General features: G+C 60.7%; 63 protein-coding genes, 2 tRNA genes and 3 pseudogenes. 35 read left to right on the forward strand and 33 right to left on the reverse strand.

Features of this window, described 5'->3' with window-relative positions; all coding sequences use genetic code 11:
- Positions 1 to 573 precede the first annotated feature (573 nt).
- The 18 genes and pseudogenes from Q363_RS36190 to Q363_RS16600 form a co-directional block, all read left to right on the forward strand.
- Positions 574 to 1,119, forward strand: a pseudogene (locus Q363_RS36190) (IS110 family transposase); the annotation flags it as partial.
- Between the two features lie 27 nt (positions 1,120 to 1,146).
- Entirely contained in the window at positions 1,147 to 1,503 is a 357-nt protein-coding gene (locus tag Q363_RS46320) for a transposase (RefSeq protein ID WP_425387694.1), read from the forward strand.
- 462 nt (positions 1,504 to 1,965) lie between these two features.
- On the forward strand, positions 1,966 to 3,129 hold the full coding sequence (locus tag Q363_RS36195) for a glycosyltransferase family 4 protein (protein ID WP_051978879.1): 1,164 nt from the start codon (positions 1,966 to 1,968) through the stop codon (positions 3,127 to 3,129).
- Between the two features lie 70 nt (positions 3,130 to 3,199).
- Positions 3,200 to 4,810: a hypothetical protein gene (locus tag Q363_RS16530; RefSeq protein ID WP_035352245.1), complete on the forward strand. Its 1,611-nt coding sequence runs from the start codon at positions 3,200 to 3,202 to the stop codon at positions 4,808 to 4,810.
- A gap of 668 nt (positions 4,811 to 5,478) precedes the next feature.
- Positions 5,479 to 5,721, forward strand: a complete 243-nt coding sequence (locus tag Q363_RS46325; RefSeq protein ID WP_425387691.1) for a helix-turn-helix domain-containing protein — start codon at positions 5,479 to 5,481, stop codon at positions 5,719 to 5,721.
- A 222-nt stretch (positions 5,722 to 5,943) separates the two neighbouring features.
- On the forward strand, positions 5,944 to 6,957 hold the full coding sequence (locus Q363_RS36200) for a tyrosine-type recombinase/integrase (protein ID WP_051978880.1): 1,014 nt from the start codon (positions 5,944 to 5,946) through the stop codon (positions 6,955 to 6,957).
- Between the two features lie 99 nt (positions 6,958 to 7,056).
- A tRNA-Leu gene (locus tag Q363_RS16545) sits at positions 7,057 to 7,140 on the forward strand.
- A 213-nt stretch (positions 7,141 to 7,353) separates the two neighbouring features.
- Positions 7,354 to 7,433, forward strand: a tRNA-Leu gene (locus Q363_RS16550).
- Between the two features lie 21 nt (positions 7,434 to 7,454).
- Positions 7,455 to 7,763, forward strand: coding sequence for a DUF3467 domain-containing protein (locus Q363_RS16555; RefSeq protein WP_035352247.1), 309 nt, complete (start codon positions 7,455 to 7,457; stop codon positions 7,761 to 7,763).
- A gap of 10 nt (positions 7,764 to 7,773) precedes the next feature.
- Positions 7,774 to 9,363: an ArnT family glycosyltransferase gene (locus tag Q363_RS16560; protein WP_035352249.1), complete on the forward strand. Its 1,590-nt coding sequence runs from the start codon at positions 7,774 to 7,776 to the stop codon at positions 9,361 to 9,363.
- A 39-nt stretch (positions 9,364 to 9,402) separates the two neighbouring features.
- On the forward strand, positions 9,403 to 11,067 hold the full coding sequence (locus tag Q363_RS16565) for a tetratricopeptide repeat protein (protein ID WP_035352251.1): 1,665 nt from the start codon (positions 9,403 to 9,405) through the stop codon (positions 11,065 to 11,067).
- A 152-nt stretch (positions 11,068 to 11,219) separates the two neighbouring features.
- On the forward strand, positions 11,220 to 12,488 hold the full coding sequence (locus tag Q363_RS16570; RefSeq protein WP_035352253.1) for an NfeD family protein: 1,269 nt from the start codon (positions 11,220 to 11,222) through the stop codon (positions 12,486 to 12,488).
- A 131-nt stretch (positions 12,489 to 12,619) separates the two neighbouring features.
- Entirely contained in the window at positions 12,620 to 13,282 is a 663-nt protein-coding gene (locus tag Q363_RS16575) for an outer membrane beta-barrel protein (RefSeq protein WP_035352255.1), read from the forward strand.
- A 74-nt stretch (positions 13,283 to 13,356) separates the two neighbouring features.
- Positions 13,357 to 13,659 carry a DUF503 domain-containing protein gene (locus Q363_RS16580; protein WP_035352256.1) on the forward strand — a complete coding sequence of 101 codons (303 nt, stop codon included), beginning with the start codon at positions 13,357 to 13,359 and terminating at the stop codon, positions 13,657 to 13,659.
- 91 nt (positions 13,660 to 13,750) lie between these two features.
- The gene (rbfA, locus tag Q363_RS16585) at positions 13,751 to 14,164 is read left to right on the forward strand and encodes a 30S ribosome-binding factor RbfA (protein ID WP_035352257.1); all 414 of its coding nucleotides are present in this window, start codon (positions 13,751 to 13,753) and stop codon (positions 14,162 to 14,164) included.
- Positions 14,161 to 15,126, forward strand: a complete 966-nt coding sequence (locus tag Q363_RS16590) for a DHH family phosphoesterase (protein ID WP_035352259.1) — start codon at positions 14,161 to 14,163, stop codon at positions 15,124 to 15,126. The genes rbfA and Q363_RS16590 overlap by 4 nt, the downstream gene beginning before the upstream one ends.
- A 23-nt stretch (positions 15,127 to 15,149) precedes the next feature.
- On the forward strand, positions 15,150 to 16,964 hold the full coding sequence (locus tag Q363_RS16595) for an ArnT family glycosyltransferase (RefSeq protein WP_035352332.1): 1,815 nt from the start codon (positions 15,150 to 15,152) through the stop codon (positions 16,962 to 16,964).
- 99 nt (positions 16,965 to 17,063) lie between these two features.
- Positions 17,064 to 18,047 carry a GNAT family N-acetyltransferase gene (locus Q363_RS16600; RefSeq protein WP_035352261.1) on the forward strand — a complete coding sequence of 328 codons (984 nt, stop codon included), beginning with the start codon at positions 17,064 to 17,066 and terminating at the stop codon, positions 18,045 to 18,047.
- Between the two features lie 85 nt (positions 18,048 to 18,132).
- Here the strand turns inward: Q363_RS16600 and Q363_RS16605 are convergent, their stop codons facing one another.
- Together Q363_RS16605 and Q363_RS16610 are read right to left on the reverse strand one after the other, a co-directional pair.
- Positions 18,133 to 18,522: a cupredoxin domain-containing protein gene (locus Q363_RS16605; protein WP_051978882.1), complete on the reverse strand. Its 390-nt coding sequence runs from the start codon at positions 18,520 to 18,522 to the stop codon at positions 18,133 to 18,135.
- 131 nt (positions 18,523 to 18,653) lie between these two features.
- Positions 18,654 to 19,145 (reverse strand): DUF4142 domain-containing protein, encoded by a 492-nt coding sequence (locus Q363_RS16610; protein WP_211256212.1) that lies wholly within the window; start codon positions 19,143 to 19,145, stop codon positions 18,654 to 18,656.
- Positions 19,146 to 19,432: 287 nt separating this feature from the next.
- Here Q363_RS16610 and Q363_RS44165 point away from each other — a divergent pair.
- Positions 19,433 to 19,621 (forward strand): annotated as a pseudogene (locus Q363_RS44165) (transposase domain-containing protein); the annotation flags it as partial.
- 247 nt (positions 19,622 to 19,868) lie between these two features.
- On the opposite strand, the gene Q363_RS16620 reads toward Q363_RS44165, so the two are convergent.
- Positions 19,869 to 20,060, reverse strand: coding sequence for a hypothetical protein (locus tag Q363_RS16620; protein WP_051978883.1), 192 nt, complete (start codon positions 20,058 to 20,060; stop codon positions 19,869 to 19,871).
- Positions 20,061 to 20,239: 179 nt separating this feature from the next.
- Here Q363_RS16620 and Q363_RS16625 point away from each other — a divergent pair, with 179 nt between their 5' ends.
- From Q363_RS16625 to Q363_RS16635, 3 genes and pseudogenes are all read left to right on the forward strand, one after another.
- Entirely contained in the window at positions 20,240 to 20,821 is a 582-nt protein-coding gene (locus Q363_RS16625; RefSeq protein WP_211256213.1) for a DUF302 domain-containing protein, read from the forward strand.
- Between the two features lie 220 nt (positions 20,822 to 21,041).
- Positions 21,042 to 22,062, forward strand: a pseudogene (locus tag Q363_RS16630) (IS110 family RNA-guided transposase).
- 560 nt (positions 22,063 to 22,622) lie between these two features.
- Positions 22,623 to 23,855 (forward strand): IS110 family RNA-guided transposase, encoded by a 1,233-nt coding sequence (locus tag Q363_RS16635; protein ID WP_035352266.1) that lies wholly within the window; start codon positions 22,623 to 22,625, stop codon positions 23,853 to 23,855.
- A 400-nt stretch (positions 23,856 to 24,255) separates the two neighbouring features.
- Here the strand turns inward: Q363_RS16635 and guaB are convergent, their stop codons facing one another.
- Together guaB and Q363_RS46330 are read right to left on the reverse strand one after the other, a co-directional pair.
- Positions 24,256 to 25,779, reverse strand: a complete 1,524-nt coding sequence (gene guaB, locus Q363_RS16640) for an IMP dehydrogenase (RefSeq protein WP_035352268.1) — start codon at positions 25,777 to 25,779, stop codon at positions 24,256 to 24,258.
- Positions 25,780 to 25,940: 161 nt separating this feature from the next.
- A complete protein-coding gene (locus Q363_RS46330) occupies positions 25,941 to 26,090 on the reverse strand; it encodes a hypothetical protein (protein WP_425387692.1) in 150 nt (49 codons plus the stop codon).
- Positions 26,091 to 26,132: 42 nt separating this feature from the next.
- On the opposite strand from Q363_RS46330, the gene Q363_RS16645 reads away from it, so the two are divergent.
- The 7 genes from Q363_RS16645 (at position 26,133) to Q363_RS16675 (ending at position 33,550) form a co-directional block, all read left to right on the forward strand.
- Positions 26,133 to 26,393: a hypothetical protein gene (locus Q363_RS16645; RefSeq protein ID WP_035352269.1), complete on the forward strand. Its 261-nt coding sequence runs from the start codon at positions 26,133 to 26,135 to the stop codon at positions 26,391 to 26,393.
- Positions 26,394 to 26,641: 248 nt separating this feature from the next.
- Positions 26,642 to 27,232: a ribosome maturation factor RimP gene (locus tag Q363_RS16650; RefSeq protein WP_035352271.1), complete on the forward strand. Its 591-nt coding sequence runs from the start codon at positions 26,642 to 26,644 to the stop codon at positions 27,230 to 27,232.
- 89 nt (positions 27,233 to 27,321) lie between these two features.
- The gene (gene nusA, locus Q363_RS16655; protein WP_035352338.1) at positions 27,322 to 28,908 is read left to right on the forward strand and encodes a transcription termination factor NusA; all 1,587 of its coding nucleotides are present in this window, start codon (positions 27,322 to 27,324) and stop codon (positions 28,906 to 28,908) included.
- A gap of 127 nt (positions 28,909 to 29,035) precedes the next feature.
- Positions 29,036 to 32,206 carry a translation initiation factor IF-2 gene (gene infB / locus Q363_RS16660; RefSeq protein ID WP_035352273.1) on the forward strand — a complete coding sequence of 1,057 codons (3,171 nt, stop codon included), beginning with the start codon at positions 29,036 to 29,038 and terminating at the stop codon, positions 32,204 to 32,206.
- A gap of 104 nt (positions 32,207 to 32,310) precedes the next feature.
- Positions 32,311 to 32,649, forward strand: a complete 339-nt coding sequence (locus tag Q363_RS16665) for an ArsR/SmtB family transcription factor (protein ID WP_035352275.1) — start codon at positions 32,311 to 32,313, stop codon at positions 32,647 to 32,649.
- Complete coding sequence (locus Q363_RS16670; RefSeq protein WP_051978884.1) at positions 32,646 to 33,092, forward strand: SRPBCC family protein; 447 nt, start codon at positions 32,646 to 32,648, stop codon at positions 33,090 to 33,092. The genes Q363_RS16665 and Q363_RS16670 overlap by 4 nt, the downstream gene beginning before the upstream one ends.
- Positions 33,089 to 33,550, forward strand: coding sequence for a DoxX family protein (locus Q363_RS16675; protein WP_245632271.1), 462 nt, complete (start codon positions 33,089 to 33,091; stop codon positions 33,548 to 33,550). Before Q363_RS16670 ends, Q363_RS16675 begins: the two co-directional genes overlap by 4 nt.
- A gap of 917 nt (positions 33,551 to 34,467) precedes the next feature.
- On the opposite strand, the gene Q363_RS42830 is transcribed toward Q363_RS16675, so the two are convergent.
- Together Q363_RS42830 and Q363_RS42835 are read right to left on the reverse strand one after the other, a co-directional pair.
- Positions 34,468 to 35,127: an IS110 family transposase gene (locus Q363_RS42830; RefSeq protein ID WP_051978885.1), complete on the reverse strand. Its 660-nt coding sequence runs from the start codon at positions 35,125 to 35,127 to the stop codon at positions 34,468 to 34,470.
- A gap of 15 nt (positions 35,128 to 35,142) precedes the next feature.
- Complete coding sequence (locus Q363_RS42835; protein ID WP_211256214.1) at positions 35,143 to 35,553, reverse strand: IS110 family transposase; 411 nt, start codon at positions 35,551 to 35,553, stop codon at positions 35,143 to 35,145.
- A 152-nt stretch (positions 35,554 to 35,705) separates the two neighbouring features.
- Here Q363_RS42835 and Q363_RS44170 point away from each other — a divergent pair, with 152 nt between their 5' ends.
- The 6 genes from Q363_RS44170 to Q363_RS16700 all read left to right on the forward strand — a co-directional run bounded on the left by Q363_RS44170 (position 35,706) and on the right by Q363_RS16700 (position 39,856).
- Positions 35,706 to 35,864 (forward strand): hypothetical protein, encoded by a 159-nt coding sequence (locus tag Q363_RS44170; protein ID WP_245632272.1) that lies wholly within the window; start codon positions 35,706 to 35,708, stop codon positions 35,862 to 35,864.
- A gap of 20 nt (positions 35,865 to 35,884) precedes the next feature.
- Positions 35,885 to 36,073 (forward strand): hypothetical protein, encoded by a 189-nt coding sequence (locus Q363_RS44175; RefSeq protein WP_245632273.1) that lies wholly within the window; start codon positions 35,885 to 35,887, stop codon positions 36,071 to 36,073.
- A gap of 206 nt (positions 36,074 to 36,279) precedes the next feature.
- On the forward strand, positions 36,280 to 37,482 hold the full coding sequence (locus tag Q363_RS16690; RefSeq protein ID WP_245632274.1) for a M24 family metallopeptidase: 1,203 nt from the start codon (positions 36,280 to 36,282) through the stop codon (positions 37,480 to 37,482).
- 43 nt (positions 37,483 to 37,525) lie between these two features.
- Entirely contained in the window at positions 37,526 to 37,942 is a 417-nt protein-coding gene (locus tag Q363_RS16695; protein WP_035352277.1) for a DUF6677 family protein, read from the forward strand.
- Positions 37,939 to 38,115 (forward strand): hypothetical protein, encoded by a 177-nt coding sequence (locus Q363_RS42065; protein ID WP_169747017.1) that lies wholly within the window; start codon positions 37,939 to 37,941, stop codon positions 38,113 to 38,115. Before Q363_RS16695 ends, Q363_RS42065 begins: the two co-directional genes overlap by 4 nt.
- Before the next feature lie 292 nt (positions 38,116 to 38,407).
- Positions 38,408 to 39,856 (forward strand): sensor domain-containing diguanylate cyclase, encoded by a 1,449-nt coding sequence (locus Q363_RS16700; protein WP_084080441.1) that lies wholly within the window; start codon positions 38,408 to 38,410, stop codon positions 39,854 to 39,856.
- 18 nt (positions 39,857 to 39,874) lie between these two features.
- Here Q363_RS16700 and Q363_RS16705 read toward each other — a convergent pair whose 3' ends face one another.
- From Q363_RS16705 to rplV, 26 genes are all read right to left on the reverse strand, one after another.
- Complete coding sequence (locus Q363_RS16705; RefSeq protein ID WP_035352281.1) at positions 39,875 to 40,168, reverse strand: ArsR/SmtB family transcription factor; 294 nt, start codon at positions 40,166 to 40,168, stop codon at positions 39,875 to 39,877.
- A gap of 117 nt (positions 40,169 to 40,285) precedes the next feature.
- A complete protein-coding gene (gene rplQ, locus Q363_RS16710) occupies positions 40,286 to 40,762 on the reverse strand; it encodes a 50S ribosomal protein L17 (RefSeq protein ID WP_035352283.1) in 477 nt (158 codons plus the stop codon).
- Between the two features lie 107 nt (positions 40,763 to 40,869).
- Positions 40,870 to 41,964, reverse strand: a complete 1,095-nt coding sequence (locus Q363_RS16715; RefSeq protein WP_035352284.1) for a DNA-directed RNA polymerase subunit alpha — start codon at positions 41,962 to 41,964, stop codon at positions 40,870 to 40,872.
- 147 nt (positions 41,965 to 42,111) lie between these two features.
- A complete protein-coding gene (gene rpsD, locus Q363_RS16720; protein ID WP_035352286.1) occupies positions 42,112 to 42,744 on the reverse strand; it encodes a 30S ribosomal protein S4 in 633 nt (210 codons plus the stop codon).
- 146 nt (positions 42,745 to 42,890) lie between these two features.
- Entirely contained in the window at positions 42,891 to 43,313 is a 423-nt protein-coding gene (gene rpsK / locus Q363_RS16725) for a 30S ribosomal protein S11 (protein WP_035352288.1), read from the reverse strand.
- Between the two features lie 3 nt (positions 43,314 to 43,316).
- Entirely contained in the window at positions 43,317 to 43,697 is a 381-nt protein-coding gene (gene rpsM, locus Q363_RS16730; RefSeq protein ID WP_026387042.1) for a 30S ribosomal protein S13, read from the reverse strand.
- A 150-nt stretch (positions 43,698 to 43,847) separates the two neighbouring features.
- Complete coding sequence (rpmJ, locus tag Q363_RS16735) at positions 43,848 to 43,961, reverse strand: 50S ribosomal protein L36 (protein WP_013581269.1); 114 nt, start codon at positions 43,959 to 43,961, stop codon at positions 43,848 to 43,850.
- Positions 43,962 to 44,073: 112 nt separating this feature from the next.
- Positions 44,074 to 44,292 carry a translation initiation factor IF-1 gene (infA, locus tag Q363_RS16740; protein WP_035352293.1) on the reverse strand — a complete coding sequence of 73 codons (219 nt, stop codon included), beginning with the start codon at positions 44,290 to 44,292 and terminating at the stop codon, positions 44,074 to 44,076.
- A gap of 205 nt (positions 44,293 to 44,497) precedes the next feature.
- Complete coding sequence (gene map / locus Q363_RS16745; protein ID WP_035352295.1) at positions 44,498 to 45,247, reverse strand: type I methionyl aminopeptidase; 750 nt, start codon at positions 45,245 to 45,247, stop codon at positions 44,498 to 44,500.
- Positions 45,248 to 45,252: 5 nt separating this feature from the next.
- A complete protein-coding gene (locus Q363_RS16750; protein WP_051978887.1) occupies positions 45,253 to 45,990 on the reverse strand; it encodes an adenylate kinase in 738 nt (245 codons plus the stop codon).
- Positions 45,991 to 46,003: 13 nt separating this feature from the next.
- The gene (gene secY / locus Q363_RS16755) at positions 46,004 to 47,416 is read right to left on the reverse strand and encodes a preprotein translocase subunit SecY (protein ID WP_035352299.1); all 1,413 of its coding nucleotides are present in this window, start codon (positions 47,414 to 47,416) and stop codon (positions 46,004 to 46,006) included.
- A 100-nt stretch (positions 47,417 to 47,516) separates the two neighbouring features.
- Positions 47,517 to 47,978, reverse strand: a complete 462-nt coding sequence (gene rplO, locus Q363_RS16760) for a 50S ribosomal protein L15 (protein ID WP_035352301.1) — start codon at positions 47,976 to 47,978, stop codon at positions 47,517 to 47,519.
- A gap of 96 nt (positions 47,979 to 48,074) precedes the next feature.
- Positions 48,075 to 48,263, reverse strand: a complete 189-nt coding sequence (gene rpmD, locus Q363_RS16765; protein WP_035352303.1) for a 50S ribosomal protein L30 — start codon at positions 48,261 to 48,263, stop codon at positions 48,075 to 48,077.
- Between the two features lie 15 nt (positions 48,264 to 48,278).
- Positions 48,279 to 48,785 carry a 30S ribosomal protein S5 gene (gene rpsE, locus Q363_RS16770; protein ID WP_035352305.1) on the reverse strand — a complete coding sequence of 169 codons (507 nt, stop codon included), beginning with the start codon at positions 48,783 to 48,785 and terminating at the stop codon, positions 48,279 to 48,281.
- A 58-nt stretch (positions 48,786 to 48,843) separates the two neighbouring features.
- Entirely contained in the window at positions 48,844 to 49,209 is a 366-nt protein-coding gene (gene rplR, locus Q363_RS16775) for a 50S ribosomal protein L18 (RefSeq protein WP_084080442.1), read from the reverse strand.
- 161 nt (positions 49,210 to 49,370) lie between these two features.
- The gene (rplF, locus tag Q363_RS16780) at positions 49,371 to 49,910 is read right to left on the reverse strand and encodes a 50S ribosomal protein L6 (RefSeq protein WP_035352309.1); all 540 of its coding nucleotides are present in this window, start codon (positions 49,908 to 49,910) and stop codon (positions 49,371 to 49,373) included.
- 131 nt (positions 49,911 to 50,041) lie between these two features.
- Positions 50,042 to 50,440: a 30S ribosomal protein S8 gene (rpsH, locus tag Q363_RS16785; RefSeq protein ID WP_035352310.1), complete on the reverse strand. Its 399-nt coding sequence runs from the start codon at positions 50,438 to 50,440 to the stop codon at positions 50,042 to 50,044.
- Positions 50,441 to 50,626: 186 nt separating this feature from the next.
- Positions 50,627 to 50,812, reverse strand: a complete 186-nt coding sequence (locus Q363_RS16790) for a type Z 30S ribosomal protein S14 (protein WP_035352312.1) — start codon at positions 50,810 to 50,812, stop codon at positions 50,627 to 50,629.
- 52 nt (positions 50,813 to 50,864) lie between these two features.
- Positions 50,865 to 51,413 (reverse strand): 50S ribosomal protein L5, encoded by a 549-nt coding sequence (gene rplE, locus Q363_RS16795; RefSeq protein ID WP_035352346.1) that lies wholly within the window; start codon positions 51,411 to 51,413, stop codon positions 50,865 to 50,867.
- An 88-nt stretch (positions 51,414 to 51,501) separates the two neighbouring features.
- A complete protein-coding gene (gene rplX / locus Q363_RS16800; protein WP_035352313.1) occupies positions 51,502 to 51,837 on the reverse strand; it encodes a 50S ribosomal protein L24 in 336 nt (111 codons plus the stop codon).
- A 78-nt stretch (positions 51,838 to 51,915) separates the two neighbouring features.
- Entirely contained in the window at positions 51,916 to 52,287 is a 372-nt protein-coding gene (gene rplN, locus Q363_RS16805; RefSeq protein WP_035352314.1) for a 50S ribosomal protein L14, read from the reverse strand.
- A gap of 84 nt (positions 52,288 to 52,371) precedes the next feature.
- Positions 52,372 to 52,704, reverse strand: coding sequence for a 30S ribosomal protein S17 (rpsQ, locus tag Q363_RS16810; protein ID WP_051978888.1), 333 nt, complete (start codon positions 52,702 to 52,704; stop codon positions 52,372 to 52,374).
- A gap of 3 nt (positions 52,705 to 52,707) precedes the next feature.
- Positions 52,708 to 52,965: a 50S ribosomal protein L29 gene (gene rpmC, locus Q363_RS16815; protein ID WP_035352315.1), complete on the reverse strand. Its 258-nt coding sequence runs from the start codon at positions 52,963 to 52,965 to the stop codon at positions 52,708 to 52,710.
- A 24-nt stretch (positions 52,966 to 52,989) separates the two neighbouring features.
- Positions 52,990 to 53,424: a 50S ribosomal protein L16 gene (rplP, locus tag Q363_RS16820; protein WP_035352316.1), complete on the reverse strand. Its 435-nt coding sequence runs from the start codon at positions 53,422 to 53,424 to the stop codon at positions 52,990 to 52,992.
- A gap of 71 nt (positions 53,425 to 53,495) precedes the next feature.
- Positions 53,496 to 54,170, reverse strand: coding sequence for a 30S ribosomal protein S3 (gene rpsC / locus Q363_RS16825; RefSeq protein ID WP_035352317.1), 675 nt, complete (start codon positions 54,168 to 54,170; stop codon positions 53,496 to 53,498).
- Between the two features lie 91 nt (positions 54,171 to 54,261).
- Complete coding sequence (gene rplV, locus Q363_RS16830) at positions 54,262 to 54,774, reverse strand: 50S ribosomal protein L22 (protein ID WP_035352318.1); 513 nt, start codon at positions 54,772 to 54,774, stop codon at positions 54,262 to 54,264.
- Between the last annotated feature and the right edge of the window lie 7 nt (positions 54,775 to 54,781).

Consider the following 54,781-nt stretch of genomic DNA (forward strand, 5'->3'; position numbering starts at 1 on the left):
GAGCGTAGGGCCAGGATCAGAGCGACAGCATCGTCGGACGCGGTATCCGTATCGACTAACAACTTACGCAAGAACGCTCCCCCAACTCAGGTCCAACATAGTGCAAACCCTCAGCAAGTTACAAACTTTGGAAATTCATTAGTCTCAGTTGGCGCTAAATCTCTAGTGCCGTATCGACAGCGCTCCGCGTGAAGGGATTCGCGTTTGCCTGGGCACTTGGGCGGAGCGGTGTGGATACGGCGATTTGCGCTAAGCCGCTAGCGCGGTGGATGTATGGGGATTGAATGGACTTTGCGGGAAGCTTCGTACAAGCTAAACACTTCCGCATTTGCTCCCGAATCTCGGGCAAATCCGGAAGTGAACCTCCGTAGTGCCTGAAAGTCCGGATTTCGGCAAGTTCAGCTTTGAACTTACAGTTAAGTGAGATGAGAAGGTCCTTCGGATACGCGAGAGACTATGCGCATGAAAACTCATCCGCAGTATTTCATCTCAAAATCACGCAGAAGTTCCAAGGCCGGGATGACGATCGGGATCGACCTTGGGGACATCTGGAGCCATTAATGCACGCTCAACGAAGACGGCGAGGTGGTCGACCGAGGCCGGTTCCAAACCAACCCGTCTGGAGTGGACAAGCGCTTCCGGGAACTCGAACGCGTCCGAGTTGCCATGGAGACCGGAACCCACTCGATCTGGGTCAGTGAGCAGATCCAGGAGCTAGGCCACGAGGTGATCGTAGCCAACGTGCGCGAGCTGCGGTCCATCTCGCACAGCGACCGCAAGAGCGACCAGGTGGACCCCGAGAAGATCGCCCGCTATGCACGGCTTGATCCGCAGATTCTGCGGCCGATCGCGCATCGCTCGGTGGCGCAGCAGGAGACGCTGACTCTGATCCGCGCTCGCGACGTCCTGGTGCGTCTCCGAACCGGTGCGGTGAACTCGATACGCGGACTGGTCAAGCCCTGCGGGTATCGGCTGCCTGCGTCCTCCACACTGACCTTCGCGAAGCGTTGTCTGGCCGTGTTGCCGCCGGGTCTGGCTCAGGCGCTTGGCCCTCTACTCCATCAGATCGCCGATATGACGGTGAGATCAAGCAGTACGACCGCGAAATCCAAAAGCTGACGGAGATATCCGGAGACGCAGGCGCTGATCAAGGTCTACGGTGTAGGCCATCTGACGGCGTTGACCTTCGTGCTGACACTGGGCAACAAGCAGCGCTTCCAGCGAAGTCGTGATGTCGGATGTTATCTCGGCCTGCGTCCGAGGCGCAGTCAGTCCGGCGACAGTGACCCACAGCTTGGAATTACCAAAGCCGGTAACGGATACTTGCGACAGTTGCTGGTCGAGTGCGCCAACCATGTCATCGGGCCACACGGCAAAGACTCAACCTTGCGAAGATGGGGTCTCAGCCTGGGTGCCCGTGGCGGAAGCCATGCGCGAAGACGAGCCGTGGTGGCCGTCGCCCGCGGGAAAGCAGCCTTCCCCGTAAGGTCGCCCAGCAGGTAACCGGGCTGAAGTATGTAGACCTTCGTACTCTTGTACAAGCTGGCCGAGCCCCCGTACCTTTGACGTGCTTGTTCTAAACCTGAATCACCGGGTATTTAGTTTCAGTCATTTGCCTTGGAGTCGCGACCTCGTTTGAACCATGCTCTAATCGTGTCCTCCTGCAATGCTATTTGATAGCGAGATTTATTGAGTGGATGAGGTGTAGACGACCACGGACATCCGCACGCTCCTACGATTTCGCTGAAGGGTGACATACCATTACGACACAGCCCAGCTTCATTTCCGACTGCACTCCACGCTATTCATGCGTTTTACGGGCGTCACGTTCTAAAGGCAAAGAACGGGATACAGAATCAGGACTCGACTATTTCGGCACGTCATTATAGCTTCGCAAGAGTCACGCTATGCCTAGGCTCCCAGTCTTTCCAACAGAAGCTCGCCGTGACATTGGCGACCCGTGGAATGTTGCGCCGGGTCCTGTCCTTCGGTCTCGAGCTCGAAGTCCTCGACCCCGACGGCGCCAGCGACCTCAAGCAGGTTCGCAAATATCCACACTATCGAATTGCAAACCGTGTCCTGTGGGCAGCATGGCGGCGTCTACCAGCAACCAGTTATTCGGCTACACTTCCAGTTGTTTTCTCCTCCACCTATGCCGACTGGCTCATATCCCGATGGATCCCAACGAGCGATATATTTCACGGCTGGGCCGGCCTCAGTCTCACCAGTCTGCGAGTTGCGAAACAGCACGGCGCTGTCACCATGCTGGAAAATCCAACCATGCATCCCTGCGACTGGCAGAAAGCTGTGCTCGAAGAGTGTGACACCTTCGGCGTCCGGCCCCGCGACTGCCGCGCCGTTCTGCCATCTCTCCTTATCGAGCGCATGGATCGGGAATACACCGTCTGCGACTTCATCATCGTGCCTTCTTCGCTAGCCCGCCAGAGCTTCGAGCAGTCGGGACATCCAGGCAAGGCCATCGTCGTCCACGCTGGCGTCGATCATCATTTCTTCACCCCATCCGCCACGCCGCCATCCCAGGAGATCTTCCGCGTCTGTTACACCGGGCGCGTGGAGCTGGCCAAGGGAATCCCTTACCTGCTCCAGGCCTGGAAGCAGCTAGCCCTCCCTAACGCAGAGCTTGTCCTCATCGGTCAGGTAGCGCCGGAGCTCCGCTCCCTCGTGGCGAAGTATGCTCTTCCAAACGTCCGTTTCGTCGGTTTTCTTCCCGCCAGCCAGGTAGCGGACTGGTATCGAGCCTCAAATCTTTTTGCCTTCCCATCCGTAAATGAAGGCCTGGCCCGCGTCCTCCTCGAGGCCATGTCTTCGGGCCTTCCCATCGTCGCCACCAGCCGGTCAGGCGGAGAAGACTGCATCACACCCGGCTACGACGGCATCATCGTCCCACCCCGAGACGCGACAGCCCTGGCAGATGCCATCCTTTGGCACTTCCGCAACCGCGAGCAATCGGCAATCATGGGCAAGGCAGCCAGGGTTACCATCGAGCAGCGATTCACCGTGTCGCACTACGAAGAGCGAATGATCAGCGTCTACTCCTCCTGCAAGACTGAGGTCTCTCGCCAACCATCCAGCCACCGCGCTAGCGTCACCAACGCTCCGAAGGCTTAGCCGTTTAGGCAGTTTAGCTTCGTTTACTGCTGCGGTTACTGTTTGGTCGTTCAGGGAGCGTCGTCTGAATTTGTTTCCCGATGTCGATCATGGCATCATTCCGATGATGGTCTCTCCTATCATAGAATCCAAGCCGCCGCATACCGCAAAGCGCTCCCCTCGCTCTATTTTCGTCCTCTCATTCGCCGGCGCCCTGGTATTCCTCTACTTGCGAACCTTTCTGCTTCCCGCTATTCCCTTTGTAGGTACAGGTGACCAGATTCTGTTTTTCTCCCGGGCTGCGCGTGTCGTTCACGGCCAAGTTCCGTACCGCGACTTTTTCGAGCTTGTTCCTCCTGGCACTGACCTTCTCTATGCTGCAGCATTCCGCCTCTTCGGTATCCACGCTTGGGTCATGCAGGCTTGGGGCATCGCTATCGGGCTCGCTCTCTGCTGTGTCGTTACACGAATCGCCAGCAGGATACTCCGCGGACCGCTTATCCTGCTTCCGGCCCTGTTGTTTCTTGTTTTTGACTTCAATAGCGCCCTCGACCTGACCCACCACTGGTACAGCACACTCGCCGCACTGGCTGCGGTCAGCATACTTATGGGTGGCGCAAGCTGGCAGCGAATCTTCGCTGCCAGCTCACTCTGCGGATTAGCCACCCTCTTTACTCAGACTCAGGGCGCACTCATGTTTCTCTCTCTGGTCGTCTACCTGTTATGGCTCAAGCGGTCGGATGTCCAGGATTCCAGCACCCTAACGCAGTTCGCAGCTCTGCTTTTCCCATACGCCCTGATACTCTCCTGGGTCCTCGGATATTACATCCACAAAGCGGGTTTCCGTACCATCTTCTTCGACCTCGTCTTATTTCCGCTGAGATTTCTGTCTTCCGGTGAAGTCAACTCGCCCCTAACCTATCTCCATCAGATCCCATCGGTACATGTACCGGCCGACATCATTCGTCTGATCCCTTTCGTCTTCGTCTATGCTCTTGTTCCCTATATCTATCTCGTCGGATTTCACCAACTGTGGCGTAGGCGCAAAGTGCTGCCTGTTAGCCTTCGGCAGCACCTCGTTCTTCTTCATCTGGTCGGTCTCGGCCTCTTCCTGGCTGTCGCCAGCGGTCCCAGATTCTTTCGTCTCAGCACGGTCGCTCCGCCTGCCATCCTTATCTGCACCTGGCTCATTAGCCAGCAGAGTCCCGCATGTCGGTTCGTCCGCAATCTATTATGCGTTTTGGCGGCTGTCTTTGCTCTGTTACTGCCGTTGCGCCGCCAGACTCAGTGGCACGCCACTCTGAATTTGCCTATTGGCCAGACGGCCTTCAGCGACAGCTTCACCTTCCACGAATTTCAATGGCTCGCCCAACAAACCCATCCATCCGAGCTCTTCTTCAACAACTCCACCCTCTGCCTCTATCTCTCGTTGGACAATCCCACCGCCTCCGAGTTCGTTAACTACGATGACTTCACCCGGCCCGAGCAGGTAGCTGCGGTCATCCAGTCGCTCCAACGCCACCCGCCACACTTCATCGCATTGCTTCCGGAAAGCGCGACCTTCTCAGATGTTCACGACCATGCCGTACCTTTCCGTCAGTACATTTATGACAATTACCACTTGACCCAAATCTTCTACTTGAACGGCAGCTCGCGATACGAAGAACAACTCTGGGAACTCGGACCAAAACCATTTGAGTGAGTCTGTATTGGTAAATTCGTGGCTACGAACAAGCCCGGACGTCAGTTCCCCTCACTTCAATTTTGGATAGGAACTCTTCACGCCGCCTGCGGTTCTCTACCGTGTCTGCTTCCATTGCGTCACGCAGCCCAGATTCTGACATTGACTACAGCGCTTGCCGATATACAACCAGCGAATCTCGCCATCCTCGTACAGCGAAAAGCCAACCCCTACGTTGGCGATCTTCGAAGAACATTCGATACAGGTCCACTCAACTGGACGGGCTTCCTGCCAGTACTCCTCGCTATCACATAGAAGGTGTTCGACACCGCAGGATGCACAAACCCGCTTAGCGCATCCCTCGTCGTCGTCCGTTAGCAGGTAGAATCCGTCTCCACCACAATTACAAATTGAGGATCGAAACTCATGATCAGATAGGCATCGGATGCAAACGCCTCTAACTTTTGCCTCAGCATTGAGCGTATCTCCCGCCCCCAAACTTGTGTCATTTGACCGAGTTTCGAACCTGTTTTACACATAGCTCTCGCGATTCCCACGAGCGGGCGCACCACTCACGCGGACATGTCAGCGCAGACTTACAGTCCGCCGGTAGTTTGGGATGCTGCCAGGGGAATTGTGGATCGGCAAATAGCACGTCTGATCGACCCTATGTAAGAAAGAGAGGACCGATGGATCCCAATATTGAGAAGCTCCTGTATTCGCGTCAGGATGCCGCGGTGGCGCTCAGCGTCAGTCTCCGATCAATCGACTACCTGATTTCCGATGGTAAGCTGACCACTCGAAGGATCGGAAGGAAAACCCTGATACCAGTAACCGAGATTCGACGGTTTGCACGCGGAGACCATCCCGAAGGAATAAGAATGGACGCCCGGCGTACTTCACAATCCCAACTCACAGGAAGTGGCAGTTGACCCTCCCGGTATCTACCACAGTGCAAACGATTTCTGCAGGAGAGTGCCCCAAACATTACTGGAATGAGCAACCTTCCTGTTGCGGGGCACTATTGAAATACTCGCCCACTACCTTCGACGAGAGCCGCTCTGATAGACACTATCCAGTCCGAACCGGCATCACAAGTCTAAGCAGTTTTCAGGTGATCTTTTTCAGGTGATATGACGAGGCAGCATCGAGGCATGTCGCGATCGCATAAAAAGCTACGGGGGATCTACGAAAATCCGCCGGGATCGGGGATCTTCTTCATCCAGTACTTCGACGTGGCCGGGAAACGCAGGCGCGAAAAGGCGGGCCGCAAGTCAGACGCTATTAACCTACTTGCTAAACGACGAACCGAGAAATTGCAACAGAGGAAACTCCCTGAGACTCTGCGCCGTGGATTAGTCACCTTCGATGAACTCGCCGAGGATGCGCTGGAACACAGCAGAGCCGAGAACGGCGAAGCAACGTCGTATAACCTTGCGCTGAAGATCTCCGTTTTTCGTCATGAGTTCGGGAAACGTGCGGTGGAAGAAATCACAAAACAGGAGATCGTGCGTTTCTTGCAGGAGCAAGCGGAGGAACGCAATTGGTCCCCGGGAAGCGTAAACCGTTGGCAAGCAGCTCTATCGCTCATTTTCCGCGTTGGTATGGACAACGGGAAAATCTCACTGAACCCCGCGGCCAAGATCAAGCGAAAGACAGAGAACAGAGGCCGCGTCCGCTTTCTATCCGCAAAGGAAGAGCAAGTACTGCGTAACGAAATTGCGAAGAGCTACCCCCAACATCTTTCCGCTTTTGAAGTCAGCATTCACACCGGAATACGTGCAGGAGAGCAATTTCGGATTCGGTGGTCCGATATCGATTTTGACCGGCGCATCCTAACCATCCCAAAGACGAAAAACGGGGACACTCGTCATATTCCTCTGAATCAGAAAGCGCTCTCGGCGTTCCGACAGCTCCACAAGGATGGACCAGGTGCGGAGTGGGTTTTCGTGAACTCGGAGGGCAATCAGTTGCGCAATCAAAGAGACTGGTTCGATCGGGTTCTCGAGAATACCAAGCTCCCTAACTACACTTGGCATTGCAATCGTCACACCTTTGCCAGTAGGCTGGTCATGGCAGGCGTGGATCTTCGCACCGTCGGTGAGCTGTTGGGTCACCGAAGCTTTCAAAATGACGCTGCGCTATGCCCATCTGGCTGCGGATCATAAACAGAGTGCAGTGGACCGGCTCTGCGATTCCGCACCTATAAGACAACGTAGAACGGCCGGGAAGCACCTTCAGTAGAATTACCTGCTGAGGTAGGGGATGCGGGAGTGGCGAAATGGCAGACGCACTTGGTTTAGGTCCAAGCGGAGCAATCCGTGGGGGTTCGAGTCCCTTCTCCCGCACCAAATAAACACGATTGCCTTCGGCGGTCGGCAACATGCTTCACGTTTTCGTTTTACGCCCGACCAACAGTTCAGCAATTCAGTTGGTCTGCAGATGTATGATCGATCGAGAGCGCTTTGAAAGCTCTCCCTAACGGATGGAACCGCGCAATTGAAAAATCGAAGTGCCACCGCTTGTGCCACCAGTTGGAAATTATTTCTGTAACTGTTGATTTTGCAGTAGATAGCCGCTAGACGCACCAGACTTAGGATCTGGCGGGGCAACCCGTGGGGGTTCAAGTCCCCCTTTCGCACCAATCTCTTTTGAAAGCGACACCATGAGTCAGTCCAAGCCGCCCGCCGAGCCCAAGCTCAACCTCTCCACCACACCGGACTACCGCGACGGCTACGCCAACAGCGTCCAGGTCCGCATGTCCGTCTGGGACTTCCTGCTCGTCTTCGGAACTATGACACAAGACTCCCCCGACGAGCTCAGCGTCAAAAACTTCCAGGGCATTTACCTCAGCCCCCAGCAGGCTAAAGCCCTCGTCAACGTCCTGGCCCACAACCTCGCCCAGTACGAGCAGGCGTTCGGCCCCATCGCGCTCGATCAGCAAGTCCCTCAGCCCGGCGGTCCCGTCCACTAAAGCCAAGCGCGTGCGACCCTCAGCCCTCCGCAACCGCCGCGCCCCCGCCGACATCCCGCTCGGGATGCTCTATCCGCTGTTCTTCGCGGCCGTCTATCTCTCCCACATCACCCTCCTCCGCTTGCCCTACTTCTGGGACGAGGCCGGCTACTACATCCCCGCCGCCTGGGACTTCCTCCGCACCGGCTCGCTCATCCCCCAGACCACACTCACCAACGCCCATCCGCCGCTGCCCTCAATCCTGCTCGCCTCCTGGTGGCAACTCTCCGGCTACGTCATCAGCGGAACCCGCACCCTCATCGTCATGGTCACTGCAGCTGCGCTCCTCGCCGTCTTCCGCATGACGCGTTCGCTGCTCGACACGCCCGCCGCCATCGCCACCGTCGTGCTCACCGCTACCTACCCCATCTGGTTCGCGCAAAGCACGCTTGCCCACGCCGACATCTTCGCTGCTGCATTCACACTCTGGGGCCTCGCCCTCTACTTCGACCCCCAAGGCGAAAACCAGATCCTCGCCTCCGGCCTCTTCTCCTTCGCCGCCCTCTCCAAAGAGACGGCCATCGTCACCCCGCTTGCGCTCGCCTGCTTCGAAGCGTTCCTCCTCTTCCGCACGCGCACCAACTCCACCCAGCGCCGCGCGCACGCTCTCTGGGTCGTCTCGCTTCTCTCGCCCCTCATTCCGCTCGTTGCCTGGTACGCCTACCACCGCCACATGACCGGCTTCATCTTCGGCAACCCGGAGTACCTCCGCTACAACGCCACCGCCAACCTCGACCCCCACCGCATCGCGCTCTCGCTCTGGCACCGCATCCTGCACCTGTTCACCCACATGAACATGTACGTCCCGGTCGCCTGCGCCGTCTCCGCGCTCTTCATCCCCGTCCTCAGCGAACCCACGCCACGCCTGCTTCGGCGCACCCTCGCGGCCATCGCCGTCGTTCTCACTGCCAACTGGATCGCCTTCTCTGTCCTCGGCGGAGCACTCCTCACCCGTTACCTATTGCCCATGTACCCCCTCGTCCTTCTGCTCTGCGTCGCCGCATGGCAGAGGCATCTCAGGCGATGGTGGCTTCTCGCCGCGCTCAGCACCGCGGCGTTCCTCGCCGGCATCTGGATCAACCCACCCTACGCCTTCGCTCCAGAAGACAACCTCACCTATCGCGACATGGTCGTCCTCCACCAACAGGCCATCTCCGTCATCGAGCATCGCTTCCCCCACGCCACCGTCCTCACCGCGTGGCCCGCCTCAGCCGAGCTCACTCGCCCGGAACTCGGCTACACCCGTCATCCCGTCAAGGTCGCCCCCATCCAGAACTTCTCCCTCGACCAAATCCAGCAGGCCGCCCAGGACCCCGGAGCCTACGACGCCGCGCTCCTCTTCTCCACCAAGTGGGAGCCCCTCGCCGGCCGGCTCAACTTAGGCCGCGCCAACCAGCAGTCCGACACAAAGTACTTCGACTTCCACCACGACCTCTCCCCCACCGAGGCCGCCGCGCTCCTCCACGGTGAGATCGTCTGGCAGGCGCGCCGCAAGGGCGAGTGGGCCGCTGTCCTGCACTTCCCCCGCGCCGTCAGCGCCTCCCTCTCTCGCACTCGTTGATCGCGGCGGCCCGCCCGGGCCAAGCTCTATACTCAACCTGTGCAACGGCTCCTTCCACTCCGCTCCATTCTCCTTCGCTGCTCTCTCCTCGCCCTCCTTCTCACTGCCGCGCTCTCCGTCTCTGCCGCTCCATCGCAAAACCCAGACCCCGCCGCACCCGCCGGCCGAGTCGTTCTCGTCCTCCCCTTCGACAACCGCTCCGGCCAGCCCGACCTAGCCTGGATCGGCGAATCCTTCCCCGACACCCTCAACCAGCGGCTCACCTCCGCCGGATTCCTCACCATCTCCCGCGACGACCGCCAGTATGCGCTCGACCATCTCGGCTTCCCCACCGACTTCCGCCCCACCCGCGCCACCACCATCCGCATCGCCCAGACCCTCGACGCCAACTACGTCGTCATCGGCAGCTACAACATCGCCAATGGACGCATCTCCGTCCAGGCGCAGGTCCTCGAGATCAACAACCTCCGCAAGTCCTCACCCATCGAGGACTCCACCGAGCTCGCCCGCCTCTTCGACGTTCAGAACTCCCTCGCCTGGATGATCGCCCGTCACATCGACCCCCACTTCAACGTCGCCCAGCAGACCTTCCTCGCCGCCCCCGGACAGGTCAAGCTCAGCGCCTTTGAAAACTACATCCGCGGCATCTCGTCTACCACTCCGCAGGAGCGCCTCAAGCGCCTCCAGCTCGCCGTCCAGGAGGCCCCCACCTACACCGCCGCTCTGCTCGCGCTCGGAAAGACCCAGTATGCCCAGCGCGACTACGACCACGCCGCCAACACACTCTCCCGAATTCCCCCAAGCGACCGCCGCGCCCTCGAGGCCAGCTTCTACACCGGGCTCGCGCACTTCAACTCCGGCCACTACGCCGAAGCCGAAAAAGCCTTCGCCTTCGTCGCCACCCGGCTTCCCCTTCCCGAGGTCGTCAACAACCAGGCCGTCGCCTCCAGCCGCCAGGGCCACAACGCCACCGCTCTCTTCCAGCGCGCCGTCGCCGCCGACCCCAACGACCCCGACTATCACTACAACCTCGCCGTCTCCCTCTTCCGTCACGGTGACTTTGCCGGAGCCCAGCGCGAGGTCGACCAAACCCTCGAGCTCCGTCCCAAGGACACTGAAGCCCCTGAGCTCAAGGCGCTCATCGCCTACGGCCGTCCCGCCCCCATCGCGCCCACCGCTACCTCGACAACCACCCAGCCCACCGCAAAGCCTACTTCCACATCCTCCTTCGAGCCGCTTGAGCGCATCCGCCGCACCTACTCCGAGGCCACCTTCCGTCAGGCCGCCTTCCAGCTCGACCAGATGCGCGCCGCCCGTATGGCCACGCTTCCGCCCGCCGAGCAGTCCACCCAGTACGTCCAGCTTGGCCGCGACTACCTCGCCCAGGGCCTCATCCCCGAGGCCGAGCAGGAGTTCCAGTCCGCGCTCACCGTCAACCCCGACTCCGCCGAGGCCCGCGCCGGACTCGCCCAGGTCCGCGAGCAGAGTGGTGACCACGCCGCCGCCCGCACCGAAGCCCAAGCCTCCATCAAAATCAGCCCCAACGCACAGGCCTACCTCGTCCTCGCCCGCCTCGAGCTCAACGAGAACGAGACCAGCGCCTCCGCCGCCGACGTCGGCCGAGCCCTCAAGCTCGAGCCCACCAACACCGCCGCCCTCGGCATGAAACAAGCCCTCGCCGCCCGCGGCCAATCGCTCCCATGATTCGCCCATCACATCTCGGCACGATCACCCCGCATATAAAGTTCGCGCGAGGTCAAAAATCAAAACGTCATTCTGAGCGCAGCGAAGAACCCCCGCATTTTTTCCAGCGAGCCGCTGCTCTTTCTGAAAGGCAACTCGATAATTTCGCTCTCTTGCTGCTCGTCCTTCTCGCTTGCCTCTCTCCCGCCCTCGCCCAGCCCGCTCCCGTCCTCAAGCTCACCATCCACGACACCATCCAGCCCATCTCCGCCGGATACCTCGAACGTGGCCTCGCCGAGGCCTCCCGCCGCGGAGCCTCCGCCGTCCTCGTCTCGCTCGGAACCCCCGGCGGCCTTCTCGACTCCACACGCTCCATGGTCCAGGCCATCGAGCGCTCCCCCGTCCCAGTCATCGTCTACATCTCTCCCACGGGCAGCCGCGCCGGCTCAGCCGGCTTCTTTCTCCTCGTAGCCGCCGACGTAGCCGCCATGGCCCCCGGCACCAACACCGGCGCCGCCCACCCCATCGTCCAAGGCCGTCAGCTCGACCCCGTCCTCAAAGAGAAGATCGAGAACGACGCCACCGCCTTCCTCCGCTCCTACATCGCGCGCCGCGGCCGCAACCTCCAGGCCGCCGAAGACGCCGTCCGCAGCTCCAAGTCCTACAGCGACGAGGAGGCCCTCAAGCTCAACCTCATCGACCTCACCGCCCCCGACGACGCCGCTCTTCTTCGCGCCCTCGACGGCCGCCAGATCCGCCGCTTCGACGGCTCCACCCAGACCCTCCACCTTGCCGGAGCCCCCCTCGTCCTCCTCAAACCATCCGTCCGCGAACGCCTCCTCGGCCGGCTCGCCAACCCTGATTTCGCCGTCCTTGTCTTCGTCATCGGAGCCCTTCTCATCTACCTAGAGTTCAACGTCCCCGGCACTATCGTCCCCGGCTCCCTTGGCACGCTGCTCGTTCTCCTCGCCTTCTTCGGCCTCAATCTGCTTCCCATCCATCACACCGCCATCTTCCTGCTCCTCGCGGCCCTGGGCCTCATCGTCCTCGAAGCCAAGTTCCCCAGCCACGGCGCCCTCGCCCTCGCCGGAACCCTCTCGCTCGTCTTCGGCCTCGCCACCCTCGTTGACGGCCCCATTCCCGAGCAGCGCGTCCACACCTCCACCGCCATCGCCGCAGGCCTCGGCTTCGGACTCATCTCCTTCGGCCTCGCCTGGATCGCCCTCCGCGCGCGCCGCAACAAGATTCTGACCGGACCGCAGGCCATGATCGGCGGCATCGCCATCGTCCGCACTCCGCTTGCTCCCACCGGTCAGGTCGAGATTCGCGGGGAGCTGTGGGAGGCTCGTCTCCTCAATCCCGCCGCCTCATCGCCTCCCGCACCCGGCGCCAGCGTCCACGTCCTCGCCGTCGAAGGCCTCGTCCTGCTCGTCGAACCCTGAGCCTCGTTGCTCTACGCAGGCCGCAGTCCTTCTTCGTTCAGCGCCCGAAAACACACCCTCGCAAATCCAGAGTAGAAATCCAGAGTAGACTGGAAGCGCACACTTTTTGCCCTAAAGGGAGTTTTTCGCTGATGTCGATTGTGTCTCGCCCGCTGCGCGCCTGGAGCGTCGTTTTTTGCCTCTTTGCAACCCTGGCCGCTCCGGTTGCCCATGCTCAGGCCACCAGTGGAAACCCCGCCCTCGAAAAGCAGCTCTCCCGACTCGACCTCGCCCTCAACGGCATCGGCTCTTTCACCAAGGGCGTCTCCGGTACCAACTACCTCGGTGTCCCGCTCTCCCAGGACGGCAGCAATACCTTCGGAGCCCTCCTCAGCATCCGCTACACCAAATCCCCCTACCTCGGCGGCGAGTTCAACTACACCTACGCCCGCTACACCCAGAACTACTCCCAGTACATCGTCGGCGGAGCCCAGACCAACGCCAGTGAGTACTCCGTCGGCTACGTCGCTCACCCGCCGCATCCTCTCTTCGGAGCACAGCCCTTCATCGCTGGCGGGTTCGGCACAACCGCCTTCCGCCCCACCACCGGCGGCGGCCAGGGCCTCAAGAGCCAGGCCCGCATGACCTACTACTACGCCGTCGGCCTCGACAAGGACATCACGCCGCACTTCGGCGTCCGCGCCCAACTCCGCCAGACCTTCTACAAGGCCCCGGACTTCGGCCAGAACTATCTCACCATCGAGCAGCACACCTGGACCATCGAGCCCGGCTTCGGCTTCGTCATCCGCTTCTGAGCCAGTCGCCTTCTGAGCCAGTCGCCGATCACCGACCCTGCCTCTTCCGTCCCGGCCGCATCACCTGAAAGACCGTGCCCATCGCCAGGCTAACCATCGAGATCGAGATCGCTCACGCGCAGTCGCTCAAGGACCGCCGTCAGGTCGTCCGCTCCCTCAAAGACCGCCTCCGCAACGCCTTCAACCTCGCCATCGCCGAACTTGATTCCGCCGAGGCCTGGAACCGCGCCACTCTCGGCATCGCCGTCATCTCCGGCTCCACCAGCTACCTCTCCGGCCAGCTTCAGGAGATCGACCGGGCCGCCCATCGCATCGCCAGCACGTTAGGGGCCGAAATTATTGATTCCTGGGCGGAAATCCTCCCCGAAAATACCTGAAATCCACCAAATCGCCCCCTTTTCCACGACCCGGATTAGGACGTTTCTCCGAGTTTTGATATCCTCAACGGTTTACTGAATAGAAATATTTATGCCTGAACAACGAGCCAGAGCCCACCACCGCAGCCGAGTCGCAAACACCTTCTCCGAAGAGATCGGAGCCATGCTCGAAGGCGAGCTGTCGGACCCGCGTATCGCTCCCAGCTACGTCACCGACGTCGTCCTCGCCCCCGGTGGAAAGTCCGCCCGCATCTACGTCGCTGTCCACGGTAACGAACAGGAGGAAGAGTCCACCCTTGCCGGCCTGATGACCGCTCGCGCCTACATACGTTCCCAGCTCCGCGAACGTATGGGCGTCCGCCACGTCCCCGATCTCACCTTCGCCATCGATCGCTCCGAAAAGATGACGGGACGCATGGAAGAGCTCCTCGGCCGCATGCGCAAGCGGGACAAGAAGCGCCCGACGGAAGCACTCCAGCTTTCCGAGGCGACCACCAGATCATGACCTCAGAACCTATCACCGCGCTGGTCGAGGCCTTCCGTTCGCACTGCCGCTTTCTCATCACCTCCCACGCACGCCCCGATGGCGATGCCATCGGCTCCGTCCTCGCCCTCGCCGAGGTCCTCGATCAACTCGGCCGCGAGTCCCAGATCATCCTCGCCGACGAGATCCCGAACATCTACCACACGCTGCCCGGCATCGATCGTATCCGCATCGCCCGCGACGCCCGTGACATCGACCCGGATCCCTCCGTCCCCGCCATCCTCCTCGAGTGCGACGGCATCCCACGCACCGGACTCGCCGGCCTCGAAGGCCGCTGCCTCATCAACATCGACCACCACGCCAGCGGCCGTGAGTTTGGCAACCTCAACTGGATCGACGAGGACGCCTGCGCCGTCGCCGAGATGGTCTACCGCATCGCCTGCGCCGCCCAGGTTCGCATCACGTGCTCGATGGCCACCTGCATCTACACCGCTATCCTCTCCGACACCGGCTCCTTCACCTACTCCACCAACGCCGGAACCTTCGCCCTGGCTCACGACCTCGCCGCCCACGGAGCCAATCCCAGCCAGATCGCCCGCGACATCTACTTCTCCAACCCCGAGAGCAAGATCCGCCTGCTCGGCGCCGCGCTCTCCAATCTCCATACCGAGGGCCCGCTTGCCTGGAGCTGGGTCACCACCAACGACATGGACGCCGCCGGAGCCGGAGCCGAGGACTGCGAAGGCGTCGTCAACTACCTCATCAGCATCGCCGGAGTCGAATCCGCGGTCTTCCTTCGCGAGCTTCCTTCCAACGACCAATATCGCCTCAGCATCCGCAGCAAGGGCAAGGTCGATGTCGCCCAGATCGCCGAAAACTTCGGCGGCGGCGGCCATCGCAGCGCCAGTGGATGCACCCTCGACGGGCCCCTCACCGAGGCCACCGAGAGAATCCTGAGCCAACTCAGAACCGGACTCTGTTAGCCTTGTCTCGCTCCACTTCCGAAATGACCGATCTTCAACAATCCGCCGGACCCGGTGCGAGGGACGAACGCGCATCCTCCGGCTGGCTGCGCCGCCTTTGGAACCATCCCGAAGTCGCCGCTCCACGCGAGCTGATTCTGGTCATCCTGGCCTGCGGCTTCCTTCTCTTCTACGGCCTCATCCCCACCTTCGGTGGCGACCAGCTCGGCCTCGTCGGCGCCGACGAGCCCCGCTACGCCCAGGTCGCCCGCGAGATGCTCAAGGCCCACTCCGACGCCTGCCACGCCGTCAACGCCAAGGTCTTCCCCAAGAGCCTTCGCCTCTCCGACCTCCAGGCCTCCTACCACTGCCTGGCCGCAGGAACCGTCACTCCCATCCTCTACGGCCAGCCCTGGCTTGAAAAGCCCGCCCTCTACTACTGGCGAGCCATGGGCTTCTTCAAGGAGTTCGGTGTCTCCGACTGGGCCGCCCGCCTGCCCTCAGCCTCCGCCACCTTCGTCCTTATCGTCCTCATCTTCCTCCACATGCGCCGCTTCCGCCCCGGAGGCCATCTCGACGCCGCGCTCATCACCACCTCCTGCGTCGCCATCGTCAGCTTCGCCCGCGGAGCCTCCACCGACATGCAGCTCGCCGCGCCCTTCTGCATCGGCATGCTCGGCTGGTACGCCTGGTATGAGACCGGCAAAAAATTCTGGCTCTTCGACCTCTACTTCTTTGGAGCCGCCGCAACCCTCGCCAAAGGCCCCGTCGCTCCCTTCCTCGCCCTCGCCATCATCTTTCTCTTCGCGGGCCTCCGCCGCGAGTGGTCCCTGCTCCGCCGTACCATCTGGCTCCCCGGCCTCGCCCTCTACTTCGCGATGGTGCTCCCCTGGTACATCGCCGTCCAGAAGCACAACCCCACCTTCTTCCGTGTCTTCTTCAAGGAGCACAACCTCGAGCGCTTCGCCACCAACCGCTACCAGCACCATCAGCCCGTCTGGTACTACATCGCCGTACTCGTCCTCGGGCTCATGCCCTGGACCGTCATCGCCATCCGCGCCCTCATCGACTCCATCGACGTCTCCATTGCCGAGTGGAAGGTTCGCCACAAACCCCAGCGCTACCTCGGCCACACCCGCGCCGGCGACGCCTTCCCCGAGTTCCTCGTCCTCTGGGCCCTCTTCCCCATCCTCTTCTTCTCCTTCTCCGGCTCCAAGCTTCCCGGCTACATCCTTCCCTCCATCCCTCCGCTCACCATCCTCACCGCCGACTACCTCAACCGAATCCGCCGCCGCGGACTCCCCGGCTGGCTCCTCTGGTCGCACGCCGCCATGTGCGCCATCCTCGTCTTCGTCCTCACGCTCGCTCCCCAGCACATGATGTACGAGACGCTGGTGCCCTCCGCAAAGTGGCTGCTCTCCGCCGCCGCCGCCGCACTCGGCTTCGCCGCTATCGTCGTCCTCATCGTCCGCCGCTGGGGAGTCAACCAGATCGCCACGGCCACACTCCTTCCCGTGGTCGCCACACTCGTCTTTCTGCTCGGATTCCACGGACGCGATCTCGACCTCAACTACTCCGCGCGCCCGCTCGCCGAAGAGATGAAGCGCGAGGCCCCCGATGTGAAGATCGTCGCCGCCGAATCCATCAAGCGCGACATGGACTACGGCCTCGCTTTCTACCGCAATCAGCCCCTCGTCCACTACGACAAGGACGGCGTCCCCGATCAGGAACATCTGCTCGTCATCCGCGCCAGCGACACCGCCGAGCTCGAGCGCTACCTCACCGGACGCGTCTATCGGCCTCTCTTCCTCTATGACTCTCAGGGATTTGCGGTCTATCGCGTCGCCGCGCGGCCCTGACAAAAAAGAGTCCCGCAGCACATTTGCGCCTCACGATCTTGAAAATTTCGATACTCTCTACGGAGACTTTCGCCTCCCCTCATCGTGAGTCCTCGTGAGATGACCATCGCTACCCAACTCGAGCTGCTGGACCTGAGACACTTCTCCGCGCGCCAGCTCCGCCCCTTGCTCGAATCCGAGGCCCGCCTCTGGGAAGAACGCCTCCGCTGGAACTACCAGAGCTCCACCGAGCTCCTCCTCCAGTACCTCGACTCGCGAATCCTCCCCGGCTTCGTCGCCCTCGATCGAGGAAAGATCACCGGCTACGCCTTCTGCGTCTACGAGGGCCACAAGGCCGTCGTCGGCGACGCCTATGCTCTGGCCGGCGACCGCGAGCAGACCATGCAGGTCACCGAGATCCTCCTGCGCCGGCTGATCGACCTTCTCCTCAACTCGCCCAACATCGGCCGAATCGAATCACAGCTTCTCCTCTACGAAGCAGGCTCCATCGACCGCAGCTTCCTCGACGCCGGCTTCCACCCGCACCCCCGGCTCTTCATGGAGTACAACCTCCCCTCCCGAAGCAGTCTCCCGCAATCTCCTCTTCCCGGCGATGTCGAGATCATCCCCTGGTCCTCGCTCTACTACCAGGTCGCCGCCGAACTCATTCACGCCGCCTACACCGGCCACATCGACTCGCGCATCAACGACCAGTACTGCTCGCTCCACGGCTCGCTCCGCTTTCTGCACAACATCGTCCGCTTCCCCGGCTGCGGCGTCTTTGAAGCCGAGCAGTCCTGGCTCCTCCGCGACCGCACCACCAGCAGACTCATCGGCATGATCCTCTGTTCGCGCGTCGCCCCCGACGTAGCCCACATCACCCAGCTCTGCGTCTCCCCCTCCCACCGCGGCCGCGGCCTCGGACAGGCCCTTCTGGCTCATGCGACCCAGAGTCTCGCACTCTCCGGAACGTCGGCAATCAGCCTCACCGTCACCGAGGCCAACCGCCCCGCAGTCACCCTCTACGAAGACGCCGGATTCCGCATCCGCCACCGCTTCGACGCCATGGTCCTCGAACGCGAATCCGAGTGGTACGGCGAATAGCTCCGCAATCTCTCTCGCGCGCGACGCAATTCGCACCTCCCACAACCTTGTCATCCTGAGGCCCGCACGGCGTTCCACCGTCGCATTACTGAACGATCAATTTGCCTTTCATGTTTGGGTGGAGTGTGCAGATGTAGTTGTACGTGCCTTTCTTCCGTGCGACGTAGCGCCACGCTGCTCCCGTTTGGATGGTCCCGGAATCGAAAGCAGGCTTTTGGGGGTCGCCATCCTCCGTTGCGGTGTGGGGCACGATGTCGTCGTTCTTCCACTCCACGGTGTCGCCCGCATGAACGGTCACGGTTGCCGGTTCAAACTTGAGCTCGCGGATCACAACCGTAACCACCTTGGGTGGAACGCTTCCTGAATTCGCTGGCCGGCCTGCGCTCGCATGCGACGGGAATCCCGCCGCTGCGATCAGCGCGAGCGCGGCCAACAGAACCAGCGTTACCGATGCTAGATTCGGTCTGCGGTGCATAGGTTCCTCGTCCTTAGTCAAGGCTCGAGTGGGAAGACTTCCCGTCGCGCTCGACAGCGGACTGTACCCGCTGGGCGTGCTGCAGGTGACCTTCGAACAGTGGCACGGCCCCTTGCAGGGCTGCCTTCAGGTCAGCGTTCTGCGCGCTCGGGATTAACACCTTCTTGGTGGGCGTCGATAACGGCCTGGTGATAAGCCACCTCGTTGTCGATGTAAGCTTCCTCGAACTCCTTACCCTTCAGGCCCCGGAGCTTCTGCATCATCTGCTGTGCCTGCGTCTTAAGCGAGTCGCTGGTCGCGCTGTCTGCCGGAGTCACGTTGAGTTTCGCCGAGAGGTCGTTCACAGCCGTCTGCACGGACGAGTGATCGGTAATCATCTGTTGCGCGAAGTCTTTGACCTGCTTGTCCTTCGCTTTTGACATCGCCAGCTTGGCGTAATCGATGTCAATCTGGTCGGCGATGCCGACGATTCCCACGATCTGTGGATCGGTCGGAGCATCTCCTTGTTGCGCGTTCGCTCTCGCCGGATGCAGCCCAAGCGCGAATATGATCGTTGCTACTGCACATATGGCCTTGTATCGGCTGTGCATACCTGTGTTCGACATACTCAGACCTTTCAACATACTTACCTCTTTCGACATACTTGTTTCTCCATAGTTTTCGTTGAAAAGTGGATCCATGAAGTAACAAATCCCAGTGCAGGTACTGGGCCACTATGGAAGCGCTCTCCCAAAAAGGCAGGATTCGAATGTAAGTTGCCGAATTAACTTGTCTTGGTCTTGGAGGATAACTTCGGGCAAAACCTCAAAGTCTCGAGGTGCTTCGACGAATTCGCGACGGACCCCCGACAATGGCGGTTTCCCGTCGTGTTTGCTGCCACGGCGAAAGATTTGCATCGGAGAGTTGAAGGAACGATCTTGACCCGGAACTCTATCTGCGCCACCTCCTCGAACGCATCGCCGACCATCCCATCAACCGCATCAACGAACTTCTACTGGTACCTCACCGCACGGCCGACCCATCTCACCTAAATCTCAAGTGTCCACTTGAGAAATCAAATGGACACTTGAGATCTCCGAGAGTCTCCCTCCCACACTAAGTTCAAGGCGACACTTATGCTTCGCGCATAAGCGTTGATACACTCATGAGTTGTGAAGCCAACCGGTGAGCTTCCCGAAGCACTTAAGCGTGCCATACGAAGTCGCATATTGCATCCAGATCCTTGCTCCCTGGATAGGAGTGAGGCTCCTCGAACCGATGACGAGATTAGCGCCATCGTTTGGTTGACCTTTAGCAATTCGTGACAGCCATTTCCTTCACCGAGACCGTCGCATGCAACATTGATGTCAGACAGTTGCCCTGACGCTGCCTGGAACAGAGTGTGCTACGTCCTTCAGAATCTCCCGGCAAAGCTCGCCGTCGGACGTCATGCGGGCGAGAGTCAGGCCCCCAACCATGGACGCGAACGCAACGATTGCCTGCCGTCTTCGTAACGCCTTTGTTTTACCTGGCGCTACTCCGCCCAGAAAGTCGATCATCTGACGCTCTCCACCAGTCACTGCATCCTTCACCGAGGAGCACCATACCACGTCAATCCAAGGCAGAACTCAGGCGCACATTATGCCCAAGGATCTCTGGAGCGGCGGCGGTGGGTGGCCGGTGAACTGTGCAGACGTATTAACGGGAGAGGATCATGAGCATTTCGCGAGTATTTCAGATGGCCTCCGGCCTTGCACTCGGCTTAGCCGCGTGTGTCGGAATGTCGGCTCAAACAGCAACAACAACAACAGGAGAGGCAGCGCATATGAGCATTCAAGAAGTTCACGTCCAACGAGTGAGTATCATTACCACCGAACCCTTTGACACGGTGGTTGCCCGCATCGACGCGGCGATCGGTCATCCGGATATGGCTGCATTTCGCAAGAGCTTGTCCGCTGCGCAAAATGAAGCCGAAATGGAAAAGGTTGTCGCTCCGGTAACGCAACCGAACGGCCTTATGGAGTTTACGCGGTTCGACCACGGTGGGGTTCTCAGGACAGAGAATGGAACCGCCAAACCAAGAATTCTCCGCATTGTTGCAGGGAATCCACTGATCATGAAAGAAATGGTGAAGCATGTTGTTGACGCAGGCTCATATGCGCCAGTAACTATCCTCATTGAGGAGCGCCCGGATAGCGTCCGCATCTCGTATGACAGGATGACCTCCTATCTTGCACCGTATGGGAACAGCGATGCTCTCAAAGTAGCGGGGGAACTCGACGCAAAGGTCGAAAGGATTCTGACTGCGGCGGCGAAATAAGTTTGGCATTTTCCATCTGTGCCCCCACGAGGTTGCCCTCGGCGGATTTTGAGGGCTATTAGTCTAGCGGTGTGTTGGCAGCTTCCATGAGAAGGCCGGGTAAGTCGGACCAGCGACGAGCAGGGTCCAAACATAGAGTTAATGAGATGGTCCGCCGCTTGATTCACCTGGGTTAGTAGGTGGATCGTGGTGGCAGTTCCTGTGAAGGAGGATCATCGACATGCAGATACATTCAGTTGGCATCGACCTTGGCAAGACAACCTTTCACCTTGTAGCGCTCCGGCGCAGCCGGCAAGGTGCTTGTGCGGAAGAAGTTCACGCAGAAGCAGTTGCTGGCTTACACCGCGAACATGCAGACCTCTCTGATCGGCCTGGAGGCGTGCTCCGGCGCCCCTTTCCTCGGCCGGGCGCTGCACAAGCAGGGGCACGATGTCCGGCTGATTCCAGCCCAGTTTGTGAAGCCCTTCGTGAAGTCGAACAAGAACGACTTCATCGACGCGGAGGCGATCGCCGAGGCCGTTGAACGCAAGAACATGCGCTTTGTTCCGATCAAGACGGACGATCAGCTGGATTTGCAGGCGATCGATCGAGTGCGGGACCGGCTCATCGCGCGGCGTACAGCAGTGATCAACCAGTTAAGGGCGTTTCTGCTCGAACGTGGCCTGGTGTTTGCGCAGACGCCAGCCAAGCTCAAGGCCGCCATGGCGGACATCCTCGAGAACGCAGAGTCCGACCTGACGCCGCGGATGCGCAACCTGATCGATGGGTTGTGGAGTGAGTGGAGGCTTGTTGAGCAGCAGATTGAAGAGCTGAACGATGAACTGGAACGGATCTCTGCCGCGGATGCGGGCTGCACGCGCATTCGCAAGATACCAGGCATAGGCCCAGTCGTGGCCACGGCCATCGTCGCTGCCATCGGCAACGGTGCTGCGTTCAACAAGGGGCGAGAGTTCGCAGCCTGGCTCGGCATCGTGCCCCGTCAGTACTCGACCGGTGGTAAGGCGAAGCTGTTTGGCATCAGTAAACGGGGCAACGCGTACCTGCGCAAGATCCTGATTCATGGCGCGCGAGCGGCGGTACTGCATATCAAGCGCGACCGAGCACCGATTGGAGCGTGGCTCGATGCACTCGACGCCAGAGCGCACAAGAACGTCGTCGTAGTCGCCATGGCCAACAAGCTGGCCCGCATCGCCTGGGCTGTGCTCTCCAGCGGCAACGAGTACAGACCCGTCGCAACCTAACGGTGTGGAAAAGGCGCCTTCGGCTTGGAAGCGCTGCGCGCTCCCACTTTCCCACACCACCACCACGACGGCTTGAAGCTTCTCCACCGAAGTCTGCACAGGGTAAGTAACGACGAAAGAACAGTCACAACGGCGTGTCCGCAACCTGGTGTTACGAATGGTCTTCAACGACCGACGAGTTTTAAAAGGACAGACACGCGCGCAACTCATCCTGGCCAGGAGAACTACTCTCCGCCCAAAGGCCGAATACATTTGCGCAGACTTGTCTTCTCGACCAAACTTTACCTTGCAGTCGCGCGGCGGACCATACATTCGTAACAGTCCCCCACCGGTGTTTCCGACCCGCGATAGATGAAACGTGCAAGCGTGTTGGTGTAGAGTGTTTTCGCGTCGTGGGCATAGAGGTCGGTATGAGTTTGGTGCGCATCAGCCCGTGTAACAGTCGGACCCGGAACCCCTTGAGCACCCCGGATTGTCGCCACGGGCGGTTTACCGCCCCGGAGCACGCTTTCTAGATTTCTTCAATCGGGGCTCCACGCCAGCGGCGCAGAGGAGGAGCGATGGAACTTCTGCATCCGCATTGCGCTGGTCTCGATATTCACAAGGAGACGGTGGTGGCCTGCGTTCGTCACCTGAGGAACGGCAAGGTGACGACCGGGATTAAGACGTTCAAGACAACCACCGAGGAACTGATAGCCCTCTCCGATTGGCTTACAACGGAAGGTTGTACGCATATCGTCATGGAGGCCACCGGCGTCTACTGGAAGCCGGTCTGGCATATTCTCTCCGACGGCGAGTTCGACTTGGTGCTGGCAAACGCCGGGCACGTCAAAAATGTGCCGGGGCGCAAGACCGACGTTAACGACGCCGCGTGGCTGGCCGAGCTGATGGCCCATGGACTGGTCAAGGCGAGCTTTGTGCCCGACCAACCAACCCAGCAAATGCGCGATCTGCTGCGTACCCGCAAGCAGTTCGGGCGCGAGCGCAGCAGTCATATTCAGCGCATCCAGAAGACGCTGGAGGACGCCAATATCAAGCTGGATTTGGTGGTCACCGATGTTCTGGGTCTCTCTGGCCGCCGCATCCTTGAGGCCCTGATCGCTGGCCAGACCGTTCCCCATGCACTAGCCGCACTGGCAGATCGGCGGATTCACGCCACCTCGGCGCAACTGGAAGCGGCGTTGCGCGGCAGGGTGACGGATCATCATCGCTTCATGCTGAAGCTGCATCTGGACCAGATCGATGCCCAGGACGCGGCCATCGCTCGCATCGATAAGGAGGTCGCCGGCAACGTCGAACCTTTTCGGGTCGCCCTCGAAATGCTGAACGGCATTCCTGGCGTCAGCTCACTCTCCGCCCAGGTGATCATCGCCGAGATCGGTGTCGATATGAGCCGCTTTGAAACCGCCGGTCACCTGATTTCCTGGGCTGGACTCTGTCCCCGCAACGATGAAAGCGCGGGCAAGCGGCGCTCCAGTCGCATGAAGAAAGGTGCGCCGTGGCTCAAGACCACTCTAGTGCAATGCGCCTGGGCGGCCGCGCGCACCAAGGACAGCTACTTCCAGGCCCAATACCACCGCCTGCGCAGCCGCCGCGGCCCCAAAAAAGCTATCGGAGCCGTAGCCTCCTCCTTGCTCACTGCCGCTTACCATATGCTCAAGTCTGGAACCCTCTACCAGGATCTCGGCGCTAACCACTTCAACCATCGCGCCAAAGACAAGCAAGCCCTTCACCTCATCCACCGCTTGAAGAACTTGGGATTCAACGTCCAAATCACGCCCTCGGCAGCCTGATCGAGATTCTGTTTCTTTCTAGTCTCGTCCCTGCCCGTGACCTGCCTGAATCTACTCGGCAGCAAGTCAGAAAACTCAGGGTAGGTCACGGAAGCCGTAACGCCCTACGCGCCACTTGCCACCGCAAAATCCTGTCAAGCCCCAAAACAGCACAACCCACACAAAACAAAAGAAATATAAAATGCCGATTAATTACCTCCGGCCTGCTACACTTTAAACAGATAAGAAAAAGCCCCGGTCGCACCGGGGCTTTTTCTCGATTAAAGCTCAGTAAACCCAATCGAATCAAGAGTTTGATACTTAAACCGCCTCGAATCAAGACTTTACCCTGTTAAAATCGTGCAGGCAACAGAAAACAGGAATCTTGAAGAGACAGAGGGGGAGGGGTCCCCCCCAACGATTACTCAACGTGATAGTTCGGCGCCTCACGCGTAATGATCACGTCGTGAACATGGCTCTCGCGCAATCCAGCTCCCGAGATCCGTATGAACTTCGCGTTCTGCTGCAACTCCGTGATCGTTGCGCACCCGAGATATCCCATGCCCGAGCGCAAACCGCCGACGAGCTGATACACCATGCTCTCCAGCGGCCCGCGATGCGGAACGCGGCCTTCAATGCCCTCCGGCACGAACTTCGCGAGGCGATTGGACGAGCCGTTCTCCCGCGCCGTAAGGTTCGGCCGCTCCGTCGAGGCGTCTGCAATGTCGTCCTTGCCCTGAAAGTACCGCTCGCCAGAGCCCTGCGCCATCGCGCTCAACGAGCCCATGCCGCGATACGCCTTGAAGCTGCGGCCCTGATAGAGAATCGTCTCGCCCGGCGACTCATCCACGCCGGCGAACAGCGATCCCATCATCACCACCGAGGCTCCCGCCGCGATCGCCTTCGTCACGTCGCCCGAGTACTTGATGCCACCATCGGCGATGATCGGAATATTGTTCTCGCGCCCCGCGCGAAAGGCCTCAGAGATTGCCGTGATCTGCGGCATTCCCGCGCCCGTAACCATGCGCGTCGTACAGATCGAGCCCGGCCCGATGCCGACCTTCACCGCATCGGCTCCAGCCTTGATCAACGCCAGCGCGCCCTCGTAGGTCGCGATGTTTCCCGCCAGCACATCGAGCTCCGGAAACCTTCGCTTCACCTCGCGAATCGCCTCCAGCACACGCGACGAGTGTCCGTGCGCCGAATCGATCGCCAGCGCATCCACGCGAGCCCGCACCAGCTCTTCCGCGCGCTCCAGGAAGTCGCCCGTCGCGCCGATCGCTCCCGCAACGCGCAGTCGCCCCTGACAATCCTTCGACGCGTTCGGATACTTCAGCTTCTTCTGGATGTCCTTGACCGTGATCAGGCCCTTCAGCTCGTAGTCGTCGTTGACCACCAACAGCTTTTCCACGCGGTGCTTGTGCAGGATCAGCTCGGCCTGCTCCAGCGTCGTTCCCACCGCAACCGTGATCAGGTTCTCCTTAGTCATCACGTCAGAGATCGGAATGTCGGTTCGCGAGACGAACCGAAGATCGCGATTGGTCAGAATTCCGACCAGCTTCTTGTTCTTCGTCACCGGAACGCCCGAGATCTTGTAACGCCGCATCACCTCCAGCGCGTCCGCGATCGGATATTCCGGCTCAATCGTCACCGGATCGACGATCATGCCCGACTCCGAGCGCTTCACCTTGTCGATCTCGCCCGCCTGCTGCTCGATCGTCAGGTTGCGATGGACGACGCCCATGCCTCCCTGCTGCGCCATCGCAATGGCCAGACGTGACTCGGTCACAGTGTCCATCGCGGCCGAGAGCAGCGGCGTATTTAGGGTGATGTTTCGCGTAAGCTGCGTCTGCGTCGACACCTGAGTCGGAACGACTTCGCTGTAAGCAGGTACGAGGAGAACATCGTCGAAGGTAAGGGCTTCGGGGATCGGAAGATTAATCATTTGTCTTTGGTCCGCGGGATGGGCCTGAGGGAGGCGATTGCCGTTGGAGATTTAATATTCAATTGTATGAGAGTCACAGACGATGCAGCAAGGCGCCCACGTTGAGGCTCGGTGAATATTCGCGTCGCACGGCATGTAGCTGCGCACTTCGAGCGAATAGATCAGCAGCATCGGCGAAAACGCATACAGAACCACCCGTAGGCGCCGAATCGCGGACCGAGGACGCGGCGCGCAAGGAAGACCATCACTACCATGCTCAAGATGTTCATCAGGACGCTGAAGAGGCGAAGCCTCACCTGCGTGTCGCCCACCAGGTGCGCCCAGATCCACAGCAGAATCGAGAAGAGAGGAGGATGGACGTCACCGAGCGAAAAATGCAGCAGCTGGCAAAAAGGCAGACCAGCCTCATAGGCGCCGAGGAGGTCTCATCCAGCCAGAGTTCACGCGAGATCGATCCGCTGGATCGCCTGTGGAAGAACCTGTACCTGTTTCCTGCTCTGGTGGTAATTGCGAGCGCCTGCGCAAAGCTGGCGCTTCCCGGCTCGCATGGCACCCCGCATATTCGGTTCTTAACTGATCGGTGGCAGCATCTTACGTCAGGTTTCGCTGCGTAAATCAGAAATTTTTCGAATTCGGGACGCGGAAGGCTCCGGACCGAAGGTGACCCAGGATTGTCCTGCGGACGAAGTGGATGTATCATACGGTTTGCAGCGTTTTTTCCGTTGTCCCGCAAGAGGCCGTGAGTTCACCGGCAAAAGGACGGAAGAGATGAGTGGGCTACAGCCCACTTTTTATTTGCTCTGAAATATGCCCTCCGCGGAGCATCGCGAAGGAACGAACGCAAGCGGCAGGAAATCGAGTTATGGCGCTGAATCTGGACACAATACGGGCAACGGCGGACCGCGTGGCGGCCTCCCACCACCTTGAGGTGGTTGACCTGGAGTTCCAGGGTGGCGCGAAGTTCCGGACGCTCCGCGTCTTCATCGAAAAGAACGCTGAGGGGCGGGCAAAGCTCGCCGAGAAGGCCGCATCCGAAGGCGCGGAGGAAGAGCTCACGCTGCCGCAGGGAGTCCCCGTCGAGATGCTCTCCGGCGTAACCCACGAGGACTGCGCCACCTTCGCCCAGGACTTCGGAACCGTGCTGGACGTTGAAGACCTTATGCCCGGAGCCGAGTACACCCTTGAGGTCTCCTCGCCCGGCCTCGAGCGAAAGCTCTTCCGGCCGGAGGACTACACCCGGTTCACGGGAAGTCTGGTGAAGGTGCAGACCTTCACCCCGGTCAACAACAACCGCCACTGGCAGGGACGGCTGACGGGATTCGCGGGCAATGTTCTGACGCTGGATCTCTCTGCGGTCAAGCAGAAGGGCAAGGCGAAGAAGGCGGTGACGGCTCCCGTGGTCGAGATTCCGCTGGCAAATGTGGAGAAGGCGCAGCTGGTGGCGGAGTTCTAGCCCCGCTGTTTGCATCAGAAGAAAGTAAAGATCAAGTTCAAACGGCCCGGGGAGCATGAATCCACCGGGCAAATGAAGGACGAATGACGATGGCAAGCGCTTTGTATCAGTCGATTGAGATGTTGAGCCGCGATAAGGGTATCGAGCCGGGCGTTGTCGTTGGCGCCGTCGAGGACGCCATCGCGCTGGCGACGAGGAAGTACTACAAGACGCAGGAGAACATGCGCGCCGAGATGGACCGCGAGACCGGCGAGATCCGCGCCTACGTGTTCAAGACCGTCGTCGAAGGCCCCGATCAGCTCGAGGACGAGGTCAACCAGCTGACGCTGGATCAGGCCCGCGAGCTCGCCCCCGAGGTCGAGGTCGGCGGCGAGCTGCGCTTCTACAAGGACACCACGCCGCTCGGCCGCATCGCCGCCCAGATGGCCAAGCAGGTCATCTTCCAGAAGGTCCGCGAGGCCGAGCGCGACACTGTCTTCAACGAGTACAACCACCGCGCCGGAGAGGTCATCACCGCCACGGTCAAGCGCCTCGAGCCGATGGACGTGATCTTCGACATCGGCAAGGCCGAGGCCCGCATGCCGAAGCGCGAGCAGTCGCGCCTCGAACAATTCGCCGTCGGCGAGCGCGTCCGCGTCGTCCTGCTGCGCGTCGACCGCGCCGCCAAGGGACCGCAGGTCATCGTCTCCCGCGCCTCACCAGTACTCGTGCAGAACCTCTTCCAGAGCGAGGTCCCGGAGATCTACGACAACACCGTGACCATCAAGGCCATCGCCCGCGAGGCCGGCGAGCGTACTAAGATCGCCGTCCAGTCGCGCGACAAGGACGTCGATCCCGTCGGCGCCTGCGTCGGTATGAAGGGCATGCGCGTGCAGTCCATCATCCGTGAGCTGCGCGGCGAGAAGATCGACATCATCGAGTACTCCGACGAGATCACCACCTTCGCCGAGAAGGCCCTGCAGCCCGCCAAGGTCAGCCGCGTCTCCATCACTGACCTCGGTGAAAAGCAGCTCGAGGTCATCGTCGACGACACCCAGCTCTCGCTCGCTATCGGCAAGAAGGGCCAGAACGTCCGCCTCGCCGCCAAGCTGCTGCAGTGGAAGATCGACATCAAGAGCGAAGAGGAGAAGCGCCAGGAGGTCGAGCAGCAGATGCAGGCCATGGGCGGCGGACCCACCACGCCGATCGAGCAGGTCACAGAGCTGGGCGAGACGATCCTCGAGAAGCTGATCGCCGCCGGCATCACCACTGTCGAAGCACTCGCCGACATGACGCCCGAGCAACTCGAAGAGGTTCCCGGCATCGGAGAAAAGACAGTCGAGAAGATCTCCGTCGCCGTGCGCCACTACTTCGGGCAGTACGAAGAGGGCGAGGAGCGGCCCGCAACAGCAGTTGTTGCCGCTGCCGAAGCCGTCGGAGAGGAGGGCTCCATGGAGAAGACACCTGAGGAGATTCTTGCCGAGGAGGCCGGAAGCGGCCGCGCTCAGGAGGTTGGCGGACTCTCAGCCGAGGACATCGCAGAGGCTGAGGACCGCATCTCCGAAACCGACGCCTTTAGCGAGGCGGATGCTCGCGAGGAGCGGATCGAGCGGACCAACGATACGGTAGACACCCTGGTCGATGAGGCCCAGGAGGTCTCCGAAGAGGGCATCGATGACGGAAACGACCGTGGCTAGCCGCGGCAACCTGAAGTTGCTGCGTCACGGACGCAGCAATTTCGGGGATAATAGAGATAACAACCACTCCTACCTCGAAGAGGCCGATATGAGCAGCTAGGGCGCTAGGGAAGCGAAAAAGGGACGGATGAGCAAAGTTCGAATCAACGATCTGGCACGCGAGCTGGAAGTAAAGAGCAAGTCCATTCTGGACGCGCTGACGGCGGTCGGTGTCACCGAGAAGAAGACGCACTCCAGCTCGATCGAGGCCGACGAAGCGGAGAAGGTCCGCAGTTACCTCACCGGCGGATCACGCGGCGCGAGTGCGTCGAGGCCTGCGCCTGACAACAGGCCGAAGTTCGACCTGTCCAAGGTCTCGAAGCCCGGCGACGCGCTCAAGGCGATCCTCGAGCGCAAGCAGGCCGAGGCCGCAGCCAAATCCGCGCCTCCGGTGACCCCTCGCCCAGCAGTGGTGGTTCCACCCGCGGCGCACGTCGTCGCTCCTGCTGCTGCTACTGCACCGAAGCCGACCCTGCCGAACGTGTCTGCCGCCGCGGCGACCACGCCCGCGCAGCCAGCCGCCCCGCAGGGCCCGCGCAGGATTGTCCCGCAGCCCCGTCAGGCAGCCAACATCGTGGCTCCCGCGCCCGCGCCGGCCATCGCAAGCAAGCCTCCGGCCGGTCCCGTGATCGCGCGCCCACCCGTGACCGCTGCTCCCGCCGCCCACGCATCGGCCCCGCACGCCGCACCGGCTCCGCATGCCGCACCGGAACGCCCTGTCGTCGCCGTACCGCCGGCAGCAGTGGCGCCGAAGCCTGCGCAAGCCACTCCTCCAGCCGCCCCCATAGCTGCCGCTCCGGCCACTCCGGCTCCAGCCGCTCCGGCTCCGGCCGCAGCCGCTTCACCCGCCCTGGCGCCTGTCGAGATACCCGCCGCCGAGACGCCAGCCGCTCCGGCAGCAGAGGCTCCCGCTCCGGCGACCCCAGCCGCGCCTGCCACACCGGTGCGCAGGGTCATCATGCCGCAGACCGGCCCGCGCCCCATCTACACCGCCCCGGCCCCCGCTCCAGGATCTCCGCCGCGCAACCGTCCCATCTTCGAGCGGCCTCGTCCGCAGGCCCCCGGAGCACCGGGCTCGCGTCCTCCCCTGCCTCCCGGAGCCCGCCGCCCCATGCACCCAACGCGCACCTTCCCCGGCGGCCCAGGCGGTCCCGGCGGAGCGCCCGGACGCCCCGGCTTTGCTCCGGGCGCACGTCCCGGCTTCGGCGCACGACCCGGCTTCGGCCCACGGCCCGGCGGAGCACCAGGTGCCGGCGGTCTTCTGCCCGGCCCCGGTGAGGTCCCCGGCGGACGCCCCGTAGGCCGTCCTGCTGCACGTCGCGGCGGACAGCGCTACGAGAAGACCAAAGAAGGCCCGATGAAGGGCTTCGCCCCGCCGCCGCGTTTCGGCGGAGCGCAGATCCCCCACGAGCCGCTGCCGATCACCCGCACCATCACGGTGACCGAAGGCATCAGCGTCAAGGACCTCGCCGAGAAGCTCGACATCCGCGGCAAGGACCTTATCGCCACCCTGCTCATGCGCGGCGTCTTCGTCACCGTCAACCAGTCGCTCGAGGGCGAGCTGGTCAAGGACGTCGCCCGCCAGTTCGGCGCCGACGCCAACATCATCTCCGTTGAAGAGCAACTGGAGAACGAGGCCATCGAGGGCTTCCTCGAGGACACGACCGGCATGACCGAGATCGTGCGCTCGCCCGTCGTCACCGTCATGGGCCACGTCGATCACGGAAAGACCTCGCTGCTCGACGCCATCCGTCAGACCGACGTCGCCGCAGGCGAGGCCGGCGGAATCACCCAGCACATCGGCGCCTACAAGGTCCACGTCACCAAGCCCGACTCACCGGCCTTCGGTCGCCAGATCGTCTTCCTCGACACCCCGGGTCACGAGGCCTTCACCCGCATGCGTGCCCGCGGCGCCAAGGTCACCGACATCGTCGTCATCGTCGTCGCTGCCGATGATGGCGTCATGCCGCAGACCCTTGAGGCCATCGACCACGCCAAGGCCGCCAACGTGCCCATCATCGTGGCCATCAACAAGATCGACAAGCCGGAGGCCAACCCCGACCGCATCAAGGGGCAGCTTGGCGAGCGTGGATTACTGCTTACCGGTTGGGGCGGCAACGTAGAGCACGTCGAGGTTTCAGCGAAGAAGCGCATGAATCTCGATGCGTTGGAGGAGATGATCTGCTATGTCGCAGACACCAACGAGCAGAAGGCGCAGCCCGACCGTCCCGCCGTCGGAACCGTCATCGAAGCCAAGCTCGATCGCGGTCGCGGCGTTGTAGCCAGCATCCTGGTGCAGAACGGTACACTCCGCATCGGCGACAGCTACATCGTCGGCAACACCTTCGGTAAGGTTCGCGCCATGTTCGACGACCGTGGCCGCGCTATCACCGAGGCCGGACCTTCAACGCCGGTCGAGATCCTCGGTCTCGAGTCGATCCCGGATGCAGGCGATACCTTCCTCGTCATGGCCGACCGCGACCGCGCCAAGGATATTGCGCGCTACCGGACCATGAAGGAGCGCGAGGCGCAGCTCGCCAAGAGCTCCCGCGTCTCGCTCGAAGGACTCGCCGAGCAGATCAAGCAGGCCGGCATGAAGGACCTCAACCTCATCCTCAAGGGCGACGTGCAAGGCTCGGTCGAAGTCCTCGCCGACTCGCTCGAGAAGATGTCCACCGAGAAGGTTCGCGTCCGCGTCCTCCGCGCAGGCGTCGGCGCCATTACCGAATCCGACGTCCTGCTGGCCTCGGCCTCGAACGCCGTCGTCATCGGCTTCAACGTGCGGCCTGATCGCAAGGCCGCCGAGATCGCCGAGCGCGAGAACGTCGAGATCCGCATCCACTCCATCATCTACGAGCTGCAGGACGAGATCACCAAGGCGATGTACGGTCTCCTCGAGCCCGTCTTCAAGGAGAACTACCTCGGCCGCGCCGAAGTCCTCAACGTCTTCAAGATCACCAAGGTCGGCCAGATCGCCGGCTGCGTGGTCCGCGACGGCCTCATTCGCCGCGACGCGCAGGTCAAGGTGATGCGCAACGGCGACGAAATCTGGAAGGGCAAGATCGCCTCGCTCAAGCGCTTCAAGGACGACGTCTCCGAAGTCCGCCAGGGCGTCGAGTGCGGCATCGACCTCGGCAACTTCAAGGACATCCAGATCGGCGACTTCATCGAAGCCTTCACCACCGAGAAGCTGGCCGCCGAACTCGGCCAGACCGCCGCAGAGCGCAAGGCGGCAGCAGCCGAATCCGTCAACGCATAAAGCACACTTCAACAAACAAGAAGGTCGGGAGCAATCCCGGCCTTCACTTTTTGTGGCGTTACAAGTGTGCTGAAGCATCTTGACAAAACCATAACCATACGGTTATGGTTTTGTCCGTGAAGCCCGCCAATGCCAATCACGTGTTCCGCGCTCTCGCCGATCCAACGCGCCGGGCCATCTTCGAGGAGCTGACCCGGCAGGGCGAACAGACCGTCCACGCATTGACTCGCTATGCGGGCGTCTCCCAGCCCGCGGTGTCCAAGCACCTGACGGTGCTGACGAGGGCAAAGCTGGTACGGCATCGCCGCGAGGGACGCGAAACTCACTATCGCGCGCAGCCCCATGCGCTGGCGCCGATGGTGGACTGGCTGCGTCACTACGGTGCGTTCTGGCGCGAGCGGTTTGACAAGCTTGAGGCACTCTTGGAAAGGATGGAGCCATGAGCATTGCAACTGAGAAGAGCAATCCAGCAGAGGGTACCCGTACCCTTGTAATTGAGAGGGTATTTCCGCACTCGCCGGAAAAGGTGTGGCGTGCGCTCACGGAGAGCCCGCTCATCGCGCAATGGCTGATGAACAACGATTTCGAGCCGGTGGCCGGGCGGAAATTCCAATTCCGGGCCGATCCCGTGCCGAACTGGGATGGCGTAATCGACTGCGAAGTGCTGATCGTCGAGCCCTTAAAACAGCTCTCCTATAGCTGGAGTTCTCTGGGGCTTGACTCCGTTGTGCTCTTCACGTTGACTCCGGCGGAGGGCGGCACCCACGTTCGCATGGAGCAGTCCGGCTTCCGTCCCGATCAGCAGCAAGCTTACGGCGGCGCAAAATACGGCTGGCAGCGCTTCTTCGACAGCCTGGAGCGGGTACTCGGCGGAGGTGTGGCATGAACGCATCCGATAGCATGATGGACTCCTACAGTAGCATGACGGGCTCCTACAGGATGAAGGCCGCTGGCAAGATGAAGGCCTCCGGGTGGCTGGTCGCCGGCTTCTGGATCTCCACGGTGCTCTTCGCGCTCCAGATGAGCTTCACCGCCTACGCCCAGCTGCGTCTCCCCCAGGTGGCCCAGGTTTTCGCCCACCTCGGCTTCCCCGCCTATTTCCGCATTGAGCTCTCGTGGGCCAAGCTGGCGGGCTTGGCCGCACTGCTCGTCCCCATGGTCCCCGCGCGGCTCAAGGAGTGGGCCTACGCCGGCTTCGCCATCACGCTCGTCTCGGCGCTGATCGCGCACCTCGCCGTCGGCGATGGAGTCGAGGCGTGGAGCTGGTCGGTGGGGACTGGGGTTCTCTGGGGCGCGTCGTACTTCTTCTGGCGCCGCCTGCAGGCCACGCCGGCGAGCGCCTGACCGCAGATCGTAGGAGTGAAGTTTCCGAACCACCACGACGTACGCTTCTGCGACGGACTAGCCCGCGGTTATTTGGCAGGGGCGGCTCCGTACTGAACCCATAGCAGATCGCCTTTCTTGTATGAAGAGAAATCGCTCGAAACGACCCAATATTGCAGACCGAAGTTGTCCGTGTATATGTCGCAGGTAACGTTTATCTCAGACACACTTCCATAGGAGTGAGAAAAGGCATCAGGAAACCTTCGATGTCCTAGAGAAACTCTGCGCTTTGGTGTAATGACGATCGTCTTGAGACGGTCATTTCGAGGACCGTGAGAGCAAGCGACAGGATCATCAGTGCATGAATACAGGACACCAATTTTCCAGTCCTTCAACTCCAGACCTTGGTCTGAGCCAAAGACCTGAACTACTTGCTTAGCGTCCGATTGATCTGGGCGCAAGGGAGCGAGATAGTGGACGTAGAATCTCAGGCCTTCGATCTCGTTGGGATAGGGGTTGGGTATGTTTGCGCGGAGATCGCATGTAAGAAGCAGCCCCAGAAGAAGGACTACGACGCGGGTTAGCAAGGGCTACCTCCAAAGCACGATTCTAGCCTCGAATTGGCAACCCGACCGAAGATCAAACCCTATGTCCGGAAAGTCGGCTTTCTATGAGCAGGTCATTTAGGTCAAGGGGTTTTCTGTTTTTCTTTCCTAAGCGTTTTAGTCTCTCTTGTTGTTCTGTTTTGGTTGTTCCGCATGTTGTTCTCCACCGTGTTTCTATTCGCACTTTGAGTGAGCCGCTCGTGGCTCTGTGTCGGTTGGGGTCAGAAGGAGAAGTCGATGCTGCCAGTTTTCGGTCGGCCTCGTTCAGGGCCCAACCAGACACGCAGTCATCGGGGAGCGGGGAGTCGCAACAATTAGACATGATCTCCTTCCTCAGGCTGCTACTGCATAGAACGGGATGTATGGCTCCTGGGTGATCCAGATGCGATGAAGCAGTACTGCCAGCTTGCGAGCGACGGCGACGATGGCCCGATTACGGGACTGCTTGCCTCCGCGCGAGGCCAGGTGCAGACCCCACTGTCGTAAGGTGGAATCTCTCCCATGCGGACCGAGCACATGGTTGGCACACTCGACCAGCAGAGTACGTAAGTAGATGTTGCCAGCCTTGGTGATGCCGAGCTGCGGGTCGCGATCCCCGGACTGACTGCGTTTTGGGCGCAGACCGAGGTAGCAGCCGACATCGCGACTTCGCTGGAAACGTTCCTTGCTGCCCAGCGTCAGGACGTAAGTCAGGGCCGTGAGCTGCCCGACACCGTAGACCTGGATCAGCGCTTGTGTCTCTGAATACTCCGTCTCCGTGAGTCGCCTGATCAGCCGGTCGTAGTGCTTGATCTTCTTCGTCATCTCCGCGATCTGCTCGAGCACCGGACCGAGCGGCTGAACAAGACCACGCGGAAGCACGGCCAAACTCCGCTTGGCGAAGCACAAGGTGGACGAGGCCGGAAGTCGGTAGCCGCAAGGCTTGGCCAATCCACGCACCGCGTTCACTGCTGCTGTCCGCAGACGAACGATCAGGTTGCGGGCGCGGATCAACGTCAGTGCCTCCTGCTAAGCGACCGTACGGTGGGCAATCGGACGCAGAATCTTCGGATCGAGCCGCGCGTATCGAGCCAGCTTCTCCGCATCCACCTGATCGCTCTTCCGATCGCTGTGCGAGATCGCACACAGTTCGCGCACGTTCGCTACGATCACTTCGTGACCCAGTTCCTGAAGCTGCTCGCTGATCCAGATCGAGTGCGTGCCCGCTTCCATCGCGATCCGCACCCGAGGCAGATCGGTAAACCACTTCTCGACTCCCGATGGACTGGTACGAAACCGGCCCCGGCCCACTACTTCTCCATCTTCGTTGAGCGTGCAGTAATGGCTCCAGACATCCCCAAGATCGATCCCGATCGTCATCCCGACCCTGGAGCTGCTGCGTGATACTTCCGTGATTAGGTGCTGCGCAGGATTTTTCATGGGCAATAGTCTCTCCGATTCGCTAGACCTGCTCATCCCATTTATCGGCAACTTCAGTTATTCACTCCGAACTGATTCACTACTCGACGTTGGCGGAAGTTGCGGGTTTACGCGGAGCGCAACTAAATTAGCTGCGAGAGTTGGAGCGATACATGAAAAGGACCGTCACGGTGGAATCTGCCTCTGCATTCATCGACGCGAAGATCAACGAGCTTGGGGACTGGCGCGGGAAGATGCTCGCGAAGGTGCGCGAGATCATCCACAAGGCAGACCCTGAACGGGAGAGACGTACAAGAGCGTCGTCAAGCTAACATTTGCCAAGGGAGCTGCGTTGGAGGACCCTTCAGGCCTATTCAACTCCAGTCTCGACGGGAATGTCAGGCGCGCCATCGACATCCACGAAGGCGACAAGGTCGATGAGGCGGCCTTGAAGGAACTCAACCGCGCTGCGGTGGCGCTCAATCTCAAGGCCAAGAACAAGCCGAATCCCCAGCGAGCGAGCAGCAAGCGGGCCGACTAGCTTCGTCGCGATATTAGCTTTTACAAAAACTCGAAAGCCGCTTTCCACAGCCCAATCCTTGACACGCCTGATATTCTTAAGCAGTGGAAGCAAAGCCCGGCAAGCCGCCGGGCCTTCGCATTTAATCCAGGTTGACTTGACACAGAAGTACCCAGTCATCTCTCCTGTTTTGAAGACCTTGCACACTTAAGTACGGGGGAGGGGTCATGCAGTCATCAATCACCGAGGAAGCCAAGACGATGGACCTCGCAGCCATCCAGGCCGCCCTCCGCGAACATAAATTCGACGGCTGGCTCTTCTACGACCACCACTACCGCGACCCGCTCGCCTACCGTATCCTCGGCCTCGGCGAAGGCCTCCATGTCACCCGTCGATGGTTCTACTTCATCCCCGCCACTGGCGAGCCGAAGAAGCTCGTCCACCGGATCGAGTCCGGACGTCTCGATCCCCTGCCCGGCACGAAGGCCGTCTACTCCTCCTGGCAGGAGCTGGAGTCGCAGGTCAGAACCCTGACCGCCGGGGCGACGAAGATCGCCATGCAGTACTCCCCCCGCAACGCCATCATGTACGTCTCGATGGTCGATGCCGGGACGGTCGAGATGCTCCGCGCGCTCGGCAAGGAGATCGTCAGCTCCGCCGACCTGGTGAGCCTCTTCGAGGCCGTGCTGAACGACGACCAGATCGCGACCCACTACGTCGCCCAGCAGAAGATCGACGCCGTCCTCGCCGCTGGCTGGCAGGAGATCGGCCGCCGCACCCTCTCCGGCGGCACCCACGAGTTCGCCATGGTCGAGTTTCTCTCCGAGGGCATGGCCCGCGAGGGTCTGGTCTGGGAGCACGGCCCCAACGTCAGCTGCGGAGCCAACTCCGCCGACTCGCACTACGAGCCGACCGTCGCCAGCTCGAAGCCCATCCGCAAAGGTGACTTCGTCCTGATCGACATCTGGGGAAAGCTCAACCGCCCCGACGCCTGCTACTACGACATCACCTGGACTGGCGTCGTCGACCGCGAGCCGACCGCTCGCGAGCAGATGATCTTCGAAACGGTGCGCAACGCTCGCGACGCCGCGGTAAAGGCCGTCAAGGACGCCTTCACGTCGAATCAACCCATCGCCGGCTGGCAGGCCGACGACGCCGCGCGCGGAGTCATCGCCCAGGCCGGCCTGAAGGACTGGTTTACCCACCGCACCGGCCACAACATCGGCCCCGTACTCCACGGCAACGGAGCAAATCTCGACAACCTCGAGACCCACGACGAACGGCTGATCCTGCCCAAGACCTGCTTCTCCGTCGAACCGGGACTCTACTTCCCCGGCGAGTTCGGAGTGCGCAGCGAGGTCGACATGATCGCGCTGCCGGGCAAGGCCGAGGTCACGGGACGCATCCAGACCGAGCTGGTGCGCATATAAGCAAGATAGTCTCGCGAATTCCGCGCTGCTATGATGGATTGAGATGACGACGAATGTTCAGGCGCAGGCCAGACCCGCGCAGAAGACGACCACTCTGCCGCCAGCGCTGATTCTGATCGCAGGCTGGCTGATCCCCGGAGCCGGGCACCTGCTGCTCGGCAAATGGGTGCGGGGGACGCTGTTGTTCGTCTCGATCGTGGCAATGTTCGCAATCGGCCTCGCGCTGAAGGGCAAGGTCTACGGCCCCAACACGGCTGAGTTGCTGGACATGCTCAACTTCGCCGGGGACCTGGGTGCCGGCCTCCTCTACGTCGCCGCCCGCGTCTTCGACCTGGGCCAGGCGACGGTGCAGATCGCGGTCGCGGACTACGGAACGAAGTTCATCGTAGTCTCAGGCCTGCTGAACATCATCGCCGCGGTGGACGCGCACTCGCTGGCGACGGGAAGGAAGGCATCGTGACGATCTCGCACTTTGGAGCGGTGCTGCTCTTCTCGCTGTTCACCTCAGTCGTCTTCGGGATCACGATGCGGTCGGAGCCAAGGATGATGATCCGGTTTGGTGCATTCTGCTTTGCGCTCTTCGTCGGGGGGACGATCGTCGCAAGCTGGCTGATGTGGCTGATCAAGCACTGAAGCGGTAACGTAGGAGCAGAAGGCCCTGTTCGTTGCACGGCGATAGCCATGTTGCTGAAAACATAGTGGCTTTTCCGGTTCCTCGATGACAGGTTTGGGTGATTGACCGCTCCGAGGCCTAGGATGCCTCATAGTGCAGGAGGGAGAAACCCTGCATGACAACAGTCGAAGGAGCGCACAGACCGCACAAAACAGCGGCAGGCGCTGGCGATTGTGGTGAATCGACCGTTAAAAACCAATGGCTAACGACCTTCGTGCGGGTATCCTACCTAGTACCTCCCCACGGTGATCGATGAGCTTAAGAAGAGCGGAAAGCGAAAACGCGAGACTGTGGGCGTTGTGGGTGCGTGACCTGCTGGACTCGAATCCCGAGCCGGAGTGCGAGGAACTAACGCAGCTCTCGGCTGGGCTGTGTGGGACGCCTCTTGGATTGGTGACTCTGCTCGATGAGCGCCAGCAATGGTTTCGGGCCTCAGAGACTCTGAAGCTGGGCGATACACCGCGCGAGGCGGCCTTCTGCGCGCACGCGGTCCGGCAAGAGGGCCTCTTCGTCGTAAAAGATTCCCTGCTGGATGCGCGGTTCGGAAGCAATCCCCTGGTGACAGCCGATCCGCCGATACGCTTCTTCGCAGGCACGGTGCTGTCGACTCCAGACGGACACATCCTCGGGACACTGTGCGTGCTCGATATGACTCCCCGAATTCTGAGCCAGGAGCAGGCACAGGCGCTGGAAATTCTGGCAAGGCAGGTGAGCGCGAGGCTGGAGCTGCGAATGCAGCGCAAAGCTCTCGAACAGGCGCTGAGCGACAAGGAGAAGGCGACGGGCGCACTTCGGGTCAGCGAGGAGCTTTTTCGGGCGTTCATGAATGCGAGCCCTTTCCTGAGCTACATCAAGGACGCGGCGGGAAGGCTACTGTTCTACAACCGGGCCTTTGCACAGCGATTCGGAGTAAGCGAATATGCCTGGCTGGGGCGAACGGATGAGCAGCTGTGGTCGCGCAGGCTTTCGAAGTCTGTCCGGACGCATGACCTTGAGGTCATGGCCGGCGGCCGGATGGTGGAGACGGAAGAGCACATTCGCGGAACCGATGGAACGATCAGCTCGTTGAGGTCTTTCAAGTTTCCGTGTCATGACTCGGCCGGCAATGTGCTGCTGGCCGGCGTCGCCGTGGACATCTCAGAGGAGGTGGCGCATAAGGCAGAGCTCGAGCGCTACCATCGCGAGTTGGAAGAGGCGAACGATCAGCTTCGAAGGCTGGCCGTGACGGATGAGTTGACCGGCCTACGCAATCGCAGAGCCTTCGAAGAGCGGCTGGTGATGGAGTTCTCCATGGCGCGGCGGCGCAAGCGTGAGCTCGCAGTGCTGCTGATCGACGTCGATAACTTCAAGTTGATCAACGATCGCTACGGTCATGCTGCGGGAGATGAGGTTCTGCGCCGACTGGGAATGATTCTGCGCACAACGGTGCGGCTACCCGACCTTCCGGCTCGGTATGGCGGTGAAGAGTTTGTGGTGCTGCTGCCCGAGAGCGGTGAAGAGAGCGCGATGGGGCTGGCTCGTCGAGTAATGGCTCGTGTGGCCGCAGAAGAGTGGGAGAACGAGCCGGTAACGATCAGCATGGGAATGGCCGCCATGAACGAGTCGTTGGTGAACGGATACCAGCTGGTGGAACTGGCCGATGAGGCTCTATACGCGGCCAAGCGCGCGGGGAAGAATCGCGTGATGGTGCACAGCGGCTGAGGCTTCAGAGTCTCGCAGCTAAATCTTTGCCAGGCGATCGAGATAGGCGGCAAGCACGTCGCGGCGCAGGGTGTAGTTGACGAATTTGCCCGCGCGCTCCGATTCAATCAGCCCTGCGTTCTCGAGCTCCTTCATGTGATGGGAGAGAGTGGCTGCGGTGACGGGAACAGAGTCACGGATATCACCGCAGGCGCAGCAGTTGCCTGCACTACCAAGCTTCTCGAGAATCTCGTAACGACGCGGGTCTGCAAGGGCCCGGGAGATGAGGTGAAACTGGCGGTCTGGAAGCGAGATCTTCTTGGTGGCAGCCATCAGGATTCTTACTTTACTGGATTCCGGAGTACTGTGTGAGTCGCAATTGCAAAGGAAGAGGAAAGGCGCACCCGATGAGGATGCGCCTTTTCGGTGCTCAACTGACTGAGGTGGGGCTTACTCCTTGCCTTCACCCTCGGCGGCCGGCGGGTTCTGCTCTTCGAGCTGCTTCTGGAGCTCCTCACGCTTCTTGGCGCGGGCCTCGGCGCGCTTCTGTGCTTTCTCGTTCAACTCCTGCTCGGCGCCGATGAGTTCGATGAAGGCCATCTCGGCGGCATCGCCCTTGCGGGCGCCCGTGCGAGTGACGCGGGTGTAGCCGCCATTGCGCGAGCCGTAGCGCGGGGCTACCACCGCGAAGAGGCGGTCGACCGATTCGTTGGTGAGCAGGTAGGCCGCGGCCTGACGGCGGGCATGCACATCGCCGCGCTTGCCGAGTGTGATCATCCGCTCGACCAGAGGCTTGGAGGCCTTGGCCTTGGTGATGGTAGTCTCGATGCGGTCCATCGTAATGATGGAGGTGACGAGGTTACGCAGAGTAGCGCGACGGTGGCTGGTGTTACGTCCTAGTTTGAATCCTGCATTACGATGGCGCATGTTTGATCTCCTTCGGCTTGGGCTTCTGCCCAGCCGGATTGTTTCGGTGTTGCGTCTTTAAGGGAGGGAGCAGAGACTTGCTATTCCCTACTCCCTGTTCCCTGTTTTTAGAAGGTCTCCGAGTCAGCGGGGATGTGGAGGTCTTCGTCCTCGTCCTCATCATCCTCGTCGTCGAAGCGGCCGAAGCTGGCGGCGAGAGTGGCCGCCGGAAGCACGGAGGTGGGTCCGGGCTGCGGGTTGCCGTTCTCGTCGATCTTCATGCCGAGCGACAGGCCCATCTGCGCGAGGATCTCCTTGATCTCGTTCAGGGACTTGCGACCGAAGTTCTTGGTCTTGAGCATCTCGGCCTCGGTCTTCTGAATCAGCTCACCGATGGTCGCGATGTTCGCGTTCTTGAGGCAGTTGTAGCTGCGTACCGAGAGCTCAAGCTCTTCAACGGAGCGATTGAGATTCTCGTTGCGGATCGCCGGGCCGTCGTGTGCGCCGTCGGAGCCAGCCTCCATCTCCTCTTCGAAGTTGATGAAGATGGTCATGTGATCCTTGAGCAGCTTCGCCGAGAGACCGAGCGCATCAGCAGGCGAGACGGTGCCGTTGGTCCAGATCTCGAGAGTCAGCTTGTCGTAGTCGGTGATCTGACCGAGACGAGCGGCCTCGACGAGGTAGTTGACCTTGCGGACGGGCGAGTGGACGCTGTCGACCGGGATGAAGCCGAGGCCGAGGTCGGCGTCGAAGTTCTTGTCGGCCGAGATGTATCCGCGACCGCGCTTCAGGCGCATCTCCATGTCGATCTTGCCGCCCTCGGAGACGGTGCAGATGTAGACGTCCTTGTCGAGGATCTCGACGTCGCCGTCGGCCTCGATGGAGCCGGAGGTGACGACGCCGGCTGCGTCGGAGCGCAGGTAGAGGGCCTTGGGGCCGTCGCCGTTCAGCTTGAACGGAATCTGCTTGAGGTTGAGGATGATGTCGGTCGCGTCTTCAACGACGCCGGCGATGGACTGGAACTCGTGCAGCACGCCCTCGATACGGACCGCGGTGACGGCCGCTCCCTCGATGGAGGAGAGCAGGGTGCGGCGAAGAGCGTTGCCGATGGTTGTGCCGAAGCCGCGCTCAAAGGGCTGCGCGCTGAACTTGCCGTACTTTTCGGTGAGAGACTCGCTGTCGACTGCGAGACGCTTGGGCTTCTGGAATCCTCTCCAAAGCATGTGGTTTTCTCCTTTGCCGTCCTAGCCGCGAAGCACTCTGCGGACTGGCGGGTGATGCGGTTGCGTATTCGGTTGTGGTGTTCGTTGCGGGACTTACGGAACGCAACGTTGCTGCCGGCCTCGTGAGAGACCGGCAGCGAAGCCTGATTACTTGCTGTAAAGTTCGACGATCAGCTGCTCGTTGACCGGCAGGTTGACGTCCTCGCGCTTCGGCAGGGAGAGAACCTTGCCGGAGAGGTTGTCGCGGTTGATGTCGAGCCAGGTGACGGCGCGCTGACCGCTGGCGAAGTCCTTCGCGGTCTCGAGGATCGGGATCGACTTCGAGCCCTCGCGGATCGCGATCTCGTCGCCGACCTTGCACTGGAATGACGGAATGTTGACCTTGCGGCCGTTGACCTGTACGTGGCCGTGGCGGACGAGCTGGCGGGCCTGACGGCGGCTCAGCGCGAAGCCGAGGCGGTAGGCGACGTTGTCCAGGCGAGTCTCAAGCTGCTGTAACAGGAGCTCGCCAGTGACGCCGGTCTTGTTCGAGGCCTTCTCGTAGTAGGCGCGGAACTGGGTCTCAAGGGTGAAGTAGATACGCTTGGCCTTCTGCTTCTCACGCAGCTGCAGGCCGTAGCCAACAACCTTCTTCTGCTTCTTGGACTGGCCGTGCTGGCCTGGGGGGAAGTTGCGCTTCTCGACGGGGCACTTCTCAGAGAAACACTTCGCGCCCTTGAGGAAGAGCTTCGTTCCGTCGCGGCGGCAGAGGCGGCAGACGGGTCCGGTATAACGTGCCATAACTTTCTTATCTCCTGACTTCGGGTGTCGATCGCTTTACGCGCTGGCTGCGCTTCATCACGATCCGGTTTCTAGTTGCAGGTTGCAGGTTGTCAATTGCCCAGTTGCTTGATCACAACCTGCAACTGACAACCTGCATCTCGTTCTTATACGCGCCGGCGCTTCGGAGGACGGCAGCCGTTATGCGGGATCGGCGTGACGTCACGGATCGAGCGAACCTCGATGCCGGCCGAGGCGAGTGCGCGGATGGCAGACTCACGACCCGAGCCGGGGCCCGAGACGCGAACATCGACCGAACGGAGACCATGCTCGCGGGCGGCGTTGGCGGCGCCAACGGCAGCCTGCTGCGCGGCGAACGGGGTTCCCTTGCGGGAGCCGCGGAAGCCGAGCGAGCCGGAGCTCTTCCAGCTGAGCGTGTTGCCCGTCTGGTCGGTGATGGTGACGATGGTGTTGTTGAAGGAAGCCTGGATGAACACCAGACCAAACGGAACGTTCTTCCGCTCGCGCTTCTTGAACTTCTTGCCCTTACCGGCCTTGGCGCCGGCAGCCTTCTGCTGTGTCTTCGCCATGGCTTACTTCGTCGCTTTCTTCTTACCGGCGACTGTTCCCTTGCGAGGACCTTTGCGGGTACGAGCGTTAGTGTGGGTGCGCTGGCCGCGAACAGGAAGCGAGCGGCGGTGGCGGAGACCACGGTAGGACTGGATTTCGATCAGGCGCTTGATGTTGAGCGAGACATCCTTGCGGAGGTCGCCTTCGATCTGGCCTTCCTGCTCGATGACGTGACGGATGCGGTTCAGCTGATCCTCGTCGAGCGTTGCGATCTTGGCAAACGGATCGACATCCGCCTTGGCCAGGATCTTCGCAGCGCGTGAGTCGCCGATGCCGAAGATGTAGGTGAGTCCGATGCGTACCTGCTTGTTATTGGGTACGTCGACTCCAGCAATACGTGCCATTGGGGTCCTTGTCGTTGGGCTCCGGAGGCTTCGCCACGGAGCGGGGCTGATGTTTGCGGCTGGTGTCCGCGGGGTTCATCGCACGCCTTGACTTCGGCGAACTAGCCCAGCGGGGCCGGATTGAAGGAAGCGTTGCCGCTTCCAGGTTGCTTATCCCTGACGCTGCTTGTGCTTGGCGTTCTCGCAGATAACGCGAACGACGCCGCGGCGGTGGATCACCTTGCACTTGTCGCAGATCTTCTTTACTGACGCACGGACCTTCATTACTTCTCCTAAAACAGCCGTTAGCTTTTAGCTGGAAGCCATCGCTACGAGCGTGATTGCCTGGTTCTGATTGTTCCAGCTAAAAGCTTAAGAGCTGGAAGCTGCTATTCGCCTACTTGTAGCGGTAGACGATACGACCGCGGTTGAGATCGTACGGGCTGAGCTCAATCGCGACACGGTCGCCGGGGAGGATGCGGATGAAATTTTTGCGCATACGTCCAGAGACGTGTGCCAAGGCCTGGTGCTTGTTCTCAAGCTCGACCTTGAACATCGCGTTGGGCAGGGTCTCGACGACCGTTGCCATTACCTCAATTGCATCTTCCTTCGACAAACGCTCTCCTTCGGAGATCTTCGGGTTACTCCCTTTGTCTCCGCAAACCTGTACTGGATGCCTTGGCCCCGCAACCCCAGTCCGGCCACTCCAGGAGTGACTGGAATCATTGGCGTGCGCACGTTCAGCACGCAGCATCTCTTATGATACCCCAATTTAGGCCGTTTCTCCTACCCAGAAGTGAATTTCTGCCGGCATGGAGCCTCTACAGAGTCAAAACGAGAGGGCCGTCCTTGGTAATGGCCACCGTGTGCTCAAAATGCGCGCTGTAGCTGCCGTCCACCGTAACGGCAGTCCAGCCGTCCTTCAGAACCTTTACCTCCGGCTTTCCGGCGTTAATCATCGGCTCGATCGCCAAAACCATTCCGGGCTTGAGACGTGGACCCTTGCCTCGGGTGCCGAAGTTAGGAACCTGCGGATCCTCGTGCATGCTGCGCCCGATGCCATGGCCGACGAACTCACGGACGACCCCGAAGCCCTCGGCCTCGCACATCTCCTGGACGCTGGCGGAGATGTCGAAGAGCCTCCCGCCGACCTGGCACTGCTCGATGGCCGCCTCAAGGGAGGCTTTGGTCACGTCGAGGAGCTTCTTAGTCTGCGGCGTGGGCGTGCCGATCGCGTAGGTGACGGCAGCATCGGAGTAAAAGCCGTCGATGATCACCCCACAGTCGATCGAAAGAATGTCTCCGTCCTTCAGGATGCGTTTCGCGTTCGGCATGCCGTGGACGACCTCGTCGTTGATCGAGGTGCAGAGAGCAGAGGGAAAGCCGTGGTAGCCCTTGAAGGCAGCCTTGGCGCCGAGCTCGGCGATCTTCGCGACAGCGATCTCCTCGAGGTCCATCGTCGAGGCGCCGGCCTTGACGTGAGGCGCGATCGCGTTGTGGACCTTGCGAAGGGCAATCCCGGAGACCCGCATCTTTTCGATCTCCTGAGGGGTTTTGATCATGATCGCCATCGCACCTATGCTCCCGCCTGGCGGAGCTCTTTGAGGGCCGACTCGATTGCAGCAGTAACCTGCTCGACCGGCTGGTCGCCATCAACGTCACGGAACCGGCCCTGCCGGCAGTAATGCTCGATCACCGGAGCGGTCAGGGAGTTGTAGGCCTTCATGCGCTCGGTAAAGGCAGCTTCGGTATCGTCGGAGCGATGCTGAAGCTGGCTGCCATCGAAGTCGCAGACACCTTCGCGCTTGGGTGGCTTCGAATAGATGTTGTAGATATGCTTGCAAACCGGGCAGATGCGGCGGCCGGTGATGCGGCGGAGGAGCTCCTGCTCATCGACCCGGATGTTGATGGCGACGAGGGGAAGGACTTCACCACCCGGACGCTCCACGGCTGTTGAGGAGAGGTGGGCGTCGAGCCACTCCGCTTGGCCGAGGGTGCGAGGATAGCCGTCGAGGATGTATCCATGCTCGACATCGGGCTGGGTGAGCCGTGCCCCGACCATGTCGTTGACGATCTCGTCGGGAACGAGCTGGCCCTGGTCCATCAGACCTTTTGCTGCCTTGCCGAGCTCCGTTCCACGAGCGATGTTGTCGCGGAGAATGTCCCCGGTGGATATCTGCGGGATGCGGTAGTCGGCCATCAGGCTCTGGGCCTGGGTTCCCTTGCCGACGCCGGGAGCTCCCAGAAGAAGGACCGGCCCGGGCAGAAAGTCGTCTGCCAAGGCCGGTGTATGTGCTGCGGATTCCGATGTCAACGTTGCCACTTTCCTACCAGCTCTTGCGCCCGCGGATACGGCCGCTCTTGGGAGTGAAGCCGTCGTAGTGGCGCATGATGAGTTGCGATTCGATCTGCTGTACGGTGTCCATCGCGACGCCGACGACGATCAGCAGCGAGGTGCCACCGAAGTAGAAGGTGACGCCAAGGCCGTTGGTCATCCATGTCGGCAGCTTGTCGAAGATGGGGCCGATGAGCGGGATGTGATTGAAGTGAATGCCGCTGATAATCAGCTGCGGGATGATCGAGATGATGATGAGGTAGATCGCGCCGACCAGGGTGATGCGGGTCAGCACGTCGTTGATGAAGTCTGCCGTGCGCCTGCCGGGACGAATGCCGGGGATGAAGCCGCCGTACTTGCGCATGTTGTCTGCGATGTCGTCGGGCCGGAAGACGATGGAGATATAGAAGTAGGCGAAGAAGATGATCGCCGCCATGTAGAGGATCTCGTACCAAGGCTCACTGGGCGCGAGATTGCGAATGATCGGGCCAAAGAAAGCAGTATCGCGTAGGGGAGCGCTGCCAAAGAAGCTCATGCCGGCAAAGAGCAACGGAGCCGACAGGATGGAGCTGGCGAAGATGACCGGCATCACGCCGCCGGAGTTGACCTTGAGCGGCAGGAAGGTCGATTGACCGCCCATCATGCGACGGCCAACGATGCGCTTGGCGTACTGCACCGGGATGCGGCGCTCGGAACGCTCGACGTATACGATGAACGCGACCACGGCGATCATGCCCGCGACGAGGATGGCTACCGCGACAGGAGTAAAGGCTCCCCATGCGTTGGTCTGCACCTTGTCGTAGAGCTCGGCGATGCCTTTGGGCAGGCCGACCACGATGCCGGTGAAGATAAGCAGCGACATGCCGTTGCCGACGCCGCGCTCGGTGATCTGCTCGCCCAGCCACATGATGAAGGCGGTGCCGGCTGTGAGGGTGAGTACGCAGAGCGGTATGAAGGCGGCACGCGAGATAGTAACCATCGACGAGCCGGTTGAGGTGTTGGTCAGGGTCAATGCGATAGTGAAGGACTGCACGATGCCGAGCAAGACCGTCACGTAGCGGGTCCACTGGGTGATCTTGCGGCGGCCAAGCTCGCCTTCCTTCTGGAGCTTCGCCAGCGGCTCATAGATGACGGTGAGCAGCTGGAAGATGATCGATGCCGTGATGTACGGCATGATGCCGAGTGCGAAGATCGTCAGCTTGCGCAGGTTACCGCCGGAGAACAGGTCGACGAGGCCAAGCGCGGAGCCGGAGTTCTGATTGAAGAACTCGGCGAGCATCTGTCCGTTGATGCCGGGGGTGGGAATATGGGATCCAAGGCGGTAGACGGCCAGCAGACCAAGCGTGAACAGGACGCGCTTGCGGAGGTCTGGGATACGGAAGATGTTTGCGATTTTCTCGAACATCGGAGAGCGGGACCTCGGGGTGGAACGGTCGTTCTGGGTGAAACGGCGATGCGAGGGAGCGATCTCCCCCGCCTGCCTGGATTCTACATCCTCCCGGAGGTTATCCGATGAGGATTGCCTTGCCGCCGGCCTTCTCGATCGCCTCCTGGGCAGTCTTCGAGAACTTGTGTGCGTGCACGGTGACGGCGACCTTGATCTCCCCGTTATTGAGAACCTTGATCAGGCCATTCTTCTTGCGCAGAAGACCGAGAGCCACGATCCTGTCGAGGGTGAATTCGGTCTCGTTCGATGCGGCATTGATCTCGGCGATACGGTCCAAGCCGAGCACGGTGTACTCGGTGCGGAAGATATTGGTAAAGCCGCGCTTGGGGAGGCGGCGGTGCAGCGGCATCTGGCCGCCTTCAAAGCCGCGCATGAGCGACGAACCGGAGCGCGAACCCTGGCCCTTGTGACCGCGGGTAGAGGTCTTACCCATGCCCGAGCCCATACCGCGGCCGACACGCTTCTTGTTGCTATTGGCCTTTGCAGGGGCCTTCAGATTGGAGAGATTGCGGATTGCCATTTGTTCCTCGCTATAACGCCGGAAGCCTGCTCCCGACTCGCATTTGGGTCTGCCGTTCCAAGGACAGATCGATTGATACTTACTGCTGTCAGATCCTTACTCGACTATACGGACGAGGTGGGGGACCTTCGCGACCATGCCGCGGATGGACGGGGTGTCCTCGCGTTCAACGATCTGATTCAGCCGCGTGAAGCCGAGGCCCTTGACGACGAGCTTGTGCTTCTCGGGTGTGGCGATCTTCGAGCGGAAGTACTGCAGCTTGATGGTGGCTTTGGTTTCGGCCATGACTAGGAGCTCCTCTTACAGTTCTTCTTCAGCTTTGCCGCGCAGCGCTGCGACCTCGGCCTTGTTGCGAAGCTGGGCGAGAGCATCGAAGGTGGCCTTGATGACGTTGTGCGGGTTCTTGGTGCCGATGGACTTGGTCAGGACATTCTGCACGCCAGCCGAGGTCATCACGGCACGAACCGTTCCTCCGGCGATGACGCCGGTACCTTCCGGGGCGGGCTTCAGCATGACCTGGCCGGCGCCGTAGTGGCCGAGCACCTGGTGCGGAATGGAGGTATCGGTGAGGTTCACCTTGAAGAGGTTCTTCTTGGCGGCCTCAATGCCCTTCCGGATGGCCTGCGGAACCTCCTTGGCCTTGCCGGAGCCATAACCCACGACGCCCTCGGCGGGATCGCCGATGACGACCAGCGCAGCGAAGGACATGTTCTTGCCACCCTTGACGACCTTGGTGACGCGGTTGATGCTGACGACCTGGTCCTTCAGGTTGAGCCGGTTCGCGTCGATCTTCTTTTTTGTTGCCATAGTGTCTTATCCAGCTTTCTGGCTGCCCGCCTAAGGGAGCCTTTCAGAACTCGAGAACCTAGAACTCCAGCCCGGCTTCACGGGCAGCGTCGGCCAGCGCCTTGATGCGGCCGTGATACAGGTAACCACCGCGGTCGAAGACTACCTTCTTGATGCCCTTCTCCTGGGCGCGCTCGGCGATGAGCTTGCCAACTTCAACGGCTGCGGCAACATTGCCACCAGTCTTCTTCGCTTCACCCTTCTTGGTAAGCGTGGAGGCAGAGGCGAGGGTAACGCCGCTGGTGTCATCGATTAGCTGCGTGTAGATGTGGTCGAGCGAACGGTAGACGTTCAGACGCGGACGTTCTGCGGTGCCGGCGAGCTTCTCGCGAATGCGCGTATGGACGCGCTTGCGAATGACGTCGCGTTTACGAGGAGTGATCATAGTTCGTTTCCTTCCTAACAGCGTCGCCAGCATCTGACGACGTTCGGTTGTGTACTTCCAATCGGGAACAGGGACCGGAGGCGGGGTTCAGAGCTTCCTCGACCTTCTGGGTTGTTTCTGGCCCAGCCTCCGGTACCTAACTTGCGGCTTACACCCGGGCCTTACTTAGCGCCCGTCTTGCCAACCTTCTTCTTTAACTTCTCGCCGGTGTAGCGCACGCCCTTGTTCTTGTACGGATCGGGCTTGCGGAGTGCGCGCATATCGGCAGCAACCTGACCCACCTTCTGCCGGTCGATGCCGGAGATGGTGAGGTGCGTCTGCTTGGGGTCGATCGCGACCTCGATGCCGGTGGGCAGCGGAAACTCGATGGGGTGCGAGTAGCCGAGGGTAAAGACCACGACTCCCTTGCCCTTCATCTCAACGCGGTATCCGATACCAACGATGTCGAGTTCCTTGGTCCAGCCGGTCGTGACGCCCTGAACGGCGTTGAAGACAAGCGCACGGGCGAGGCCGTGGAAGGCCGCCTGCTTGTCGTTCTCTCGCTCGGCGACGATGGCGCCATCTTTCTGGACCAGCGAGATGCCGGCCGGAAGCAGCGTGGTGACCTTGCCTTTGGGACCTTCGACCAGGACGGTGTTGCCGTTGACCGTGTACTTGACGCCCGCGGGCACAGGAATCGGCTTCTTGCCAATACGAGACATAGTGAAATCCCTTCAAGTGGCTTGCGAGTCGCAAAGGATGGCGTGTCGCCGGATCTTTGTTCCACTGCAGCCCACGGCAGCGGGGCTGCCGGTTACTTCAAATGCAAAGCTTCAAAATCGAAAGCCTGCGACTACCAGACTTCGCAGAGAATCTCGCCGCCAACGCCTTCGCGGCGCGCCTGGCGACCGGTCATGACGCCCTTCGGGGTGGTCATAATCGAGATACCAAGACCGCCCTGAACACGCCGAATCTCGTCGCGGCCCACGTAAACGCGGCAGCCGGGGCGCGAAACACGCTGGAGATCGCGGATCGCAGCCTCGTTGTTAGTGCCGTACTTCAGGTACACGCGCAGAATCTTCTGACCGTTCTCCTCAGTCGCCTTGTAGTTGACGATGTAACCCTCGTCCTTGAGGATGCGGGCGATCTCGGCCTTGAGCTTGGAAGCAGGAACGTCAAGCTTCTGATGACGAGCCCGGATGGAGTTACGGATGCGGGTCAGAAAGTCTGCGACTGGATCGGTGAGGTTCATTCATTCTCCTTCATCCCCCGTTCGCTCGCCAGCAGGAACCTGCGAGAACCAGCGGGAATGTGTTGTTGCTTACTTGGTTTACGTTCCAGACGTCTGCACCCTAAGCCTTGGCTTGAATGAGGTCTCTGGAGCGGGCGTATGAGCAAACTCCCCACACGCAGGTTAGTGCTTCTATTCTATCAGCTTTTACCAGCTCGACTTCACGACGCCCGGAATCTCTCCCTTTAAAGCGAGCGAGCGGAAGCAGAGACGGCAGACGCCGAACTTACGCAGGAAGGCCCGGGGGCGACCGCAGAGCTGGCAGCGGTTGTGCTGGCGGGACTTGAACTTCGGCTTCTTTGCGTCTTTGACGCGCTTTGCTGTCGTTGCCATAGTCTTTACTCTCTATCCTTACTCAAACCTGTTGTGGTCTCGAGGACCGTAGTTAGGCTCCCTGGCGGAAGGGCATCCCGAAGGCACGGAGAAGAGCACGGGCGCCATTGTCGTCCTTGGCCGTCGTCACGATGGTGACGTTCATGCCCTTGATCTTGTCGACCTTCGCATAGTCGATCTCAGCGAAGATGAGCTGGTCACGCAGGCCAAGCGTGTAGTTACCGCGGCCGTCGAAGCTCTTTGACGAGACGCCGCGGAAGTCGCGGACACGCGGGAGAGCGATCGAGATCAGGCGGTCCAGGAACTCGTACATCGCGTCGCCTCGCAGGGTGACCATCGCGCCGATGGGCATCCCTTCACGTACCTTGAAGGCCGCGATCGACTTCTTCGCCTTGGTCGTCACAGGCTTCTGACCGGTGATAGCGGCAAGATCGGCGACCAGTGGGTCCATGATCTTGACGTTCTGGGTCGCTTCGCCCAGGCCCATGTTGACGACGATCTTCTCAAGCTTCGGGATCGCCATCACGTTCTCGATGCTGAGCTCTTTGGCGAGCGCCGGCTTGATCTCTTTTTCGTACTTCTCTTTGAATCGCGTTGCCATCTTCTTCTTCGCTTTCTCCACGGTTCCCGGGTTGGCCTTGGCCGTCTACCGATTCGTGGGGTGAACCTTTGAATTTCTTACTGCAAGACTACTTCTTCGACTTCTTCTCGGCGATCGCGTTGCCGCTTGCCTTCGAGAAACGAACCTTCTTGTCGCCATCGAGTCGCGAACCGATGCGGGTCTTGTTGCCCTCGCCATCGACCAGCATCAGGTTCGAGATGTGAATCGGCGATTCCTGCTCGGCGATGCCACCCTTGATGTTGCGCTGCGGGTTCGGCTTCACGTGCTTCTTGACGATCATTACGTGCTCGACCAGGACGCGGTTCTTGTCAGCGATAACACGAAGAACGCGGCCGCGCTTGCCCTTGTCCTTGCCTGCGATGACTTCGACCGTATCGTTGCGCTTAATCTTGATGCCTGCCATAAATTACCTCTCCTACCCTCGGCGATCTGTCGGAGCCGGAATCCGCTTTATGTCGCCGCAAACAGCGCGGCGTGAAAACTAGATGACCTCGGGTGCGAGCGAGACGATCTTGAGGAACTTCTTCTCACGAAGCTCGCGGGCCACAGGACCGAAGACGCGGGTTCCGACCGGCTCCATCGCATCGTTGATGACGACGGCGGCATTCTGGTCGAAGCGAATATAGGTTCCGTCCTTGCGGCGATACTCCTTGCGGGTACGCACAATGACAGCCTTTACGACCTTGCCCTTCTTGACGGTTCCGTCCGGCGAGGCCTCTTTGACCGCCGCAGTGACGACGTCACCCAGGCCGGCCTTCTTGCCGAGACCGCCACCGAGGGGCAGGATCACCTGCAGCTTGCGCGCGCCGGAGTTGTCGGCCACGTCAAGGATAGTTCTCATCTGTACTGACATCGTTCGTCTCCTGGTGCTAGGGCCGGGGCTTCACTCGTCCCCGGGCTTGAATCTCAGATCTTCAGCGACGCTAGCCGCCCAGAATTACTTCCCTTCGGCCGGAGCAGCGTCGTCGGCAAGCTGCGCGAGCGAGCTGCGGCGAACGATCTCCTCGAGCGACCAGCGCTTCAGCTTTGACAGCGGCCGAGCCTCGCGGATGCGAACCACATCGCCGACGCGGGCAGAGTTCTGTTCGTCGTGCGCGTAGAACTTCTTGTTCGACTTGATAACGCGCTTGTACTTAGGGTGCGCCTTGCGCATCTCGATCTCGACGACGATGGTCTTCTGCATCTTGGTCGAGACGACCAGGCCCACCTTCTCGTTACGGCGGGAGGCGGTCTGCTCGGCGGCTTCGGTCTTGTTTGTGGTCTCTGCCATGGCTTAGTCCTTCTTTGCTTTCTTGCGAGTGCTCTTTGCGGGAGCTGCGGCAACGGCGGGCTTGGCGCTCACAGCCAGTTCGCGCTCGCGGGCGACGGTCTTGATGCGGGCGATATCCAGCTTCAGCGTCCGCAGCTTCTTGATGCCCTCGTTGTTGCCGAGGCTCTTCTGAAAGCGAATGCGGAACAGCTGCTCGGCATCCTTGGTCTGCTCGCTCTTGAGCTCTTCGTCACTGAGGTTACGAATCTTTTCGAGTTCCATTGTCTATTCCTTCAAACCGAATCTTTACTTGCTGGCGACCGTGGTCTGGACGTCATGACGCTGAACGAAGCTAGTCTTGAGCGGGAGCTTGTGAGCGGCGAGACGCATTGCTTCCTTCGCTATCTCCGGATTAACGCCTTCCATCTCGAACAGGATCCTGCCCGGGCGAACGACGCAGACCCAGTGATCGGGAGCGCCCTTGCCCTTACCCATACGGGTCTCGGCCGGCTTCTTGGTAATCGGCTTATCCGGGAACAGGCGCAGCCACACCTTGCCACCGCGCTTAATGAAACGCGTCATCGCGATACGGCTGGCCTCGATCTGGCGGTCAGTAATATAGCCGCACTCCATGACCTTCAAGCCGTAGTCGCCGAACGAGAGATCGGAGCCGCGCCACGCCTTGCCGGTCATACGGCCGCGCTGCTGCTTACGATACTTCACCTTCTTAGGCATCAACATAACGAAAACCCCTGGCTTTAGCTGCTAGCTTCTAGCCTTTCGCCAGACCTAGCTGAAATTCAAAACTTCGTTTACGACGTAAAGACGCCGGCGGCCGTTCCCTGCTCGCGACGCTTCTTCTGCTCGTAGATATCGCCGCGGTAGATCCAGGTCTTGACGCCGATGACACCGTAGGTCGTCTTCGCCTCGGCAAAGCCGTAGTCGATGTCGGCGCGCAGCGTGTGCAGCGGCAGGCGACCCTGGAGGTACCACTCCGAGCGCGCGATCTCGTTGCCGTTCAGACGGCCCGAGACGCGCACCTTGATTCCCTTGCAGCCGAAGCGCAGCGCCGAGTCAACCGACTTGCGCATCGCGCGGCGGAAGCTGACGCGTTTCTCAAGCTGCAGCGCAATATTCTCGGCGACCAGCTGAGCGTCTAGCTCGGGCTTGTTAACCTCAAGGATGTCGACAAACACCTCGCGGTTGGTGCGCTTCTGGATGTCGGCCTTGAGCTTGTCAATCTCGGCGCCCTTGCGGCCGATGATGATTCCCGGACGCGCGGTGCGGATGATCAGGCGCAGCTTGTTACCGGGACGCTCCACCTCAACCGAGCTGACGCCGGCGGCCTTGAGCTTGTCCCGCAACTCGGCCTTCAACTTGACGTCCTCGACCAGCAGCTTGTCATAGCCGCGCTCGACGAACCAGCGCGACTTCCACGGCTTGTTCACGCCGAGGCGAAACCCATACGGATGGACTTTCTGTCCCATAGCTTCCCTTTACTCTGCGCTCCTGACCGGTTGAGCCGGCGGGCGGTGGTACAAAACCTCTATTTTAACCTAAGCAGACCCTAAAACTCCCTTACTTGGCGGCTTTCTTGGTCGCTGTCTTCTTTGCTGCAGCCTTCTTGGCCGGGGCCTTCTTCGCCGCGGTCTTTTTGGCAGTCTTCTTCACTGCCGCAGCCGCTGCCGACTCGTCAACTGTCGCGGCAACGCCGGGCTTGTTCTTCTCAGCCACGGTCACGACGATGTGGGCGAGGCGGCGCTGGTAACGGAACGCACGGCCCATTGGAGCGGGGCGGATGCGCTTCATGCGCGGACCTTCGTTGGCAACGGCGGACTTGACATAGAGGTTGTCGACGTCGACGTCCAAGCCCTGCTCCTGCGACAGGTAGTTCGCGTTCTGGATCGCGGAGCGCAGAACCTTCTCGACCACTGGGGCGATGCGCTTGTTGTTGAAGTGGACCGTATTGATCGCCTGCTCCACACGGAGCCCTTTGATCAGATCCAGGACGAGCTTCGCCTTCTGCGGGCTGGTGCGCTGGAACTTCGCCTCCGCGCGGAACTCTCTTGTTTTCTCTGCTACCTTAGCCATGACTTCT

Origin of the sequence: Edaphobacter aggregans DSM 19364 (assembly GCF_000745965.1) — a bacterium.
GTDB classification, from domain to species: Bacteria; Acidobacteriota; Terriglobia; order Terriglobales; family Acidobacteriaceae; genus Edaphobacter; species Edaphobacter aggregans.

Excerpts from the sequence above, each read along its gene's own strand:
- rpmJ (WP_013581269.1), bottom strand. The coding sequence starts at position 43,961 with ATGAAGGTCCGTGCGTCAGTAAAGAAGATCTGCGACAAGTGCAAGGTG.
- rplO (WP_035352301.1), bottom strand. The coding sequence starts at position 47,978 with ATGGCAATCCGCAATCTCTCCAATCTGAAGGCCCCTGCAAAGGCCAAT.
- map (WP_035352295.1), bottom strand. The coding sequence starts at position 45,247 with ATGGCGATCATGATCAAAACCCCTCAGGAGATCGAAAAGATGCGGGTC.
- Q363_RS16670 (WP_051978884.1), top strand. The coding sequence starts at position 32,646 with ATGAGCATTGCAACTGAGAAGAGCAATCCAGCAGAGGGTACCCGTACC.
- Q363_RS16715 (WP_035352284.1), bottom strand. The coding sequence starts at position 41,964 with ATGCTTTGGAGAGGATTCCAGAAGCCCAAGCGTCTCGCAGTCGACAGC.
- rpsD (WP_035352286.1), bottom strand. The coding sequence starts at position 42,744 with ATGGCACGTTATACCGGACCCGTCTGCCGCCTCTGCCGCCGCGACGGA.
- rpmD (WP_035352303.1), bottom strand. The coding sequence starts at position 48,263 with ATGGCCGAAACCAAAGCCACCATCAAGCTGCAGTACTTCCGCTCGAAG.
- Q363_RS36195 (WP_051978879.1), top strand. The coding sequence starts at position 1,966 with ATGTTGCGCCGGGTCCTGTCCTTCGGTCTCGAGCTCGAAGTCCTCGAC.
- Q363_RS16600 (WP_035352261.1), top strand. The coding sequence starts at position 17,064 with ATGACCATCGCTACCCAACTCGAGCTGCTGGACCTGAGACACTTCTCC.
- rpsQ (WP_051978888.1), bottom strand. The coding sequence starts at position 52,704 with ATGGCAGAGACCACAAACAAGACCGAAGCCGCCGAGCAGACCGCCTCC.
- Q363_RS16645 (WP_035352269.1), top strand. The coding sequence starts at position 26,133 with ATGGACGTCACCGAGCGAAAAATGCAGCAGCTGGCAAAAAGGCAGACC.
- Q363_RS16790 (WP_035352312.1), bottom strand. The coding sequence starts at position 50,812 with ATGGCAACGACAGCAAAGCGCGTCAAAGACGCAAAGAAGCCGAAGTTC.
- Q363_RS16650 (WP_035352271.1), top strand. The coding sequence starts at position 26,642 with ATGGCGCTGAATCTGGACACAATACGGGCAACGGCGGACCGCGTGGCG.
- rplR (WP_084080442.1), bottom strand. The coding sequence starts at position 49,209 with ATGATCACTCCTCGTAAACGCGACGTCATTCGCAAGCGCGTCCATACG.
- Q363_RS46325 (WP_425387691.1), top strand. The coding sequence starts at position 5,479 with ATGGATCCCAATATTGAGAAGCTCCTGTATTCGCGTCAGGATGCCGCG.
- nusA (WP_035352338.1), top strand. The coding sequence starts at position 27,322 with ATGGCAAGCGCTTTGTATCAGTCGATTGAGATGTTGAGCCGCGATAAG.
- Q363_RS16610 (WP_211256212.1), bottom strand. The coding sequence starts at position 19,145 with ATGTTGAAAGGTCTGAGTATGTCGAACACAGGTATGCACAGCCGATAC.
- rplP (WP_035352316.1), bottom strand. The coding sequence starts at position 53,424 with ATGTTGATGCCTAAGAAGGTGAAGTATCGTAAGCAGCAGCGCGGCCGT.
- rpsM (WP_026387042.1), bottom strand. The coding sequence starts at position 43,697 with ATGGCACGTATTGCTGGAGTCGACGTACCCAATAACAAGCAGGTACGC.
- Q363_RS16595 (WP_035352332.1), top strand. The coding sequence starts at position 15,150 with ATGACCGATCTTCAACAATCCGCCGGACCCGGTGCGAGGGACGAACGC.
- rplF (WP_035352309.1), bottom strand. The coding sequence starts at position 49,910 with ATGTCTCGTATTGGCAAGAAGCCGATTCCTGTGCCCGCGGGCGTCAAG.
- Q363_RS16605 (WP_051978882.1), bottom strand. The coding sequence starts at position 18,522 with ATGCACCGCAGACCGAATCTAGCATCGGTAACGCTGGTTCTGTTGGCC.
- Q363_RS36200 (WP_051978880.1), top strand. The coding sequence starts at position 5,944 with ATGTCGCGATCGCATAAAAAGCTACGGGGGATCTACGAAAATCCGCCG.
- Q363_RS16665 (WP_035352275.1), top strand. The coding sequence starts at position 32,311 with ATGGTTTTGTCCGTGAAGCCCGCCAATGCCAATCACGTGTTCCGCGCT.
- rplV (WP_035352318.1), bottom strand. The coding sequence starts at position 54,774 with ATGGCTAAGGTAGCAGAGAAAACAAGAGAGTTCCGCGCGGAGGCGAAG.
- Q363_RS16555 (WP_035352247.1), top strand. The coding sequence starts at position 7,455 with ATGAGTCAGTCCAAGCCGCCCGCCGAGCCCAAGCTCAACCTCTCCACC.
- rpsH (WP_035352310.1), bottom strand. The coding sequence starts at position 50,440 with ATGAACCTCACCGATCCAGTCGCAGACTTTCTGACCCGCATCCGTAAC.
- rpsE (WP_035352305.1), bottom strand. The coding sequence starts at position 48,785 with ATGGCAACAAAAAAGAAGATCGACGCGAACCGGCTCAACCTGAAGGAC.
- rplX (WP_035352313.1), bottom strand. The coding sequence starts at position 51,837 with ATGGCAGGCATCAAGATTAAGCGCAACGATACGGTCGAAGTCATCGCA.
- Q363_RS42835 (WP_211256214.1), bottom strand. The coding sequence starts at position 35,553 with ATGAAAAATCCTGCGCAGCACCTAATCACGGAAGTATCACGCAGCAGC.
- Q363_RS16675 (WP_245632271.1), top strand. The coding sequence starts at position 33,089 with ATGAACGCATCCGATAGCATGATGGACTCCTACAGTAGCATGACGGGC.
- Q363_RS16620 (WP_051978883.1), bottom strand. The coding sequence starts at position 20,060 with ATGATCGACTTTCTGGGCGGAGTAGCGCCAGGTAAAACAAAGGCGTTA.
- Q363_RS16575 (WP_035352255.1), top strand. The coding sequence starts at position 12,620 with ATGTCGATTGTGTCTCGCCCGCTGCGCGCCTGGAGCGTCGTTTTTTGC.
- rplQ (WP_035352283.1), bottom strand. The coding sequence starts at position 40,762 with ATGCGCCATCGTAATGCAGGATTCAAACTAGGACGTAACACCAGCCAC.
- Q363_RS16625 (WP_211256213.1), top strand. The coding sequence starts at position 20,240 with ATGGCCTCCGGCCTTGCACTCGGCTTAGCCGCGTGTGTCGGAATGTCG.
- Q363_RS16705 (WP_035352281.1), bottom strand. The coding sequence starts at position 40,168 with ATGGCTGCCACCAAGAAGATCTCGCTTCCAGACCGCCAGTTTCACCTC.
- rpmC (WP_035352315.1), bottom strand. The coding sequence starts at position 52,965 with ATGGAACTCGAAAAGATTCGTAACCTCAGTGACGAAGAGCTCAAGAGC.
- Q363_RS16635 (WP_035352266.1), top strand. The coding sequence starts at position 22,623 with ATGGAACTTCTGCATCCGCATTGCGCTGGTCTCGATATTCACAAGGAG.
- Q363_RS16590 (WP_035352259.1), top strand. The coding sequence starts at position 14,161 with ATGACCTCAGAACCTATCACCGCGCTGGTCGAGGCCTTCCGTTCGCAC.
- infB (WP_035352273.1), top strand. The coding sequence starts at position 29,036 with ATGAGCAAAGTTCGAATCAACGATCTGGCACGCGAGCTGGAAGTAAAG.
- rbfA (WP_035352257.1), top strand. The coding sequence starts at position 13,751 with ATGCCTGAACAACGAGCCAGAGCCCACCACCGCAGCCGAGTCGCAAAC.
- Q363_RS16700 (WP_084080441.1), top strand. The coding sequence starts at position 38,408 with ATGAGCTTAAGAAGAGCGGAAAGCGAAAACGCGAGACTGTGGGCGTTG.
- Q363_RS44170 (WP_245632272.1), top strand. The coding sequence starts at position 35,706 with ATGAAAAGGACCGTCACGGTGGAATCTGCCTCTGCATTCATCGACGCG.
- rpsK (WP_035352288.1), bottom strand. The coding sequence starts at position 43,313 with ATGGCGAAGACACAGCAGAAGGCTGCCGGCGCCAAGGCCGGTAAGGGC.
- rplE (WP_035352346.1), bottom strand. The coding sequence starts at position 51,413 with ATGGCAACGCGATTCAAAGAGAAGTACGAAAAAGAGATCAAGCCGGCG.
- rpsC (WP_035352317.1), bottom strand. The coding sequence starts at position 54,170 with ATGGGACAGAAAGTCCATCCGTATGGGTTTCGCCTCGGCGTGAACAAG.
- secY (WP_035352299.1), bottom strand. The coding sequence starts at position 47,416 with ATGTTCGAGAAAATCGCAAACATCTTCCGTATCCCAGACCTCCGCAAG.
- Q363_RS16695 (WP_035352277.1), top strand. The coding sequence starts at position 37,526 with ATGACGACGAATGTTCAGGCGCAGGCCAGACCCGCGCAGAAGACGACC.
- Q363_RS16690 (WP_245632274.1), top strand. The coding sequence starts at position 36,280 with ATGCAGTCATCAATCACCGAGGAAGCCAAGACGATGGACCTCGCAGCC.
- guaB (WP_035352268.1), bottom strand. The coding sequence starts at position 25,779 with ATGATTAATCTTCCGATCCCCGAAGCCCTTACCTTCGACGATGTTCTC.
- rplN (WP_035352314.1), bottom strand. The coding sequence starts at position 52,287 with ATGTCAGTACAGATGAGAACTATCCTTGACGTGGCCGACAACTCCGGC.